At 70.6% G+C, this 52,791-nt stretch carries 63 protein-coding genes and 1 tRNA gene (1 of these 64 only partly in view); 31 read left to right on the forward strand and 33 right to left on the reverse strand.

Going from position 1 to position 52,791, the window contains the following annotated elements:
• A partial coding sequence (locus ACWCSD_RS03050; protein WP_449912701.1) for a hypothetical protein occupies positions 1-906 on the forward strand: 906 nt, incomplete at its 5' end.
• Here ACWCSD_RS03050 and ACWCSD_RS03055 read toward each other — a convergent pair.
• From ACWCSD_RS03055 to ACWCSD_RS03065, 3 genes are read right to left on the reverse strand one after another with little or no spacing between them, the layout of a single operon-like run.
• On the reverse strand, positions 893-2,071 hold the full coding sequence (locus tag ACWCSD_RS03055; RefSeq protein WP_449912703.1) for a hypothetical protein: 1,179 nt from the start codon (positions 2,069-2,071) through the stop codon (positions 893-895). The two genes, ACWCSD_RS03050 and ACWCSD_RS03055, sit on opposite strands and share 14 nt — an antisense overlap.
• 7 nt (positions 2,072-2,078) lie before the next feature.
• Positions 2,079-2,732, reverse strand: a complete 654-nt coding sequence (locus ACWCSD_RS03060; RefSeq protein WP_449912705.1) for a hypothetical protein — start codon at positions 2,730-2,732, stop codon at positions 2,079-2,081.
• The gene (locus tag ACWCSD_RS03065; RefSeq protein WP_449912707.1) at positions 2,729-3,394 is read right to left on the reverse strand and encodes a hypothetical protein; all 666 of its coding nucleotides are present in this window, start codon (positions 3,392-3,394) and stop codon (positions 2,729-2,731) included. Before ACWCSD_RS03065 ends, ACWCSD_RS03060 begins: the two co-directional genes overlap by 4 nt.
• A gap of 169 nt (positions 3,395-3,563) precedes the next feature.
• Between ACWCSD_RS03065 and ACWCSD_RS03070 the strand changes: the two genes are divergently transcribed.
• Together ACWCSD_RS03070 and ACWCSD_RS03075 are read left to right on the forward strand one after the other, a co-directional pair.
• Positions 3,564-5,507 carry a hypothetical protein gene (locus tag ACWCSD_RS03070; RefSeq protein WP_358289355.1) on the forward strand — a complete coding sequence of 648 codons (1,944 nt, stop codon included), beginning with the start codon at positions 3,564-3,566 and terminating at the stop codon, positions 5,505-5,507.
• 73 nt (positions 5,508-5,580) lie between these two features.
• Positions 5,581-8,550 (forward strand): ATP-binding protein, encoded by a 2,970-nt coding sequence (locus tag ACWCSD_RS03075; protein WP_449912709.1) that lies wholly within the window; start codon positions 5,581-5,583, stop codon positions 8,548-8,550.
• 18 nt (positions 8,551-8,568) lie between these two features.
• On the opposite strand, the gene ACWCSD_RS03080 is transcribed toward ACWCSD_RS03075, so the two are convergent.
• Positions 8,569-8,988, reverse strand: coding sequence for a YjdF family protein (locus ACWCSD_RS03080; protein WP_449912710.1), 420 nt, complete (start codon positions 8,986-8,988; stop codon positions 8,569-8,571).
• 172 nt (positions 8,989-9,160) lie between these two features.
• On the opposite strand from ACWCSD_RS03080, the gene ACWCSD_RS03085 reads away from it, so the two are divergent.
• Together ACWCSD_RS03085 and ACWCSD_RS03090 are read left to right on the forward strand one after the other, a co-directional pair.
• Positions 9,161-10,390, forward strand: coding sequence for a Mur ligase family protein (locus ACWCSD_RS03085; RefSeq protein WP_358289348.1), 1,230 nt, complete (start codon positions 9,161-9,163; stop codon positions 10,388-10,390).
• Positions 10,380-11,093, forward strand: coding sequence for a type 1 glutamine amidotransferase (locus ACWCSD_RS03090; RefSeq protein WP_352319745.1), 714 nt, complete (start codon positions 10,380-10,382; stop codon positions 11,091-11,093). The genes ACWCSD_RS03085 and ACWCSD_RS03090 overlap by 11 nt, the downstream gene beginning before the upstream one ends.
• A 4-nt stretch (positions 11,094-11,097) precedes the next feature.
• On the opposite strand, the gene ACWCSD_RS03095 is transcribed toward ACWCSD_RS03090, so the two are convergent.
• Positions 11,098-11,460 (reverse strand): DsrE family protein, encoded by a 363-nt coding sequence (locus ACWCSD_RS03095; RefSeq protein ID WP_449912714.1) that lies wholly within the window; start codon positions 11,458-11,460, stop codon positions 11,098-11,100.
• Positions 11,461-11,469: 9 nt separating this feature from the next.
• A complete protein-coding gene (locus ACWCSD_RS03100; protein WP_449912716.1) occupies positions 11,470-12,963 on the reverse strand; it encodes a sugar-binding protein in 1,494 nt (497 codons plus the stop codon).
• A 68-nt stretch (positions 12,964-13,031) separates the two neighbouring features.
• Between ACWCSD_RS03100 and ACWCSD_RS03105 the strand changes: the two genes are divergently transcribed.
• The 4 genes from ACWCSD_RS03105 to ygfZ all read left to right on the forward strand — a co-directional run bounded on the left by ACWCSD_RS03105 (position 13,032) and on the right by ygfZ (position 15,549).
• A complete protein-coding gene (locus ACWCSD_RS03105; RefSeq protein WP_352319740.1) occupies positions 13,032-13,520 on the forward strand; it encodes an FABP family protein in 489 nt (162 codons plus the stop codon).
• Between the two features lie 2 nt (positions 13,521-13,522).
• Complete coding sequence (locus ACWCSD_RS03110; RefSeq protein WP_352319738.1) at positions 13,523-13,819, forward strand: DUF2470 domain-containing protein; 297 nt, start codon at positions 13,523-13,525, stop codon at positions 13,817-13,819.
• Positions 13,820-14,132: 313 nt separating this feature from the next.
• Positions 14,133-14,546, forward strand: a complete 414-nt coding sequence (locus ACWCSD_RS03115) for a Fur family transcriptional regulator (protein WP_357967168.1) — start codon at positions 14,133-14,135, stop codon at positions 14,544-14,546.
• 64 nt (positions 14,547-14,610) lie between these two features.
• On the forward strand, positions 14,611-15,549 hold the full coding sequence (ygfZ, locus tag ACWCSD_RS03120) for a CAF17-like 4Fe-4S cluster assembly/insertion protein YgfZ (protein WP_352319734.1): 939 nt from the start codon (positions 14,611-14,613) through the stop codon (positions 15,547-15,549).
• A gap of 5 nt (positions 15,550-15,554) precedes the next feature.
• On the opposite strand, the gene dtd is transcribed toward ygfZ, so the two are convergent.
• Positions 15,555-15,986 carry a D-aminoacyl-tRNA deacylase gene (dtd, locus tag ACWCSD_RS03125; RefSeq protein ID WP_449912721.1) on the reverse strand — a complete coding sequence of 144 codons (432 nt, stop codon included), beginning with the start codon at positions 15,984-15,986 and terminating at the stop codon, positions 15,555-15,557.
• Positions 15,987-16,046: 60 nt separating this feature from the next.
• Here dtd and ACWCSD_RS03130 point away from each other — a divergent pair, with 60 nt between their 5' ends.
• The gene (locus ACWCSD_RS03130) at positions 16,047-16,955 is read left to right on the forward strand and encodes an asparaginase (protein ID WP_358289333.1); all 909 of its coding nucleotides are present in this window, start codon (positions 16,047-16,049) and stop codon (positions 16,953-16,955) included.
• 30 nt (positions 16,956-16,985) lie between these two features.
• On the opposite strand, the gene ACWCSD_RS03135 is transcribed toward ACWCSD_RS03130, so the two are convergent.
• Together ACWCSD_RS03135 and ACWCSD_RS03140 are read right to left on the reverse strand one after the other, a co-directional pair.
• The gene (locus ACWCSD_RS03135) at positions 16,986-18,590 is read right to left on the reverse strand and encodes a DUF2207 domain-containing protein (RefSeq protein WP_387679371.1); all 1,605 of its coding nucleotides are present in this window, start codon (positions 18,588-18,590) and stop codon (positions 16,986-16,988) included.
• Between the two features lie 27 nt (positions 18,591-18,617).
• Positions 18,618-19,706 (reverse strand): FAD-dependent monooxygenase, encoded by a 1,089-nt coding sequence (locus ACWCSD_RS03140; protein WP_397154086.1) that lies wholly within the window; start codon positions 19,704-19,706, stop codon positions 18,618-18,620.
• 110 nt (positions 19,707-19,816) lie between these two features.
• On the opposite strand from ACWCSD_RS03140, the gene ACWCSD_RS03145 reads away from it, so the two are divergent.
• Positions 19,817-20,734: a TetR/AcrR family transcriptional regulator C-terminal domain-containing protein gene (locus tag ACWCSD_RS03145; protein WP_397154084.1), complete on the forward strand. Its 918-nt coding sequence runs from the start codon at positions 19,817-19,819 to the stop codon at positions 20,732-20,734.
• Here the strand turns inward: ACWCSD_RS03145 and ACWCSD_RS03150 are convergent.
• A complete protein-coding gene (locus tag ACWCSD_RS03150) occupies positions 20,731-21,465 on the reverse strand; it encodes an alanyl-tRNA editing protein (RefSeq protein ID WP_358289322.1) in 735 nt (244 codons plus the stop codon). The two genes, ACWCSD_RS03145 and ACWCSD_RS03150, sit on opposite strands and share 4 nt — an antisense overlap.
• Positions 21,466-21,580: 115 nt before the next feature.
• Between ACWCSD_RS03150 and ACWCSD_RS03155 the strand changes: the two genes are divergently transcribed.
• Entirely contained in the window at positions 21,581-22,189 is a 609-nt protein-coding gene (locus tag ACWCSD_RS03155; protein WP_387679360.1) for an SGNH/GDSL hydrolase family protein, read from the forward strand.
• 16 nt (positions 22,190-22,205) lie between these two features.
• On the opposite strand, the gene ACWCSD_RS03160 is transcribed toward ACWCSD_RS03155, so the two are convergent.
• The 5 genes from ACWCSD_RS03160 to ACWCSD_RS03180 form a co-directional block, all read right to left on the reverse strand.
• Positions 22,206-22,565 (reverse strand): DUF2516 family protein, encoded by a 360-nt coding sequence (locus ACWCSD_RS03160; protein WP_352319719.1) that lies wholly within the window; start codon positions 22,563-22,565, stop codon positions 22,206-22,208.
• A gap of 124 nt (positions 22,566-22,689) precedes the next feature.
• On the reverse strand, positions 22,690-23,100 hold the full coding sequence (locus ACWCSD_RS03165; protein WP_352355475.1) for a hypothetical protein: 411 nt from the start codon (positions 23,098-23,100) through the stop codon (positions 22,690-22,692).
• Between the two features lie 3 nt (positions 23,101-23,103).
• Complete coding sequence (locus ACWCSD_RS03170; RefSeq protein WP_352355473.1) at positions 23,104-23,598, reverse strand: helix-turn-helix domain-containing protein; 495 nt, start codon at positions 23,596-23,598, stop codon at positions 23,104-23,106.
• Between the two features lie 61 nt (positions 23,599-23,659).
• Positions 23,660-24,565: a M56 family metallopeptidase gene (locus ACWCSD_RS03175; protein ID WP_397154079.1), complete on the reverse strand. Its 906-nt coding sequence runs from the start codon at positions 24,563-24,565 to the stop codon at positions 23,660-23,662.
• Positions 24,562-24,918 (reverse strand): BlaI/MecI/CopY family transcriptional regulator, encoded by a 357-nt coding sequence (locus ACWCSD_RS03180; protein ID WP_352319711.1) that lies wholly within the window; start codon positions 24,916-24,918, stop codon positions 24,562-24,564. The genes ACWCSD_RS03175 and ACWCSD_RS03180 overlap by 4 nt, the downstream gene beginning before the upstream one ends.
• Before the next feature lie 88 nt (positions 24,919-25,006).
• Here ACWCSD_RS03180 and ACWCSD_RS03185 point away from each other — a divergent pair, with 88 nt between their 5' ends.
• A complete protein-coding gene (locus ACWCSD_RS03185) occupies positions 25,007-25,516 on the forward strand; it encodes an O-acetyl-ADP-ribose deacetylase (RefSeq protein ID WP_397154076.1) in 510 nt (169 codons plus the stop codon).
• A gap of 38 nt (positions 25,517-25,554) precedes the next feature.
• On the opposite strand, the gene ACWCSD_RS03190 is transcribed toward ACWCSD_RS03185, so the two are convergent.
• Together ACWCSD_RS03190 and ACWCSD_RS03195 are read right to left on the reverse strand one after the other, a co-directional pair.
• Positions 25,555-26,346: a class I SAM-dependent methyltransferase gene (locus ACWCSD_RS03190; protein ID WP_449912731.1), complete on the reverse strand. Its 792-nt coding sequence runs from the start codon at positions 26,344-26,346 to the stop codon at positions 25,555-25,557.
• Between the two features lie 5 nt (positions 26,347-26,351).
• Complete coding sequence (locus ACWCSD_RS03195) at positions 26,352-27,098, reverse strand: SDR family NAD(P)-dependent oxidoreductase (protein WP_358289304.1); 747 nt, start codon at positions 27,096-27,098, stop codon at positions 26,352-26,354.
• 94 nt (positions 27,099-27,192) lie between these two features.
• Between ACWCSD_RS03195 and mshA the strand changes: the two genes are divergently transcribed.
• The 6 genes from mshA to ACWCSD_RS03225 all read left to right on the forward strand — a co-directional run bounded on the left by mshA (position 27,193) and on the right by ACWCSD_RS03225 (position 31,689).
• Positions 27,193-28,470, forward strand: a complete 1,278-nt coding sequence (gene mshA / locus ACWCSD_RS03200; RefSeq protein WP_358289301.1) for a D-inositol-3-phosphate glycosyltransferase — start codon at positions 27,193-27,195, stop codon at positions 28,468-28,470.
• A 42-nt stretch (positions 28,471-28,512) separates the two neighbouring features.
• Positions 28,513-28,992: a type III secretion system chaperone family protein gene (locus ACWCSD_RS03205; RefSeq protein WP_357967206.1), complete on the forward strand. Its 480-nt coding sequence runs from the start codon at positions 28,513-28,515 to the stop codon at positions 28,990-28,992.
• 39 nt (positions 28,993-29,031) lie between these two features.
• Positions 29,032-29,775: a phosphoglyceromutase gene (locus ACWCSD_RS03210; protein ID WP_352355458.1), complete on the forward strand. Its 744-nt coding sequence runs from the start codon at positions 29,032-29,034 to the stop codon at positions 29,773-29,775.
• A gap of 196 nt (positions 29,776-29,971) precedes the next feature.
• Entirely contained in the window at positions 29,972-30,697 is a 726-nt protein-coding gene (locus tag ACWCSD_RS03215) for a DUF433 domain-containing protein (protein ID WP_397154071.1), read from the forward strand.
• 9 nt (positions 30,698-30,706) lie between these two features.
• Entirely contained in the window at positions 30,707-31,144 is a 438-nt protein-coding gene (locus ACWCSD_RS03220; protein ID WP_397154069.1) for a PIN-like domain-containing protein, read from the forward strand.
• 338 nt (positions 31,145-31,482) lie between these two features.
• A complete protein-coding gene (locus ACWCSD_RS03225; RefSeq protein ID WP_352319699.1) occupies positions 31,483-31,689 on the forward strand; it encodes a hypothetical protein in 207 nt (68 codons plus the stop codon).
• Positions 31,690-31,716: 27 nt separating this feature from the next.
• Here the strand turns inward: ACWCSD_RS03225 and ACWCSD_RS03230 are convergent, their stop codons facing one another.
• Positions 31,717-32,454, reverse strand: a complete 738-nt coding sequence (locus tag ACWCSD_RS03230) for an SAM-dependent methyltransferase (RefSeq protein ID WP_397154067.1) — start codon at positions 32,452-32,454, stop codon at positions 31,717-31,719.
• 201 nt (positions 32,455-32,655) lie between these two features.
• Complete coding sequence (gene phoU / locus ACWCSD_RS03235) at positions 32,656-33,300, reverse strand: phosphate signaling complex protein PhoU (RefSeq protein WP_352355448.1); 645 nt, start codon at positions 33,298-33,300, stop codon at positions 32,656-32,658.
• 132 nt (positions 33,301-33,432) lie between these two features.
• Here phoU and ACWCSD_RS03240 point away from each other — a divergent pair, with 132 nt between their 5' ends.
• Together ACWCSD_RS03240 and ACWCSD_RS03245 are read left to right on the forward strand one after the other, a co-directional pair.
• The gene (locus ACWCSD_RS03240) at positions 33,433-34,605 is read left to right on the forward strand and encodes a sensor histidine kinase (RefSeq protein ID WP_387679874.1); all 1,173 of its coding nucleotides are present in this window, start codon (positions 33,433-33,435) and stop codon (positions 34,603-34,605) included.
• Positions 34,602-35,294, forward strand: a complete 693-nt coding sequence (locus tag ACWCSD_RS03245; protein WP_352355444.1) for a response regulator transcription factor — start codon at positions 34,602-34,604, stop codon at positions 35,292-35,294. Before ACWCSD_RS03240 ends, ACWCSD_RS03245 begins: the two co-directional genes overlap by 4 nt.
• Before the next feature lie 55 nt (positions 35,295-35,349).
• On the opposite strand, the gene ACWCSD_RS03250 is transcribed toward ACWCSD_RS03245, so the two are convergent.
• Positions 35,350-35,931 (reverse strand): copper chaperone PCu(A)C, encoded by a 582-nt coding sequence (locus tag ACWCSD_RS03250; protein WP_397154064.1) that lies wholly within the window; start codon positions 35,929-35,931, stop codon positions 35,350-35,352.
• Positions 35,932-36,182: 251 nt separating this feature from the next.
• Between ACWCSD_RS03250 and ACWCSD_RS03255 the strand changes: the two genes are divergently transcribed.
• From ACWCSD_RS03255 to ACWCSD_RS03270, 4 genes are all read left to right on the forward strand, one after another.
• Positions 36,183-36,665: a CarD family transcriptional regulator gene (locus ACWCSD_RS03255; protein WP_043624891.1), complete on the forward strand. Its 483-nt coding sequence runs from the start codon at positions 36,183-36,185 to the stop codon at positions 36,663-36,665.
• Positions 36,666-36,682: 17 nt separating this feature from the next.
• Positions 36,683-37,153 carry a 2-C-methyl-D-erythritol 2,4-cyclodiphosphate synthase gene (gene ispF, locus ACWCSD_RS03260; RefSeq protein ID WP_358289293.1) on the forward strand — a complete coding sequence of 157 codons (471 nt, stop codon included), beginning with the start codon at positions 36,683-36,685 and terminating at the stop codon, positions 37,151-37,153.
• 187 nt (positions 37,154-37,340) lie between these two features.
• Entirely contained in the window at positions 37,341-37,631 is a 291-nt protein-coding gene (locus ACWCSD_RS03265; protein ID WP_352322343.1) for a GlsB/YeaQ/YmgE family stress response membrane protein, read from the forward strand.
• Positions 37,632-37,729: 98 nt separating this feature from the next.
• Complete coding sequence (locus tag ACWCSD_RS03270) at positions 37,730-37,999, forward strand: GlsB/YeaQ/YmgE family stress response membrane protein (protein ID WP_352322341.1); 270 nt, start codon at positions 37,730-37,732, stop codon at positions 37,997-37,999.
• 105 nt (positions 38,000-38,104) lie between these two features.
• Here ACWCSD_RS03270 and ACWCSD_RS03275 read toward each other — a convergent pair whose 3' ends face one another.
• The gene (locus tag ACWCSD_RS03275; RefSeq protein WP_449912739.1) at positions 38,105-39,133 is read right to left on the reverse strand and encodes a DUF2637 domain-containing protein; all 1,029 of its coding nucleotides are present in this window, start codon (positions 39,131-39,133) and stop codon (positions 38,105-38,107) included.
• A 59-nt stretch (positions 39,134-39,192) separates the two neighbouring features.
• On the opposite strand from ACWCSD_RS03275, the gene ACWCSD_RS03280 reads away from it, so the two are divergent.
• Positions 39,193-39,579: a PPOX class F420-dependent oxidoreductase gene (locus ACWCSD_RS03280; protein WP_449912741.1), complete on the forward strand. Its 387-nt coding sequence runs from the start codon at positions 39,193-39,195 to the stop codon at positions 39,577-39,579.
• Between the two features lie 43 nt (positions 39,580-39,622).
• Positions 39,623-41,014 carry a cysteine--tRNA ligase gene (gene cysS / locus ACWCSD_RS03285; RefSeq protein ID WP_397154057.1) on the forward strand — a complete coding sequence of 464 codons (1,392 nt, stop codon included), beginning with the start codon at positions 39,623-39,625 and terminating at the stop codon, positions 41,012-41,014.
• Between the two features lie 46 nt (positions 41,015-41,060).
• Here the strand turns inward: cysS and ACWCSD_RS03290 are convergent, their stop codons facing one another.
• Complete coding sequence (locus tag ACWCSD_RS03290; protein WP_449912744.1) at positions 41,061-41,393, reverse strand: NIPSNAP family protein; 333 nt, start codon at positions 41,391-41,393, stop codon at positions 41,061-41,063.
• Positions 41,394-41,469: 76 nt separating this feature from the next.
• Positions 41,470-42,234 (reverse strand): methyltransferase domain-containing protein, encoded by a 765-nt coding sequence (locus tag ACWCSD_RS03295; protein WP_449912746.1) that lies wholly within the window; start codon positions 42,232-42,234, stop codon positions 41,470-41,472.
• A 427-nt stretch (positions 42,235-42,661) separates the two neighbouring features.
• Between ACWCSD_RS03295 and rlmB the strand changes: the two genes are divergently transcribed.
• Both rlmB and ACWCSD_RS03305 read left to right on the forward strand, forming a co-directional pair.
• Positions 42,662-43,633, forward strand: a complete 972-nt coding sequence (rlmB, locus tag ACWCSD_RS03300; protein WP_352322330.1) for a 23S rRNA (guanosine(2251)-2'-O)-methyltransferase RlmB — start codon at positions 42,662-42,664, stop codon at positions 43,631-43,633.
• Between the two features lie 20 nt (positions 43,634-43,653).
• A tRNA-Thr gene (locus ACWCSD_RS03305) sits at positions 43,654-43,726 on the forward strand.
• 61 nt (positions 43,727-43,787) lie between these two features.
• On the opposite strand, the gene ACWCSD_RS03310 is transcribed toward ACWCSD_RS03305, so the two are convergent.
• The 8 genes from ACWCSD_RS03310 to ACWCSD_RS03345 all read right to left on the reverse strand — a co-directional run bounded on the left by ACWCSD_RS03310 (position 43,788) and on the right by ACWCSD_RS03345 (position 49,446).
• A complete protein-coding gene (locus ACWCSD_RS03310; RefSeq protein ID WP_397154049.1) occupies positions 43,788-45,002 on the reverse strand; it encodes a tyrosine-type recombinase/integrase in 1,215 nt (404 codons plus the stop codon).
• Positions 44,999-45,190, reverse strand: coding sequence for a helix-turn-helix domain-containing protein (locus tag ACWCSD_RS03315; protein WP_397154047.1), 192 nt, complete (start codon positions 45,188-45,190; stop codon positions 44,999-45,001). Before ACWCSD_RS03315 ends, ACWCSD_RS03310 begins: the two co-directional genes overlap by 4 nt.
• Positions 45,187-46,791, reverse strand: coding sequence for a replication initiator (locus ACWCSD_RS03320; protein ID WP_449912749.1), 1,605 nt, complete (start codon positions 46,789-46,791; stop codon positions 45,187-45,189). The genes ACWCSD_RS03315 and ACWCSD_RS03320 overlap by 4 nt, the downstream gene beginning before the upstream one ends.
• On the reverse strand, positions 46,788-46,943 hold the full coding sequence (locus ACWCSD_RS03325; RefSeq protein WP_397154043.1) for a hypothetical protein: 156 nt from the start codon (positions 46,941-46,943) through the stop codon (positions 46,788-46,790). Before ACWCSD_RS03325 ends, ACWCSD_RS03320 begins: the two co-directional genes overlap by 4 nt.
• Complete coding sequence (locus ACWCSD_RS03330; RefSeq protein ID WP_397154041.1) at positions 46,940-48,358, reverse strand: FtsK/SpoIIIE domain-containing protein; 1,419 nt, start codon at positions 48,356-48,358, stop codon at positions 46,940-46,942. Before ACWCSD_RS03330 ends, ACWCSD_RS03325 begins: the two co-directional genes overlap by 4 nt.
• An 84-nt stretch (positions 48,359-48,442) precedes the next feature.
• The gene (locus ACWCSD_RS03335; protein ID WP_397154039.1) at positions 48,443-48,757 is read right to left on the reverse strand and encodes a hypothetical protein; all 315 of its coding nucleotides are present in this window, start codon (positions 48,755-48,757) and stop codon (positions 48,443-48,445) included.
• Positions 48,754-49,020 (reverse strand): hypothetical protein, encoded by a 267-nt coding sequence (locus ACWCSD_RS03340; RefSeq protein WP_397154037.1) that lies wholly within the window; start codon positions 49,018-49,020, stop codon positions 48,754-48,756. Before ACWCSD_RS03340 ends, ACWCSD_RS03335 begins: the two co-directional genes overlap by 4 nt.
• Complete coding sequence (locus ACWCSD_RS03345; protein ID WP_397154035.1) at positions 49,021-49,446, reverse strand: plasmid replication, integration and excision activator; 426 nt, start codon at positions 49,444-49,446, stop codon at positions 49,021-49,023.
• Between the two features lie 201 nt (positions 49,447-49,647).
• On the opposite strand from ACWCSD_RS03345, the gene ACWCSD_RS03350 reads away from it, so the two are divergent.
• The gene (locus ACWCSD_RS03350) at positions 49,648-49,953 is read left to right on the forward strand and encodes a hypothetical protein (RefSeq protein WP_397154033.1); all 306 of its coding nucleotides are present in this window, start codon (positions 49,648-49,650) and stop codon (positions 49,951-49,953) included.
• A gap of 13 nt (positions 49,954-49,966) precedes the next feature.
• Here ACWCSD_RS03350 and ACWCSD_RS03355 read toward each other — a convergent pair whose 3' ends face one another.
• Entirely contained in the window at positions 49,967-50,797 is an 831-nt protein-coding gene (locus ACWCSD_RS03355) for a GntR family transcriptional regulator (RefSeq protein WP_449912753.1), read from the reverse strand.
• 150 nt (positions 50,798-50,947) lie between these two features.
• Positions 50,948-51,232: a hypothetical protein gene (locus tag ACWCSD_RS03360; protein ID WP_449912755.1), complete on the reverse strand. Its 285-nt coding sequence runs from the start codon at positions 51,230-51,232 to the stop codon at positions 50,948-50,950.
• 345 nt (positions 51,233-51,577) lie between these two features.
• Here ACWCSD_RS03360 and ACWCSD_RS03365 point away from each other — a divergent pair, with 345 nt between their 5' ends.
• Positions 51,578-52,791 carry the 5' portion of a hypothetical protein gene (locus tag ACWCSD_RS03365; protein ID WP_397154027.1) on the forward strand. The gene runs 76 nt beyond the window's last position, so only the first 1,214 of its 1,290 coding nucleotides appear in the window; it begins with the start codon at positions 51,578-51,580; its stop codon lies off the right edge, out of view.

A 52,791-nucleotide genomic window follows, 5' to 3' on the forward strand; every position in this document is an offset into this window, starting at 1 on the left:
TTCGAGCGCGCGGCCGACGCCGTACGCGTCCAGGGTCGCCGGCAGGGAGGGCAGCAGGAACCGGCGGATCACCTCGGCGGCGGGGCGGCCTGGTTCGGCGAGGAGACCCACGTCGGCAAGGGCCTCACCGACCTCGACTGGCGGGTCTCGCTGGGCGCGATGGTCGTGCTGTTCGGCCTGAAGTGGCTGTTCGCCAAGCTCGTGGAGCAGGGCAAGGGCAAGCTGTACGGCTTCGGCGCCGCCTTCTCCGAGTTCGCCTTCGTCTTCTACGGCCTGAACGCCACCGTCGCCATCGCCGGGCTGCGCTCGGACTGGGTGGAGCACCGCAGCGTGGTCGCCGGCACCAACGACCTGCTGGAGCAGGCGGAGAAGAGCGTGCCGCTGTGGAAGACGGTCACGGACGCGGTGAGCGACTTCTGGCCGTTCTTCATCGGCGGCGTCGCCGTCCCGCTGGCCTGGCTGACCGTGGCGATGCTGGTGTTCGGCGCCTACTCCGACGAGACCCGCAGCCTGGTCAAGGGCACCCGGTTCGAACGGGGCGTGGACCGGCTGGAGGACAGCCACGACCTCACCAAGAGGTCGTTCGACCAGCTGACCGGCGGCTTCCGGGACCGCTGGCTGCCGCTGGCCAACTCGCTGCGGATGATCGCCAAGGGCGGCGCGCCGCTGTTCGGCATGATGTGCCTGAGCTACGTCGCCCTCACCGTGGGCGCCGAGTACGCCGAGCGCGCCGTGGTGACGCTCGTCGGCTCGCAGGCCGAGTGGGTGTGGGCGTACAAGCAGGGGCCCGTGACGTTCGTGCGCGGGCTGGTCGTGACCGTGCTCACCATGGCGCTGCTGGCGGCCACGTACGACCTGGCCGCCACGCGGGCCCGGCTCAAGGGCGAGCCGCTCAGCGACGTGTGAACCGCAGCACGTCCGCCTCCGGCTTGCCGGCCTTCTCCCGTTTGAAGTAGTCCGCCGTCGGGGTGTCGGAGCGGTAGTCGCTGACCCTGAAGGAGAGCTCGACCTCGTCCGCGACCGGCGCCGGGACGATCGCCATGCCCTCGAACTTGTACTCCTTGCCCAGCTCCAGCCGGTCCGTCGGACGGTCGCCCGGGGTGAACTCCACCGTCCAGGTCCGGCCGGCGCGGTCCTCCAGCTTGGCCCTGTCCGGCGGGGCGGTCATGGTGGCGCTGGACTCGTCGAGGAGCTTCTGGGTGATGTCCACCTTCAGCCAGGTGACCTCGGGGCCGTGCTTGCTGCCCTCGGGGGCCTGGACGGCCTTCAGGGCGGCCCGCCACTCGATGTCGTGGACCTTCCCCGACTGGCCGGGAGCGACGGCGACCTCGTTGATCTTGATGCCGTCGGTGATGGTCGTGTCGTAGAAGCGGTAGCCGTCGTAGGTGTTGAGGCCCATGGCGAGGACGGAGGCCACGGCGGCGCCCACGGCGACCAGGATCAGCCGGCCGCGCCTGGGCGGCCGGGCGTCCTGCGGGGCCGCCGGCGGCTGCTCCACGGGCGGTACGGCGGCCGCGGCCGGGGGGCGCTGGGGGGACGGCATGGCCATGCCGGGCCGGATGGCGGGCAGAGGCTGGGTGCTGCCTCCTGAGGACTCGCGGGGGGCCGGCGGCCACACCTGCTGGTCCGGATGCACGAACCGCCCCCGCCCGGGCCCGCCGGGCAGCCCAGGGCCGGGCTGCTGCGCGCCGCCACGGCCGGGAGGCCGCGCGTCGTGACCGGGAGGCGCCCCCGCGGGGCCGGCCGGGGGAGCCGCGTGGCCGGAGGGAACGGGGCCCGAGGGGGCGGGGCCGTAGCCGGGAGGCGGCGTGGGACGGGTCGGCGGCGGGGTGGCGCGGTCGCGCGGCGAGCCCGTACGCCGGCGTCTGGGCCGGGCGGGCAGCGGCGTCTGCGGCGCAGGCGGCATCGGCCCCGCCGGGGGCGGCTGCTCCGTCTCGGGTGGAGGGAAGGCCGGAGCCCCCGGCGGGGTCACGGGCGCCGGGGGAGGCGGGAAGGCCGAGGGGGCCGGGGTGGAGTCCTCGGAGTGGTGGTCGTTCCTGGGGGCGAACCAGTCGCGCTCGTTCGTGCTCACAGTGCGATCACTTCTTGACGGTGGAGTAGACGGCCTGCGGCGAGGCCGCGAGCTTGCGCGCGGCCTCCTCGTCGAGCCCGAGATCGATCTCGACCTCCGGCTGGAACGGCTCCACCAGCATCTCGGCCGGCAGCCCGAAGACCACCCGTGCCCCCGGCAGCGCCGATGAAGGAACCTCGAAGAAGAACCGCCCGCTGACCCAGATGTCGGGCTGGACCCAGGTGTTCGCCAGCGTCAGAGTGCTCGCCACGCGGTCGGTGGCCTGGAACTTCTTGCCGTCCGCGGTCAGCAGCTGCGGCTGCCCCAGGTGGTACGGCTTGAGGCTCGACCTGGCCGAGGCGTTGACGACGAGGAACAGGTTGTCCGTCGTGATGGTCTCGTCGCTGTTCTGGATCGTCTTGGCGGCCAGGAACGAGTCGAGCCGGACGGTGAACCGCCTGGCGTCCACGTCCTGGCCCTTGGCGCCCGTGTAGGTCACCCTGGCGCTCGCCTCGTTGGCGGTCAGGTGGAACGTCTGCAGCCCGACGGCGGCGGCCGCCAGCAGCAGCCCGGCGCAGGCGTTGAGCACTTTGGAGCCGCCGCCCGGCCCGCGTCCGGCGCGGCGGCCGGGCCGCTCGGGGCGCTCGGGGACGGCGGAGGAACGCGGCTGGGTGGCGGTCATGCCCCCTCACCCGCCTTGACCGGCAGCGTCACGCGGGCCTTCACCTCGGGGTAGAACTTGTCGTCCTTCTCCTTGGCGACCATCTGCCACTGCAGCCGCTCGTCCTGGAAGCCGGGGACGTACTCGAAGGTGGCCACGTCGAACGTGATCTTGTCCGGCGGCCGTTCGGTCGCGCCGAGCCGGTACCGGACGAGGACCTGGCTGGTCACGCCGGGGTGGAGCTGCCGGGTCTCGTCGCCCTTGTCCAGGGCGTAGACGAAGGGCCCCGACTCCTTGGAGAACTTGGGGCTGATGGCGACCAGCGAGTCGGCGAAGGACGAGCCGAGCCACGCCTTGTCCGGCTGCGCGGGGTCGGGGGGCAGGCCGACACTGGAGGTCTCGTCCCCCTTGTTGGTGACCTCGAAGACCAGCTCCACGAACCGCTTGTCCTCGTCGAACTGCGTCTTGGCCTGCTCGACCTTGACCCGCGACTCGACGAAGCGCGTGGAGTAACGGCCCTGGTCGAGCGTCGCGCCCTGGCCGAGCAGGTCGGGGCCCTTGTCGGGGGCCTCGTTCAGCCCGCCCAGCAAGGCCGTGATGCCGACGGCCGTGACCGCCACGAGAGCCAGGATGGGCACCGCCACCGGGCGTCTCGGCCTGCTGTCGCCGGAGGGTTCCGTCATGGGTATGGATGGTAATAGGTCACGGTTGCCCCATCTGCCGCAATGGTCCCTTCTGGCGGGGGGAATTGCCGCGAACCCTGCCGCTACGGGGGTGGAAGCTCATACGCTGTCACGGAGCGGAAAAGGGCTGGCCCCTGCAACTAACGACATATCGCGGCCGGAGGGTCACGTGGCGGACGTGCATCCCGAGCATGCCCAGCTCCAGGCGGACCGCATCTACCTGGGGTGGCAGTACATCCTGCTGCATCCCGACCCGGGGCCGCCGCCCAAGCGTCCCTCGCCCGAGAAGGAACCGGCGCCGGACGCGGAGTCGTCCGGCCGGGCGGCGGCCGAGGCGCTGCGCCGCGAGCGGCTCCAGGAGGACATGCTCAACCGGCCCGTACGCGTCATCCGGGCCATCAGCCTGACCATGTCCGCGCTGATCCTCGTGGCCGCGGTCAGCGGCTACCTGGGATGGTCGTTCGCGCTCCTCGGGCTGGTCGCGGCCGGCGGCGTGGCGGGCATCTGCACCTACGCCCTGCTCCAGGGCGACCGGGCGGTCCGCTACCGAGTGCTCGAACAGCAGGCCAGGGACGACCGGCAACGTCAGGAACGTGACAAGGAGCTGTTCCGCGCCCAGGAGGAGCACGCCCGGCGCTACCGCGACTGGCAGGAGTCGAAGGAGCGCCACGAACGCCAGCTCACCTGGTACGCCGTCGCCGTCCCCGACGAGATCGACCGCATCGACGTGGCCGGCGGCACGCTGCCCGGCTGGTCCGCGCTGATCACGCTGCTCGGCGCCACCCGGCTCTACAGCGGCGGCCACCTGACCGTGCTCGACCTGTCGGAGGGCGCGATCGCCAAAGACCTGATCGAGCTGGCCCGCAAGGGCGGCGACGACCCGCTGGTCTGGGTGCTGCCGGTCGACCTGCCGAAGCTCGACCTCGGGGCCACGCTCAAGCCGGAGGCGTTCGCCGACGTGCTGGCCCACGTGGTGAGCGTGAGCGAGGAGCACCGCACCACCCGCGACCTCAGCTTCGACAACGCCATCCTGGAACGGGTGCTCGAAGTGCTCGGCGAGAACGCCACCATCAGCCAGGTCACCGCCGCCCTGCGGGCCCTGGCGCAGGTCGGCGACCCGCGGGACGACCTGCGCTTCGGCCTGATCACCGCGACCCAGCTCGAACGCATCGGCACGCTGTTCGGCCGCGGCGTGAGCGACCGGGTGGTGATCGAGCGCGCCTGGGCACTTGAGTCGCAGCTGCGCAAGCTGGAGACGCTCGGCACCCAGGCGGTGCGGCTGCCGCCCGCCCGGCTGCGCGTGGTGAGCATGGACCGGCAGGCCGGCGTGTTCGGCAACCGGGTGCTCGGCACGTACGTGGCCACCGCGCTCACCCACATCCTGCGCCAGTCGCCCGCCTCCGACCGGCCCTGGTACCACACGATCATCGTGGCGGGCGCCGACAAGCTCCGCGGCGACGTGCTCGACCGGCTCATGGACGCGTGCGAGACCTCGCGTACCGGGCTGGTGCTGACGTACCGGAGCCTGACCCCCACCGTGAAGGAGCGGCTGGGGCGCGGCCACGCGGCCGTGGCGTTCATGCGCCTCGGCAACGCCGAGGACGCCCGGGTCGCCAGCGAGCACGTCGGCACCGAGCACCGGCTGGAGCTGGCCCAGCTCACCGAGACGATCAGCGACGCCCTGCCGGGCCTCGACGGCGGCTACACCTCCACCATCTCCCAGGTGGACGACGCCCGCCACGACCGCGGCGACGGCCACGCCGACCTGGTCGAGGACATCACCGAGTCCACCGAGTGGGGCCGGACGGCCGACAAGATCTCCGAGACCGAGCGCGTGCTCCACCGGTCGCGCGAGTTCCTGGTCGAGCCGCACCAGCTCCAGCAGCTCCCCACGACGTCCGTGATCGTCACCGACGCGACCGCCGAGGGCAGGCGGGTGCGGCTGGCCGACGCCAACCCGGCCATCCTCACCTTCCCCAAGACCACGCTCGGCGACCTGGAGGAGGTGCGCGAGGCCGTGCTGGCCCTGGAGGCGAAGGACGAGGGCGAGGAGCCGCCACCCAACCTCGGGCCACCACCGCCACGCCTTGACTGGCGCAAGGGCAGGCAATGACCTGGTCAAGGGCGTGGTGAGGAGCTGACGATCAGCGGGATTTTACTGAGAACCGACTGTGGGGGAATTGAAGATGCAGCCGAGTGTCTCGCTGAGCGGGCCCTGGTATCGGATCCAGTCGATCGCCGCACCCTCGCGAAGCTCGTCGGCGGAATGGGATTTCGTCACCGTGCTGCCCGCCGTGTTGTCGGCGGCGCAGCGTGACCGGCCGTTCGTCATCGGGTGGCTGTCGCGGGGTTCCGGGGCGCCGCTCGAACTGATCACCAATGCCGGCCCGCTCTCGCCGCCGCGCCAGCCGCGCAGGGCGACCGACGTGCCCGGCCTGCCGACCGGGCCCCAGCCGCTGCTGTTCCCGGGCGGCGCGCGGGGCGTCGAGCTGGACGAGGAGTACCTGGCCGACCTCGCCGACCTGGTCTGGACGCCGTGCCCCGGCCGCCAGGCGCCGCCGCTGGGCGGGCGGGGGCGCGAGTTCGCCGGGTCCGACCCCGACGAGCTGAAGCGGCCCACGTTGTTCGAGTCGACGCTGGTCACGCTCATGTCGCGGCCGTTCGCCTGGCTGGTGGTGGCCGAGCCGACCGACCTGCTCGACGCCGAGGTGGCGCACCTGCGCACCCAGCTCAACGTCCTGCGGCAGTACGGCGACGCCTCCGAGCGTTCCCGGTTCGACGCCGAACGGGCCGAGCGCCGCATGCAGGAGCTCGACGCCTTCCGCGAGGCCGGCCTGTGGAACGTGCGCGTGCTGGCCGGCGGGGCCACCGCCGAGGAGCTGCGGCAGATCGCGCCCGTGCTCGTGGGGTCGGTCGAGATGAGCCACCACCCGTACCGGCTGCGCAGCGCGCACGGCGCGGTCTACGCGCTGTCGGAGGCCCTGGCCATCACCATGCAGGACCCGGCCGACGGCGCCGCCGCGCCCTTCGCGGCCACCGCCGGTGCGCTGGCCGCGCTGGCCGGGCTGCCCAGGCGCGAGGTGCCCGGCGTACGCGTGCTCGACTCCGGCTTCTTCGACGTGACGTCCGAGGCCGACGGCGGCGAGCTGGAGCTGGGCGAGATCCTCGACGGCCAGGACAGAGGCGTGGGCAGCTTCCGGGTGCCCCTGGCCACGCTCAACAGGCACGCGTTCGTCACCGGCGCGACCGGCTCGGGCAAGTCCCAGACCGTCCGGCACCTGCTGGAGCAGCTCAGCGAGGCGCGCATCCCGTGGCTGGCCATCGAGCCGGCCAAGTCCGAGTACGCGGCCATGGCCGGCCGCATCGCCGACCCGGTGACGGTGATCAACCCGTCGGCCCCCGAGGGCGTGCCGCTCAGCGTCAACCCGCTCGAACCCGAGCCCGGCTACCCCGTCCAGGCGCACATCGACATGATCAGGGCGCTGTTCATGGCCGCCTTCGACGCCGAGGAGCCGTTCCCGCAGATCATGTCGCTGTCCCTGCAACGGGTCTACGAGGCCACCGGCTGGGACGTCGTGACCGGCGGCGCCGTGCCCGGCTCGAACGTCCCGCCCAGCGTGCCGACGCTCGAACAGCTCCAGCAGCACGCCATGGACGTCATCAAGGAGATCGGCTACGGCCGCGAGGTCCAGGCCGACGTCGAGGGCTTCATCTCGCTCAGGCTGCGGTCGTTGCGGGTCGGCTCGGCCGGGCGCTTCTTCGAGGGCGGCCACCCGGCCGACATCGGCGGCCTGCTGGAGCGCAACGTCGTCCTGGCCATCGAGGACGTCGCCAACGACGAGGACAAGGCGTTCCTCATGGGCACGCTGATCATCCGGATCGTCGAGCACCTGCGCATGCGGGCCAGGAAGGAGAAGTCGGCCGGGCTGCGGCACGTCATCGTGATCGAGGAGGCCCACCGGCTGCTGCGCGACCGCGGCCACGGCCGGGCCTCCACGCACGCCGTGGAGCTGCTGGCCGGCCTGCTCGCCGAGATCAGGGCGTACGGCGAGGGCATCGTGGTGGCCGAGCAGATCCCGACCAAGCTCGTCTCCGACGTCGTGAAGAACACCGCGCTGAAGGTCGTCCACCGGCTGCCCGCCGAGGACGACAGGAAGCTCGTCGGCGCGGCCATGAACCTCAGCGACGAGCAGTCCAGGCACGTCGTCTCGCTCCAGCCCGGCTCGGCCGCGGTCTTCGCCGACGGCATGGACCGGCCGCTGCGGGTGCGCGTCCCGCTGGGCGAGTCGCGGGAGAAGCCGCTGCCGGGCCCCCAGCCGCCCATCCGCGGGCGCAGGTCGGCCGCGTGCGGGGCGCAGTGCCGCACCGGCCAGGCGTGCACCCTGGTGGAGCTCAGAGAGGCCGACGTGCTCGCCGACGGGCCCGACTGGGCGTGGCTGCGCATCTGGTGCGACACGGTCGTGCTCGCCTTCGTCAGCAACCGGCCGCTGCCCGGCGTGCCGCGCGCCCTGTCGGCCGCCTGGGGCGAGCTGCCCGCCCGCCGCCGCGAGTGCCTGCTCGCCACGCTGGTCGAACGCGCCGTCCAGCGGCGGGCCTGGTCGTTGCGGAGCTGGTTCGACCCGGCGCTGCTCACCGAGAAGGCCGCCGAGGTCGCCGCGCGGCTGCTGTCGGGGGCCGAGCCGGGCGGCGACCGTCCGGGCGCGTCGTGGGTGATCCCGCAGGTGCGCTGGCTGCACGAGGTCGACCGGCTCTTCCCGTACGGCCAGCCCGCCCCCAACCTGCGCAGCCCGGCCCCGCCCATGGAGTACGCCCTGTTCCGCCAGTCCAACGGCAACGGCACGGCCGACCTGGTGCACGCCGAGCTGCTCGGCCACCGCGCCAAGGCCCTGCGCCACCACCCGCTGTCCATGGAGGTGGACCACAACCGGGCCCTGGCCTGGCGGGTCATCCTGGGCGACGACGAGAACGAGGGCGTGCAGCGCGACATCACCAACGTGGCGATCGGCATCGAGGCGTCGGCCAGGATCAGGCACGTCGGCCAGACGATGGGCGCGGGCTGGCTGGAGGGGGTGCTGTCGTGGCCGCAGCGGTTCGTCCTGCCGTTCGACCACGGGGGCGCCCCGGAGATCGCCTTCGTCGACGCCCCCTCGGCCTGACGCCCGTCCGGGAACGGGTCAGCGGTCGCGGCGGCGTTCGAGGCGCTTGCGGCGGGCCACCTCGCGCTTGTGCTCGGCCAGCTCGCGCCGCCGTTCCCGACGTCCCTGCGCGGCCTGCTGCTTGCGGCTCTCCAGCTCCAGCCGCATCGCCTCCTGCGCGGCCGTGCTCCGTACGGACACCTGGGCGGCGGCCCGCGCCGCCAGCTTGGCCGCCCGCTTGGGGTTGACCCGCCGCGCCCGCTCCCCGCCGGCCACGGCGGGCGCGGCATGGGCCTGCTCCAGCAGCGAAACGCCATGGCGCATCAGGAACGCGTGCAGCTCGGGATCGGTGGGCTCGGACCCGAGGGTGAACCGGGTCGCCCGCAGCCGCCCGCCCTCGGCGACCTCCAGCACCCCGACCCAGAACGGGCCGTCCAAATAGACCGACAACGTGACCATCTTCTCCGCCCTTCACCAGACATGCCGGGAAAGCGACCTGGACAGGCCGCCTCCGGCACACCGGACATCCCTGGAAGGGCGGATACGTGATGCTTCGCCCGGGCTACCAACCGGGCCGCGTTTTCGTGTGCGACTCCAGAGTAGGACTCAACGGCGACTAGGATCCATGTGCATGACCCAGCTTCCTCTGCGGGCTCAGCTCGCCAGCGCCCTGGGACGCAGCGCTGCCACGCTCTCGCGGATGACCGGGCGCGGTGACGGCTCGGTGATCGGCGGCAGGGTGGGCCTGATGCTCGAACCCGACCTCCTGCGCAAGCTGGCCCGCGACCGCAAGCTGGCCCTGGTCAGCGCCACCAACGGCAAGACCACCACGACCAGGTTGATCACCTCCGCGCTGCTGGAGATGGGCGAGGTCGCCACCAACGCCTTCGGCGCCAACATGCCGGCCGGGCACGTCTCGGCGCTCTCCCAGCACAAGGGCGCCCCCTACGGCGTGCTGGAGGTCGACGAGAAGTACCTGCCGGAGGTGCTCGACACCACCGGCGCCGGCGTCGTCTGCCTGATGAACCTCAGCCGCGACCAGATGGACCGCGCGGCCGAGATCTGGCTGCTCGCGCAGAAGTGGCGCAGGGCGCTGTCGGGCAGGCCCACGCACGTCATCGCCAACTGCGACGACCCCCTCGTCACCTGGGGGGCCTCCACCGCCGCCAAGGTCACCTGGGTCGCCGGCGGGCAGCGCTGGAAGGAGGACTCCTGGTGCTGCCCCGAGTGCGGCGGCCCCCTCGACCGCAAAGACGCCGACTGGTCCTGCCGTGAGTGCACCTTCCACCGTCCAGAGCCGCAGTGGGTGCTCGACGACGACGTCGCCATCGACCCGCGCGGGCAGCGCTGGATGCTCGACATCCAGCTCCCCGGCCTGGCCAACCGCTCCAACGCGGTGATGGCGCTGGCCGTGGCCGAGGCGTTCGGGCTGCCCGTCGACCGGGCGCTGCCGCGGCTGCGCGAGGTCACCTCGGTGGCCGGCCGCTACACCACGGTCGAGCGCGAGGGCCGGCACGCGCGGCTGCTGCTGGCCAAGAACCCGGCGGGCTGGCTGGAGGCCTTCGACGTCGCCGACCCGCAACTGCCGATCATCCTCTCGGTCAACGCGCAGGGCCCCGACGGCCGCGACACCTCGTGGTTGTGGGACGTCGACTACCGCATCCTGCGCGGCCGTCCGGTCTTCGTCACCGGTGAGCGGCGGCTCGACCTGGCGCTCCGGCTCGACGTGGCCGACGTGCCGTTCACGTTGTGCAGCTCGTTCTCCGAGGCGCTGGCCATGCAGCCGCCCGGCCGGGTCGACGTGATCGCCAACTACACCGCCTTCCAGCAGATCCGATCGGAGTTCGGACGTGCCGTCTGACAGCGCCCTCAGCATCGTCTGGATCTACCCCGACCTGCTGAGCACCTACGGCGACCAGGGCAACGTGCTCGTCCTGGAGCAGCGTGCGCAGCGCCGGGGCATCGAGGTCGAGACCGTCTACGTCCGCTCGGCCGACCCCGTGCCGGAGACCGGCGACATCTACCTGATCGGCGGCGGCGAGGACCGTCCGCAGATCCTGGCCGCCCAGCGCCTGCGCCGCGACGGTGGCCTCCAGCGGGCCATCGCCCGGGGCGCGGCGATGCTGGCCGTGTGCGCCGGCTACCAGATCATGGGCAGCACGTTCGGCGGCGAGGAGGGCCAGCCGGTCGACGGCATCGGCCTGCTCGACATCGCCAGCTCGCGCGGCCCCGCCCGGGCCGTGGGCGAGCTGGTCGCCGAGGTCGACGCCGCCCTCAACCTGCCCACGCTGACCGGCTTCGAGAACCACATGGGCGTCACGCACCTCGGCCCGGGCGTGCGGCCGTTGTCCAAGACGGTCGCCGGGGTCGGCAACGGCGACGGCTTCGAGGGCTGCTACGCGGGGCACGTGGTGGGCACGTACCTGCACGGCCCGGCCCTGGCGCGCAACCCGGCCCTGGCCGACCTGCTGCTGTCGTGGCGCGTGGGCGAGCTGACGCCCCTCGACGACTCCCGCTACGAGGCCCTGCGCCAGGAGCGGCTGAGCACCGTCCTGTCCGGCTGACGGCCTAGTAGACCAGGGCCTGGGCGCCCTCGCCGACCGCCTCCTCCACGAACGCGGGCGCGCCGGCGATGCGCACGCCCTCGATCACGTCGTCGACCGTGATGTCGCGGCGGGCGGCGCACTGCGTGCACAGGGTCACCCGGCCGGCCGCCAGGACGGCCTCCAGCAGGTCCGCCAGCGGCGCCGCGTGGGGCAGGGAGAACTCCTTGGCCCGCCCCGGCAGGGCGAACCACGACGACTCGCCGGTCAGCCAGAGGGAGACCGGCACGCCGCTCGCGAGCGCGGCCGCCGCCACCGTGAATGCCTGGTTGCACCGCTCAGGGGCGTCCGCCCCCGCGGTCACCTTGATCACCAAAGATCGTGCCATGGCGTCACCCTAACCCCGACCGACGCAGCCCCACACGTACGGATCGGCCTGGGCGCTGCCGAACGGCGACCAGGCCAGGCGCGTCTGCCCGGTCCTGTCCCCGGTGTCGGAGTCGTAGACGAGCACGTTCGCTCTCAGCGCGGTGGGCGGGGCGGGCAGCAGCGCGAACGGGATGCGCACCTCGACGCCGTACCCGCCGTCGTGGGCCGCGGACGCCACGCCCACCCGCGGGGCGGGGCCCTGGCGGGCGTCGGCGTCGCGGGCCGCGCACGGGCCGCCCTCGGCGGTGTAGGGCAGGACGCCCAGCTTGAACGTGGTCGAGGTGTCGTCGGAGTCGCCGCGCGGGTCGAGGGCGATCTCGACCGCGTCGGTGCGCCAGTGGCGCTCGCACTCGTCGAGGGCCGCGCCGCGCGCCTCGTCGGTGACCTCGACCTGGACGTAGAGGTCGGCGCCGTGGCGGGTCAGCCGGGCGGTCGCGGCGCAGTCGGCCGCCGGGCAGCGTTCGCCCTCCCAGTGGGCGAGGGGCAGGGCGGGGCCCGCGTACTCGCCGGGGGAGGCGACGCCGTCGAGCACGGGGGCGCGCCCGGCGACCGGGAGCGTGGTGGCCGGCGGCTCGGGGTAGTCCGGCTGCGCCCGGTTGGCCAGCCAGGGCAGGCCGGTCGCGCGCGCCCAGTCGCGGAACTCGGCGTACAGAGGACGCAGGCCCGCCTGCTCGACGACGGGAGCCGGCACCGGCCGCCCGCCGTCGAAGACGACCGAGAACCAGTCGCACCCGAACGGCCCGGCCACCTTCGCCGGCCGCGCGGCGAACCCCTGCGTGCGGTACGCCCGCTCGGCGTCGCGCTCCCGCTGGGCCCACGTGGCGCGGTGGCGCGGCGACCACGCGCCCGCCCAGACGCCGAGCTGCGGCAGCCCGGTGGCCGGGTCGCGCAGGCCGGCCGTCGCGCAGCCGGGGCCCACGGGGCCGCGCAGCCCCCAGTTCTGGGTCAGCAGCCGGGTGGCCCGCCAGGGCGCGCCCGTCCCGGGGAAGGCGGCGGGGTCGGCGGCCAGCCGGAACGCCTCGACGGCCAGCCGGGCGGCGAGCTGGTGCCCGCCGTGCTGGTTGAAGGGCCGCGGGTCCATCGTCACCATGGTCGAGGGCCTGGTCGCCCTGATCGTCTCGACCAGCCGCCGGAGGGTGCCGGGCCCCCACGCGCGGGCGGTCAGGGGCGCCGACAGTGTGTACCAGAAGTCCGGTCTGTCCAGGTAGAAGACGTCGCGGATGCCCGCGTGCGCGACCGCCTCGCGCTCCTCGGCCTCCCTGATCCGGCCGAGCGCCGCGCCCTTCTCCGGCCCGGCGGCGTTGCCGCCGCCCTCGCCGCGGGTGACCGTCACGACCCCGGTGGTCAGCCCCAGGCGTTCGCGCCACTGCCCGAACGTGGACAACGACTGGTACTCGTCGTCCGGATGGGCGCCCACGAACAGCACGTCGACGTGCGGCGGCACGGCCCAGGCATCCAGCATCGCGGCTCCCCCCGGCGAAACGTCTCCCCGATCCAGAAGGTTAGCCACCGGCGCTAGGCTTGGTGAGCATGGAAGAACCTGAGGTGCACCCCGCTCTGGAGCAGATCGCGTTCCTGCTCGGCCGCTGGGAGGGCGCCGGCGTGGGCGGCTATCCGACGATCGAGAGCTTCAACTTCGGCCAGGAGATCGAGTTCGGCCACAACGGCAAGCCGTTCCTGACCTACGTCAGCCGCACCTGGCTGCTCGACAACGACGGCAACCGGGTCAGGCCGCTGGCCACCGAGTCCGGCTACTGGCGTCCGCAGCCCGACCGGCAGATCGAGGTGGTGCTCGCGCACCCGACCGGCATCGTCGAGATCTACATCGGCGAAGTGGTCTTCCACAAGATCGAGCTGCGCACCGACGTCGTGGCCCGCACGTCCACGGCCAAGGAGTACACCGCGGGCCACCGCCTCTACGGCCTGGTCAACGGCAACCTGATGTGGGCCTACGAGATGGCCGCCGTCGGCCACCCGCTCACCGACCACATGTCGGCCGAGCTGAAGAAGGTGTCCTGAGCATGACCTCGCCCTTCACCCCCGACGCCGTCGAGGCGATCAAGCGGCACATGAACGACGACCACACCGGCGACGCCCTGGTCATCGTGCGCGGGCTCGGCGGCCGTCCGCAGGCCACCTCGGCGGTGACCAGCGACGTCGACGCCGAGGCCATGGAGTTCACGGTCGACGGCGGCGAGCGGGTGCGCGTGCCCTGGGGCGAGACGCTGACCGAGCGCGCCCAGGTGCGCAAGGCGGTCGTGCGCCTCTACCGGGCGGCCTGCGCCGAACTGGGGATCGAACCCCACGGGGAACACTGAGGGAGAAAACAAAGAAGGGCCCCGGGCAACACTCCGCCTGCCGAGCAGACGGGCCGGATGGACCAATGGCCGGGATGCGTCATCCCGCCCTCCGGCTGCCAGGGGCCCCGGTGGTTGCCTCGGATTCGCTTGCGACACGAGACAACAGTCCGCAGCGCTAGCGGACAACCACCTCGCTAGCCCGACTATGACTATCCATTATTCGGACCACCTCCTTTCCGCGTACTCACGAAGCTATGCGGTCGCGAGCGCCGGGGGCAAGTAATTATCGGACGGCCGCGAACAGGCGATCGTGCGCTTTACACTCGGGGGCATGACCGAGACGCAGTGGCACGAGGAACTCCGCGCCAAGGGCTACCGGGTCACCCCGCAGCGGCAGCTCGTGCTCGAAGCGGTCAAGGATCTGGAGCACGCGACGCCCGAGGAGATCTGCACCAAGGTGCGCGAGACGGCGCGCGGGGTCAACATCTCCACCGTCTACCGCACGCTCGAACTGCTCGAAGAGCTCGGCATGGTCACCCACACCCACCTCGGTCACGGCGCGCCGACCTACCACCTGGCGGCCGAGGCCGACCACGTCCACCTGGTGTGCCGGGGGTGCGACGAGGTCTTCGAGGTGCGTCCCGAGCTGGCCGAGGGGCTGGTGAAGGGGCTCGACGAGGAGCTGGGGTTCGCGGCCGACGTCCATCACCTCACGGTGTTCGGCCGCTGCCGCAACTGCCGCTGACCCGCGGCGCCGGCGTCGGGCACCGGCGTCGGGCGTCGTCGCGGGGGCGGATAGCCTTGGATGCATGCGTAGCCCTCTGCTCGATCTCCCCGGCGCCGTCGCGGCCGACGGGCCGGACGCCGACGTAGCCGCGCACTATGGCGACCTGTTCGCCGAGCAGCGCGCGCTGGCCAAGGGTGAGGCGGTCGTCGACCGCAGCAACCGCGAGGTGGTCCGCATCTCCGGCGCCGACCGGCTGAAATGGCTCAACGACCTGACCTCGCAGAAGCTCGACACGCTGACGCCCGGCCAGTGGACCCAGACGCTCGACCTCGACCTCCAGGGCCGCGTCCTGCACCACCTCACGCTGGTCGACGACGGCGAGAGCGTGCTGGCGCACGTCGAGCCCGGCACTGCGCAGAGCCTGGTCGACTATCTCGACCGCATGCGGTTCATGCTGCGCGTGGAGGTGTCGCGGGCCGACGACCTGGCGGTGCTCTCCACGGCCACCGAAGACTTCCTGGTGCCGCGGGCCGAGCTGGCCGATCATCTGGGCCGGCCCCTGGCGGGGCTGTGGGCGTACGAGGCGCTGCGCATCGAGGCCCACCGGCCGCGGCTCGGCTTCGAGACCGACCACAAGACGATCCCCCACGAGGTGGGCTGGATCGGCTCGGCCGTCCACCTGAGCAAGGGCTGCTACCGCGGCCAGGAGACGGTCGCGCGCGTCCACAACCTGGGCCACCCGCCGCGCCGCCTGGTGTTCCTGCACCTCGACGGCAGCGTCGACACCCTGCCCGCGCACGGCGACCCGGTGATCTTCGAGAGCCAGGAGATCGGCGTCGTCGGCTCGGCCGCCCGCCACCACGAGCTGGGCCCGATCGCGCTGGCCGTGGTCAAGCGCACGGTCCCGGTCGACGCGCCGCTGCTGGCCGGTGGCGTGGCCGCCGCCCAGGAGGTCGTCGTGCCGCCGGACGCCGGTCGCAACGTCAGCATCGACCCCTCGCTGCGCCGCCGGATCCGCTGACCCCGCTAGGCGTCGATGTCGAGGACGAGCGTGATCGGCCCGTCGTTGACCAGCGAGACCTTCATGTCGGCGCCGAAGCGGCCGGTCTCCACGTGGGCGCCGAGCGCCCTCAGCTCCTCGATCACGGCCTCCACCAGCGGCTCGGCGACCGGCCCCGGAGCCGCGGCCTGCCAGGTGGGGCGCCGGCCCTTGCGCGCGTCGCCGTAGAGGGTGAACTGGCTGATCACCAGGAGCGGGGCGGAGACGTCGGAGCACGACTTCTCGCCGTGCAGCACGCGCAGGCCCCACAGCTTGGCGGCGAGCTTGGCGGCCTCGGCGCGGGTGTCGGTGTGCGTCACGCCGACCAGGACGAGCAGCCCCGGCTCGTCGATGGCGCCGACCGTCTGCCCCTCGACCTCGACGGAGGCCGAGCTCACTCGTTGTACGACTGCTCGCATGGCATCCCATTCTGGCGCAGAAAGAACTGTTCGTAGACTCGTGCCGAAAGGGGGCGCGTAATGTCGCTTGTTGTCGAGGTTGTCCGGTCGGGGTTCGTGGAGTCCACCCATCTGGCCCGCATGCTCACCGTGGACGCGCAGGGCGTCCCGGTGGAGACGCGGGGAGCGGTGCACGTGCCGGCCTCGCCGCGATCGTCGATGAAGCCGCTGCAGGCGCTCGGCATGATGCGCAACGGCCTCCAACTGGAGGGGGAGCTGCTGGCCCTGGCCTGCGCCTCGCACTCCGGCGAGGCGTTCCACGTGGACGGCGTACGGAACATCCTGGCCGGAGCGGGCCTGGATGAGTCCGCCCTGCTGTGTCCGGAGGACCACCCGTTCGAGCGCACCTCGACCGAGTTCGGCCGGGTCTACATGAACTGCTCCGGCAAGCACGCCGCCATGCTGGCCACCTGCGTGCTCAACGACTGGCCGCTCACCACCTATCTGGAGCCCGCGCACCCGCTCCAGCGCGCGATCCGCGCGACGGTCGAGGACCTGACCGGCGAGCGGGTGGCCGCCTCCGGCGTGGACGGCTGCGGCGCGCCGCTGTTCTTCGTCTCGATGCTCGGCGTGACCAAGGCGTTCCGGGCCTTCCCGCTGGCCGCGGAGGGCTCGTTCGAGCGGCGCATCTTCGACGCCATGCGCGCTCACCCCGAGTGGACCTCCGGCACCGACCGGCCCGAGGCCAAGCTCATGCGGGCGATCCCCGGGCTGATGCTGAAGGCGGGCGCGGAGGCGTTCGACGCGTTCGCCTTCGAGGACGGCCGAGCCGGCACCATCAAGATCGAGGACGGCTCGTCGCGGGCCCGCGTGCCCGTCACCGTGGCGGCCCTGCGCTCGCTCGGCCTGGACGCGCCCGAGCTGGCCGAGCTGGCCAGGCCGGCGCTGCTGGGCGGCGGCCGGCCGGTCGGCGAGCTGCGGATCCGCTAGAGGGACGAGAGCCGCCGCCGCGCGGAGTGTCTACAGGGTGCGGAACTGGCGGCTGGCGGAGATGGCCCCCGAGGTCGTCGTGGTGAACGTGCGCATCGACCCGGCGAACTTGGACAGGTCCCACTCCGCCGGCCCGTGGTACCAGTAGAGGTTGTCGGCCTGGTGGCCGTTGCCGGTCACCGAGGCCACCACCCGCGACCAGTGCTCGACCCCGTCGAAGATCACCGCGTACGGCAGGTAGCGCGAGAACAGCTCCACCCGGTGCTGCTCGGGCACCTCGCCGAGGTCGCCGGAGAACAGGTACTCGCGGAAGCCCATCGTGTGCGCGAGCGCGGCCGAGCCCTTGGCGGTCTTGGCCGGCATGTACTGGCCGCCGACGGCCAGCGCGCCGCCCGCGATGACCAGGGCCAGCCCCAGCAGCCCGTACGTGGTGAACCAGGCCAGCCCGACCGTGGCCAGCAGGCCCAGGCCGATCAGCACGACGCCGATCGTCGTCCACCGGGTGCGCTCGGTGTCGGGACGGCGGGCGAACCAGCCCTGCTCGACCACGTCGGTGTAGAGCGCGTCGCGCACCTTGCCCAGATGGCCGGCGAACGAGCCGGACAGCTGGGAGAGCAGCACCGCGTCGCGGCCGTCGAAGACCGCGTCGTACAAAGCGCGCTCGTACGTCAGCAGCGAGTTGACCGGCGCGTTCGGCAGCCTGACCAGCAGCCAGTCGGGGGCGTCGTAGGTCTGGCGGGGCTGCTCGTCGATCCGCAGGTAGCCCCGGACGGCCAGGTCGACGATCGTGGCGGTCACGTCGACCACGTCGGCCTGCTCGTCCACCAGCGTGCCGATCTGGCCGGGACGCACGCCGTCCGGCGGGGTGAAGTGCCCGTTCTGGATGGGATCGACCCCGCCCTTCTCGTGGCCCGCGACCCGGGCGTCCCGGCCGCGCGTCCAGTAGAGCAGGCCGACGCCGCCGAGCAGCAGTACGAGCAGGGCGGCCAGCGCGCCGCCGGTGACCAGGTCGAGGGTGAACGCCGAGGCCAGCGAGAAGCGGCGCTCCAGGATGGGCGCCCCGGAGCTGGAACCCTTGGGGTAGCCGACGACCACCGTCAGGGCCTGGCCCGCCGCGAGGTTGTCCTGCTCGAAGTCGGCCCGGGTGGCGGTGTGGTCCATCGAGGCCGAGGTGCAGCCGATCGCCGAGGTCAGGTCGCCGGCGAAGCACGACAGGTTCTGCACCTGGCCGGGCCCGCTGACCTGGACGGTCGCCTTGGTGACGGGGACGCTCCAGCCGCTGACGGCGAACCAGCGCAGCTCCTCGACCCCGCCGGAGGTGGTCACCGCGCCCTTGACGTCGTACTCGACGGTCTGGCCGGTCACGGTCAGGACGTCGCCGTCGAGCTTGCCGCCCTTGACGTTGGTGACCCGGTAGACGCGGTCGTTGTCGTCGTCGTAGCGGGTCTTGGTGAGCAGGGTGCGCTTGAGGCCGCCGGACGCCCCGGTGATCTTCTCGACCACGTGGAGAGTGCCGTCCTTGGCGAGCGTCATCGTCACCTGGTCCGTGATCCCGGCCTCCGCCGAGGCGGGGGTGGCCAGCAACGTCAGAGCGGTGGCTCCCAGGGCGGCCAATGTGAGTCTGAAACCCGTCATGGCGGGACATCGTAGCGGTTGCGGGTGTCAATCCAGGGTGATGGCGTCGGCCGCCCGGCGTACGCTCTCGGGCGAGGCGGCCATGCCCGGGTTCTCCAGGGCCAGAGCCTGGTTCAGGGCGACGTAGGGCCGCATGCGCCGCTCGTACCTGTCGAACGCCCCCTCGGCGGCCTGGCCCAGCTCCTCGGCCAGCACGTACGCCCCCACCAGGGCCAGGCTGGTGCCCTGCCCCGACAGTGGCGAGGGGCAGTGGGCGGCGTCGCCGATCAGCGCGACCCGGCCCTGCGACCAGCGGTCCATCTCCACCTGGGCCATGGCGTCGAAGTAGAAGTCGTCGGCCTGCCACATGGCCGCGAGCAGCTTGGGCGCCTCCCAGCGCAGCCCCGAGCAGTGCTCCTGGACCAGGCGCTTCTGCTGCTCGACGTCGCGGTGGTCGTAGTCGATCGGGCCCGCGGCGAAGCCCATGTTCACCTTCATCACCGCCGGCTCCCGGTCGCTGAACAGGCCGAACCCGGCCTCCCCCTCGCGGTGCCAGAGCTGCCAGTGGTCCAGGCCGAGGAAGTTGTCGGCGGTGTAGATGGAGACGTACATGCCGAGGTGCCGCAGGAAGCGCTGCTCCGGGCCGAACACCAGACGCCTGACGTTGGAGTGCAGGCCGTCGGCGCCGATCACGTGGTCGTAGCGTTCCCGGACGCCGCTGTCGAAGGTCACGTCCACGCCGTCGCCGTCCTGGGCGAGGGCGGCGATGGAGTCGCCGTAGCGGAAGGGGGCGTCGGTGACGGCGCCGACGATCGCGGTGAGGTCGTCGCGGGCGATCTCGACGTCCGGGCTGTCGAGCCGGCCGCCGCTGATCGTCTCCTCGGTGCTGCGCATGATCTCGTTGCCGTCGCCGTCGACCATGGACATGCCGCGCATGGTCGTCCGCGCGGCCCTGACCTGCTCCAGGATGCCCATACGGTCGGCCACGACCAGGGCGGCGCCGCGGAGGTCGACGGCCTGGCCGCCCTTGCGCGGGCGCGGCGCGCGCTCGACCAGCGTGACCTCGAAGCCGCGCCGCCGCAGCCAGTGAGCCAGGACGGGCCCACCGACGCTCGCTCCCGAGACCAGAACCTTCATGACGCGCTCCTTGCTGTTGACGTTGTACGCGGACTGAATGTACGTCGTACATACAGCAGCTCACAAGGGTTCACTGGTACGATCTGTACTAGTACAGAGAAAGGGTTGTGATGACCGCTCCGCCCTACGCGCGCATCGTCGAGGACATCAGGCGGCGCATCGCCGACGGCCGGCTCCGCCCCGGCGACCGGGTGCCCTCCACCAGGCAGCTCGCCCGCGACTGGGAGGTCGCGCTCGCCACGGCCGCCAAGGCGCTCACGGTCCTGGCCCAGGAGGGCGTGGTGGTCGCCGAGCCGCGCGTCGGCACGATCGTGGCCGAGATCCGCGGCGGCAGGGCGCGGCGGGCCCCCGTCCCGTCCGGCGACGACCTGACCCGCGACCGCATCGTGGCCGCGGCCGTCGAGATCGCCGACGCCGACGGCCTCGCCGAGCTGACCATGCGCGGCGTCGCGGGCCGCCTCGGCGTGGCCACCATGTCCCTCTACCGGCACGTCGGCGGCAAGGACGACCTGGTCATGCTCATGATCGACCACGTGATCAGGGAGTTCCCGCTGCCCGACCCGCCGCCCGACGGATGGCGGGCCAGGCTGGAGACCGCCGCCCGGGTGCAGTGGGCGGGCTACCGCACTCACCCGTGGATGGCCAGGGTCACGTCACTGACCAGGCCGCTGCCCTCGGCCAGCCTGATCGCCCACACCGAGTGGGTCATGCGCACGCTGGAGGGCTCGCCCCTCGATCCCGTCAGCAAGATGCACGTGCACACCCTGCTGTTCAGCTTCGTCCAGGGCCTGGCCGCCAACATCGAGATGGAGCAGCAGGCCCAGGCCGCGACCGGGCTGACCGCCGACGAGTGGATGACCAGCCGGGAGGGGGAGCTCCAGGCGCTGGCGGAGTCGGGGCGGCTGACCGCCTTCACCGGCGTCATCGAGGAGCTGGGCGGCGAGTTCGACCTCGACCTCGACCGGCTGTTCGCCTTCGGCCTCGACGCGCTGCTCGACGGGCTCGCCGGGCTGGTCGAGGGGCGCTAGTCGGAGATCGCGATGCGCAGCCGGCGGAAGCCGCGGCCCTTGCTCTCGATCTTGGCCACCCTGATGCGGCCGATCTGCTTGGTCGAGGCCACGTGGGTGCCGCCGTCGGCCTGCGTGTCGAGGCCCACGATGTCGACGACGCGCACGTCCTGGACGGCCTCGGGCACCAGGTTGCTGGCCGTGCGGATGATGTCGGGGATCTCGAACGCCTCCCGCCGCGGCAGCACGCGCACGTCGATGCGGCGGTCGGCGGCGATCTCGGCGTTGCACGCGTCCTCGACGGCCTCCTTGAAGCCGGGCGGCACCTCGGGCAGGTCGAAGTCCATGCGGGCGCTCAGCTCGTCCATGTTGCCGCCGGTGACCAGGCAGCCGTAGTCCCTGAACACCACGCCGCACAACACGTGCAGGCCCGAGTGCGTACGCATGAGCGCCGACCGCCGGGCATCGGCCACCGCTGCCTCGACCACTGTGCCGGCGGGCGGGATCGGGTCGCCTTCGGCGGGGATCAGGTAGAGATCGTCGCCTTTGCGCACCCCGACGATGCGCGTCTCCACGCCCTGCCAGACCAGAACTCCGTGATCGGCTGGCTGGCCGCCGCCGCCTGGATAGAATGCCGACCTGCTCAGCACGATCCCCTCAGGCGTCGCGTCCAGCACGACGGCTTCGAAATCCCGCAGGCTCTGGTCGGACAGTTCGAGCCGCTGCGTGCGTCCGTGGAGGTCGGCGGTCATATCGGCAGCCTAGTGCCCCGGGGTGATTATGCGTGGCCTGATGCTTCGAGGAAGAATCGCCCCGGTCGTCGCACTAATGGGGATATTTGCTGGAATTTCGGCATGTACGAGTGCGGTGGCCCGGACGCCGCCGCAGCGGGCGCCCGAGGCCGTCCCTCCCGCCCGTCCGGCGGTTCCCGTGATGATGTTCGTGGGCGACAGCTTCACCGTCGGATCCGGCCCGGTGCCGCCCTGGCGGACCTACGCCTCGGAGTCGGCGCGGCTGCTCGGCTGGCAGCCGGTCATCGCCGGCGCCGGCGGCACCGGCTATCTCAACGAGGGCAAGGTGGGCCGCACGTTCCGGCGGTCGTTCGAGGAGGAGCTGGCCTGGCGGCCGGCCCCCGACGTGCTGGTCATCTCCGGCGGCCACAACGACCAGCGCTGGAGCACCGGGCAGGTGCGCGCGGCCGCCGCCGCCCTGCTCGCCGAGGTGCGCCGCCGCTGGCCGGTCACCAAGGTCGTGATGGTCGGCCCGATCTGGCTGGAGGACACCCCGGCCAAGGCCTACCGGGTGCGCGACGCCCTGGCGGAGGTGGCGGACGCCGCGGGCGTGCCGTTCCTCGACCCGATGCGCCGGAAATGGGTGACCGGCAGGCCGTCGGAGACGGTGCTGCCCGACGGCGTGCATCCCACGTTCGCCGGGCACGAGCGCATCGCCGCGTGGCTGGCGGCGGAGCTGGCCTGATCCGGGCGGCGCCGGCCTACCAGGGGCCGTAGGGGCCGCTGTTGCCGCGGCCCATGCCCTTGACCGCGGGCTTGACGTCGACGATGTAGATCGTGGCGGCGATGACGGCCAGGATGGAGAACAGGCCGAGCCCGTTGAGGCCGATGAACCGGAAGCCGCCGATCAGCATGAAGTCGTTGAAGTAGCCCAGCGCGCCGCCGCCGGACAGCAGGGTCGCCAGCGCGAGGATGAGCACCCAGATCTTCTTCTGCAGCTTGCCCGCCGAGACGAACGCGTTGGTCGGCACGCGCGCCGCGTGCACCAGCGCGTAGACCGACATGCCGAAGATGACGGCGGCGAGCACCAGGAAAAGGAAGTTGAAAACGCCGTTGATCATATTCATGTTGCTGGCTCCACCCAACGCCGCGATGAAATCGGCCCCAGCCTAATAGGCGTCCCCGACAAGCGGGCACCGGAACAGGAACGGGCCCGCCTCCGAAGAGGCGGGCCCGCTCGCTCACTCAGGCCTTGGCCCGAGGCGTGCGCGTGGTCTTCTTGACGGGCTCGGCGACGGGCGGCTCGGCGGCCTCCGACACCTCCTCCAGCTCAAGGGCGGCCTCGCCGGTCGTCTTGCTGACGACCTTGCGGCCACGGGTGGCGAAGTCCTCGTAGACCTCGGTGGCCTTGCTGCTCAGCTGGTCGGCGTACTCGCGGGCCTTGTCCGGGAACTCGCGGACGAAGCCCTCGGCCTTGTCGGCGTACGCGCGGGTCTTCTCCGGCAGGTCCCTGGCCAGCTCCGAGCGGCGGGACTGGAGCTGACGCAGCTGCTCGGGCAGCTCGCGCAGCTTCTCGACGGCGAAGTCGCCGGCGCCGGCGAAGGCGTAGAACGGCTTGGAGTCGGTGAGCTTCTTGACCTCGGTGGCAAGCGTCATGGGTTAACCTTCCTTGGTTTCCTGGGTGACGGTCCCGTTGCCGGGGGAGGCCGCGTAGGGCTCAAGCGCGGCGAGATACTCCTCGGGCAGCGGCGGCTCGTCGTCCGCGGTGGAGTCGTGCTGAGGGCGGGCGTTCTGGGAGGTCTGCTCGCCCTCGGTGCGGTTCTCCTTGCGGAACGATTCATAGATGTCGATCAGCACCTGGCGCTGCCGCTCGGTGAGCAGCGTGTCGGCGTTGACCGCGGTGATCACGTCGCTCGGCGGCTCCCGGTCCTCGATGAGGCCGGCCTGCACGTAGAGCGCCTGCGAGGAGATGCGCAGACCCTTGGCGATCTGGTTGAGAATCTCCGCGCTCGGCTTGCGCAGCCCGCGCTCGATCTGGCTCAGGTAGGGGTTGGAGACCCCTGCCGCCTGCGCGAGCTGGCGCAGCGAGATCTTCGCCTGCTGCCGTTGCTCGCGGATGTATTCGCCGATCGAGCCGACCTTCGGTAGTGCCATACCCACAGTCTGCCGTCCCGTGCTTGCAATTGCAAACGGAACGGCTAACACCTGCAAGCAGTCAGAGCTGGTAGACCCACAGGAAGGGGGTGGTGGTGAGCAAGCTCACAGAGAGGGCGAGATAGCCGTACCGGACAAATGCTGACAATTCCGGCCCTGGCTTGATCAGACGGTCCACCCTGGCCATGACGTTGTGCGCGTGCACGCCGAGCATGCCCTGCGGGGTCGGCATGGCGCCGGCCGTACCGAACCTGAGCAGCGCGGTCGCGAGCCTGCGCGGCGAGCAGTAGCGGCGGGCGCGGTCGTCGGCGGCCATCTCGATCAGCAGCTCCACCTGTGCCTGCGCGTCGGCCACCACCTTCGACCAGGGCAGCGCCCGGCGCAGCGCGGCGAACGGCAGCAGCACCAGATCGTGCCGCTCGCGCACGTGGGCGGCCTCGTGCGCCAGCACGGCCGCCATCTCGTCCGGCGACAGCAGCTCAAGCGCGCCCGCGCTGACCACGACCTGCGAGCGCAACCCCGGCACGCAGTACGCCGCCGCGCTGGGATGGTCGAGCACCCGCACCCCCGGCACGCCCGGATCGTCGCGGGAGATCAGCGCGAGCAGCACGCGATGCCGCCGCCGCGCGCGCAACGCCTGCACGCCGGCCGTCAGCAGCACCACGACCAGCACCGCCAGCGACGTGAGACCGGCGATCATGGCCAGCACGTGCAGCGGGTCCCACGCCTCGACCGGCGTCTCGCCGCGGGCGAAGGCGATCAGCCCCGGCAGCACGCCCACGTTGTAGGGCAGGACCGCGTAGGCCAGCATGGCGCCGGTGGTGGCCAGGCCCCAGGCCACGCCCAGGGACTGCCAGACGATGATGGCGAGCCTCGGGGCACGGGAGGTCCACCGGGCCGTCGTGAAACGCCAGGAGCCGAGCGCGCACGCCGTCGCGAGCGCCGCTAGCACCGCTGCCGTGATCACTCTTCCTCCAGCTCCGTGAGAGCTCTCCGCAGGATCTCCGCCTCCGGGCCCGACACGGCCTGGGCGAAGCGGGTCAGGGCGGCCGATCGGTCGCCCGTCAGGTCCAACGCCTCAAGCATAAGCTCGGCGATGTAGGCGTCACGGCTCGCGGCCGGTTCGTAACGCCACGCGCGGCCGTCCCTGGTGCGCTCCAGGAAGCCCTTGCGCGTGAGGCGGTCGAGTACGGTCATCACCGTCGTGGGGGCGAGGTCGCGATCGGCAATGAGCCTGCCGACCTCGCGGGCGGTCAGCGGGTTGTGCTCCGCCCAGAGGATGTCCATGATGCTGCGCTCAAGCTCGCCAAGACCCTTCACGCCCTTCAGGGTAGCTCTACAGAGCGTCGAGCTGGCATCCGGGAGCGGCAAGTGGCGGCGCGGAACCCCGCCTGGCAGGCTCGGTGAGATGAATGTCACGTTGGTGCAGGGCGACATCACCGAGCAGCGGGCCGACGCGATCGTGAACGCGGCCAACTCCTCGTTGCTCGGCGGCGGGGGCGTCGACGGCGCCATCCACCGCCGCGGCGGGCCGGCGATCCTGGAGGAGTGCAGGCGGCTGCGCGCCGGACATTACGGCAAGGGCCTGCCGACCGGCCGGGCCGTCGCCACCACCGCCGGGCTGCTGCCGGCCCGCTGGGTGATCCACACGGTCGGGCCCGTCTACTCCAGGTCGCAGGACCGCTCCGACCTGCTGGCCTCCTGCCACCAGGAGTCGCTGCGGGTGGCGGACGAGCTGGGCGCGCGGACGGTGGCCTTCCCCGCGATCTCCACGGGCGTCTACGGCTGGCCGCTCGACGACGCCGCCCGCATCGCCGTCGCCGCCGTGCGCGCGGCCGGGACGTCGGTGGAGGAGGTCAGGTTCGTGCTGTTCGACACCGCCGCCTACGAGGTGTTCCTCGCACAGATCTCCCGATAGCCCGGATCCCGTCAGCTCTCCCGATGGCTCGGATCCCGTCAGCGCGGGTCAACCGCCGACCAGGGCAGCGTCAGCTCGCCGAGCCGCCAGCGGGCCGTGCCGCCGAGCGGCGGGCGCACCGCCACCGGCCACTGCCCGGCCAGCAGCCGCACGGACGCCAGCCAGCGCTGCCGCAGCCCGTGCACCCCGTAAGGGGCGCTGACCGCCCACGCGTGGTCGAAGTCGCGCAGGAACGCATGGATGCGCTCACCCGGCACGTTCCGGTGGATGAGGGTCTTCGGCAGCCGGTCGGCCAGGTCGGAAGGCCGCTCGAAGGCGTCGAACCGGGCGGAGAACGTCAGCGTGCGCGGGCCGTCGGGGGACAGGCCCACCCAGACCGCCCGCCGTCCGGTCTCGGAGCAGGTGCCCTCGACCAGCACGCCGCCGGGGGCCAGCTTGCCGCACAGCACGTCCCAGTAGTGCCACGCCTCCGCCTCGCCGTACTGGCGCAGCACGTTGAAGGCGCGGACCAGCGTCGGCGGGCGCGGGACGGGCAGCTCGAAGCCGCCGAGCGCGAAGCTCAGCCCCTCCCGCTCGTACGGCTTGGCCAGGGCCACCCTGGCCGGGTCGATCTCGATGCCGACCACCTCGACGTCGGGCGCGACCGCGCGCAACCGGGTGAACAGCTCAAGCGTGGTCGTGTGCGAGGCGCCGTAGCCGAGGTCGACGACGAGCGGGCGGACGGCGGCGCGCAGGGCCGGGCCGTGCACGGCGGCCGTCCAGCGGTCGACCCGGCGCAGCCGGTTGTGCCACGTCGTGCCGCGGGTGATCGCGCCGACCGGTCTGGCCATCGGGCTCAGCCGCCGCTGACGCGGTGCACCTTGTGCTGGGCGGCCTGGGCGCGCGGCCTGATCACCAGGCGGTCGATGTTGACGTGCGACGGGCGCGTCACGCACCAGGCGATGGCGTCGGCCACGTCGTCGGCGGACAGCGGGTCGGGGACGCCCTCGTACACGCGGGCGGCGGCCGTCTCGTCGCCGCGGAAGCGGGTGACCGCGAAGCCCTCGCTCTTGACCATGCCCGGCGCGATCTCGACCACCCGGACCGGCTGCCCGACCAGCTCCAGGCGGAGGGTCTCGGCCATCGCGGACTGGGCGTGCTTGGCCGCGCAGTAGCCGCCGCCGCCCTCGTAGGAGACCAGGGCGGCGGTCGAGGTCAGCATCACCAGCACGCCGTCGCCCGACTCCACGAGTTTGGGGATCAGCGCCTGGGTCATGCGTAGGGAGCCGAGTACGTTCGTGTCGTACATCTGCTGCCAGTCGTCCAGAAGGCCGTCCGTGACCGATTCCATGCCGAGCGCGCCACCGGCGTTGTTGACCAGCACGTCGCAGCGGTCGAGCGAGCCGACCAGCGCGTCAACCGACTCCTGAGAGGTCACGTCGAGCGTCACCGGCCTGATCGAGGGCACCTCCGCGGCCAGCTTGTCCAGCCGGTCGCGGCGTCGTGCGCCCGCCACCACCACGTAACCTTCAGCGGCGAGCCGCCGCGCGGTCGCCTCGCCGATCCCGCCGCTCGCGCCGGTCACCACTGCCGTTCTCTGCATGCCCCTCATCCTGCCAGGGCGGACGCGGTGCGAACCGCGGCAGGGAATGTCGAAAAAATTCGGATAGTTGTATTCCGCTTGGAGGTGATGTCGAGTGAGGCGACGACGGGTCAGCCGGGTCGCGACCATCAGCATGCACACATCGCCATTGGACCAGCCCGGCACGGGCGACGCCGGTGGGATGAACGTGTACATCGTCGAGTCGGCCAGGAGGCTGGCGCAACTCGGCGTGGAGGTGGAGATCTTCACCAGGGCCACCGCCCGCGACCAGCCACCCGTGGCCGAACTCGCCCCAGGCGTCCTGGTACGTCACCTGACGGCAGGGCCGTACGAGGAGATGGACCGCGCGGACCTTCCCGGGCAGCTGTGCGCCTTCCTGTCCGAGGTGCTGCGCACCGAGGCCATGTACGACCCCGGCCGCTACGACGTCATCCACTCCCACTACTGGCTGTCCGGGCAGGTCGGCTGGCTGGCCAAGGAGCGCTGGGGCGTGCCGCTCGTGCACACCATGCACACCATGGCCAAGGTCAAGAACCTGCTGCTCGCCCAGGACGACAAGCCGGAGCCGCAGGCCCGCGTGGTGGGCGAGGAACAGGTCGTGGAGATCGCCGACCGCCTCGTGGCCAACACCGCCGACGAGGCCCGCGAGCTCATCGACCTGTACGGCGCCGCCCCACAGCGCGTGGCCGTCGTGAACCCCGGCGTCAACCTCACCGTCTTCCAGCCCGCCTCGCAGGGCGCCGCCCGGCAGCGGCTCGGCCTGCCACAGGACGCCCGCGTGCTGCTGTTCGTCGGCCGCATCCAGCCGCTCAAGGCCCCCGACGTGCTGCTGCGCGCGGCCTCGCGCATGCTCATCGACGACCCCTCGCTGCGCGGCCGGCTGGTCGTCGCCTGCGTCGGCGGGCCGTCGGGCAACGGGCTCGCCCGGCCGTCCATCCTCACCGAACTGGCCGGTGAGCTGGGCATCTCCGACGTCGTCCGGCTCGTGCCGCCGGCCCCGCAGGAGGAACTGGCCGACTGGTACCGGGCGGCGGACGTGACGGTCGTGCCGTCCTACAGCGAGTCGTTCGGGCTCGTGGCCCTGGAGTCGCAGGCCTGCGGGACGCCGGTCGCCGCCGCGGCCGTGGGCGGGCTGCGCACCGCCGTCCACGACGGGGTCTCCGGCGTGCTGGTGGACGGGCACGACCCGGACGAATGGGCCCGCGTCCTGCACCGCCTGGTCACCCTGCCGGACTGGCGTGAGCAGTTGTCGCGGGGGGCGCGCACGCACGCGGCCGCCTTCGGCTGGCAGGCGACGGCGGGCCGGCTCATGGAGGTGTACGCGGGCGCCGTCGCGAACCTGCACAAGGTGCCCGTGGCGCTCAACTTCTAGCGGCTGGACGGCCTCACGTCGCGCGCTCCTAAGCTGTATCCCATGCGCGATGTCGTCGAAGCCGCGCTCAAGGCCGCGGACGTCTCCTACGACGAGCCGCGGCCCGGGGCGTTCCTGGTCAAGCTGCCCGGACAGCACAAGCTCGCCACCATGACCTGGCTGATCGTCGGCGAGCGGGTGCTGCACGTCGAGGCGTTCTTCTGCCGCCAGCCGGACGAGAACCACGAGGAGTTCTACCGCTGGCTCCTCGGCAAGAACGGCGCCATGTACGGCGTGCACTTCTCCCTCGACCCCGTCGGCGACGTCTACCTGGTCGGCCGGGTGCCGCTGGCCGCCGTCAGCGAGGAGGAGGTCGACCGGCTGCTCGGCTGCGTGCTGACGTACGCCGACGACTGGTTCGACCGGGCGCTGGAGCTGGGCTTCGCCTCCTCCATCAGGCGGGAGTGGGAGTGGCGTGCCAAACGCGGCGAATCCCTGGCCAACCTGCAGGCTTTCGCCCGATTCGCCGACCCCGGGCAGTGACCTGCCGGCGCTCCGGGCGGCGGCCATAGGATTGGCCGCATGGCGACTTTGGTGCTGCTACGGCACGGTGAGAGCGACTGGAACGCGAAGGGCCTGTTCACCGGTTGGGTGGACGTCAGCCTGTCGGCCAAGGGCGAGGACGAGGCCCGGCGCGGCGGCCGGCTCCTGCAGGAGGCCGGTCTGCGGCCCGACGTCCTGCACACCAGCCTCCTGACCCGGGCCATCCAGACGGCCCAGCTCGCCCTGGGCGAGGCCGACCTGCTCTGGCTCCCGGTCAAGCGCAGCTGGCGGCTGAACGAACGCCACTACGGGGCCCTGCAGGGCAAGAACAAGGCCCAGACGCGTGAGGAGTTCGGCGACGAGCAGTTCATGCTCTGGCGCCGCTCGTACGACGTGCCGCCGCCGCCCATCGCCGACGACGACGAGTACTCCCAGGCCGGCGACCCCCGTTACGCCCTCCTGCCGCCGGAGCTCATGCCACGCACGGAGTGCCTGAAGGACGTCGTCGACCGCATGCTCCCGTACTGGTACGACGAGATCGTCCCCGACCTGGCCGCGGGGCGCACGGTCCTGGTGACCGCGCACGGCAACTCGCTGAGGGCCCTGGTCAAGCACCTCGACGGCATCGGCGACGACGACATCGCCGGGCTCAACATCCCCACGGGGATCCCGCTGGCGTACGAGCTGGACGCCGACTTCAAGCCGCAGGTGCGCGGCGGGCGCTACCTCGACCCGGAGGCCGCCAAGGCCGCCATCGAAGCAGTGGCCAACCAGGGCCGCTGACCCCACAGCCCTTCGGGCGCGCGAGGGGACTCTCCCGTCCCCTCGTGCTCTCCCGGCCTGGGCCTGCGTGCGCCCTCGTGACGTGTCGGGACGACGGTGCCTGCGCCGGAGCGTGGATGATCGATCTGAAGGACGGGAGATTGCGAGCATCCGGTCGCGGATTTCCCTAGGCTGAGCCTGAAGGGAGAGGACTCTGATGGAACCGCGCGACCACGTTCCACGTAGTGGGCTGATCAGCGACTTCCGCTATGTCACCCCCCTGTACAGCAAGAGCCAGGCGGCAGACCTGATCGGCGTTCCGCGTGAATCCTTCCGCAACTGGTCCGTCGGCTACGCGTACAAGCGGATGGACGGCGTCACGGTGGCGGTCGAGCCCCTGGTGACGACCGCCGGCGCACAGGGGCCGACCGTGCCGTTCGTCGGTCTGGCCGAGGCGTACATGCTGGCCGCCTTCCGCAGGGCAGACGTTCCGATGCGGCGCATCAGGCCGGCCATTCGCTGGCTTGAGGAGAACATCGGGCTGGAGCAGGCGCTGGCCAGCGAGCGGCTGATGACCGACGGCGCTGAGGTGCTGTGGGACTTCAGGGAGCACACCGACGATCCCGTGGAGCGCGAGGCGGTCGACGGGCTGGTCGTGGTACGCAGCGGTCAGCAGGTGTTCCGGCCGATCGTCCGTGACTACCTGCGACGCGTCACTTACGTGGACGGTTGGATGAAAGTGATCCAGCTTCCGGGCTACGACCGCGTGGCGGTCACGGTCGACTCCTGGATCAACGGCGGTCAGCCGACCGTCGCCCGACGAGGCGTCCGTGTCGCCGACGTGCTCAACCGCCTGCGGGCCGGTGAGGACAGCCGAGAAGTGGCCGAGGACTACGACCTCCAAGTGGACGAGGTCGAAGGTCTTCTGCCGCAGGCGGCGTGAGAGGAAGGCATGACGGACGATGCGCGCGCCTCCGGGTTCACCTTCTTCCTGGACCGCGGATTAGGCTCCCGCATCGTCCCCCAAGCCCTGCGCGAGGCCGGCTGGGTCCTGGAAACGATGGATGAGCGCTACGGGGCGGACGCCTCCCAACGCATCGCTGACGTTCAGTGGATCGAAGAAGCCACGATTCGCGGCGACATCCTGTTGTGCAAGGACCTTGCAATCACCCGGAACCTGGTGGAAGCGCGCGTCATCTACACGAGCGGCGCGCGCATATTCGCGCTGGCGAACGCCAGGATGGTCGGGAAGGAGATGGCAGCGGCCTTCCTCGGCAACGAGGCTCAGATCGTCCATGTCGTGAGGCGGGTGATCGAGCCGTTCGTTTTCGCGGTCGGTCACGAGGGGCTGCGGCGAGCCCGATTGCGCTATCCCGTCGATGGGGCGTGACCACGAAAACTGTTAGGTGCCGGTCTCGATGCTGTGTCGAGATGCAGCCGTGCAGCGGCCGACGCCGCCCTTCTTGAGGGCGGATCGGCGCTGTCATACCAGCGTCACCTGCCTGGACGTCCGCGATGGGCGAGGGCTTGGGGCTGGGGGGCGGGGGCGAGGAAGGTATGTCACTGATGCCGGACACTGAAATGTGTGGGCCGGCTTGGGGCGAGGTGCCTATGCTTTCGGGGATGTGAGCACCTCTGCCAGAGCTGAGCGCTCCTGCCCCCTTCCGTCCGCCGGGGAAGCCCGCGTTCCGGGCGGGACGGTCTGACGTGCCGACGTGGGAGCCCCATGTGTCGCGCGGGCTCGTACGCGTGGTCGAAGCGTCCTGTTGCGAGGAGTACGTCCTGTGCTTCGAGGCGGCGCAGTTCTTCGTGCGGCGGGTCACCGAGCGCGGGGACCACGAGGAGACCGCCAGGGGCCCGTACGCCCGTGCCGCCGCGGTCTGGGCCGAGCTGGCGCGGCGGCATGTGTGCAGGAGCCGGCAGGCGGCCTCCTGACGTCGACCGAGGAGCGGGCGCGGCCCGTCAGTCGGACGTCGGGCGCAGGACGAGGGTGACGAACCCGAAGACGTCCCGGTAGACGCGCAGCCACTCGGCGCGGTGGGTGTCGGCCGTCGTGAGGGCCTCGCACCTGTCCGGATGGTCGGGGTTGTCCAGAGCCCAGGACGCCAGCGAGCCCGTCCAGGCCCATTCGTAGTCGTCGAGCTCCTGGCGGGTGCTGATGTGGCCGTGCACCGGCGTCCAGCCGTCGGCGGTGACGCGGTCCATCAGGGCCGGCAGGCCGGTGAGCTCGCCCAGCATCTCCACCGCCTCGGCGGACGGCTCCCCGGCCCAGAAACCGTCGCCGACCAGGACGCGCCCGCCGGGGGCCAGGTGCTCGCGCGCCGCCGCGAGCGTGGGCGGCAGGCCGCCGAACGCGTGCGTCGCCCCGACGCTGATCACCAGGTCGAACGCGTGCGGCGAGGTGAACTCGGCGGCGTCCGCACGATGGAGGACGAGCCGGTCGTGGACGCCGAGCGCCTCCGCGCTCTCGCGGGCGTGCGCCAGCGAGCCCTCGGCGATGTCCACGCCCTCCGCCTGCAGCTTGGGACGCGTGCCCAGCGCGCGCAGCAGCCACTCCCCGCCGCCGCAGCCGAGGTCGAGCACGCGTGAGCCGCCCTGGGGGAGGGCGCGGTCGAGAAGGCGGCGCACCGAGTCGTCGTCGAGCGGAGCCGCGATCGGATGGTCCGCGTGGGCGAGTCGGGAGATCTGTTCACGATTCACCGGCGGAGCCTGCCACATGCGCAGACGTCACCGCATCCGCTTTTGGCCAGGAGACAGGGCGCTTGGCGGGCGTCTGTCGCTGCTTGCCGCTGTTCGTCCCGCCGGATCGCCCCTTGCCCGGCCGGGGACGTGCGAAGCGGGCGGCCCCCCGACAGGTGCCGCCCGCTGCGTCCGGGTGAAGAGCTCGCCTCCGGGAGGCCGTCAGCTGGGACGGGAGCCGGTGACCAGGTAGACGACGTCCCGCGCCACCCGCACCGCGTGGTCGGCGTACCGCTCGTAGTACCGGCCGATCAGTGTGATGTCGATCGCCGGCTCCACGCCGTGCTGCCAGTCCTTGGCCAGGATGTTGCGGAACAGCCGGCGGTGCAGCCGGTCCATCGCGTCGTCGTCCTCCTCCAGCTCAAGGGCCGACTCAACGTCCCTGGAGGCCACGCAGCTCCCGGCCTTGGTGACCAGGTTCTCGGCGATCTGCCCCATTTCCACGATGGTCGAGCGAGTCTCGGGCGGAATCGCCGAGTCGGGGTGCCGCAGCCGGGCCACCTTGGCCACGTGGACGGCGAGGTCGCCCATGCGTTCGAGGTCGGTGCCCATGCGCAGCGCCGTGATGACCATTCGCAGGTCCACCGCGACCGGCTGCTGCCTGGCCATCAGCTCGAAGATCGACGTCTCGATGTCGGCGAAGAGGGCGTTCACCTCCTGGTCGCGGGAGATGACGCTCTCGGCGAGCTGGAGGTCGGCGTCGAGGAGGGCCGTGGTGGCACGGGAGATGGCCGAGCGGACCAGCCTCGTCATCTCGACCAGCTTGCCCGTCAGGAGATCAAGTTCTTCATGGTACGCGTCGCGCATGTCGTCACCGTACGTGCCACTCGATGAACGAACCTCTACTGCGAGATGAACTTTCCAGGAAAGGGCCGTTCATCCGCAGGTGAGAGGTCTGTCCCTTGGGCTTCGCCACCTACCATCGGAGGCATGAGTGAGATGGCCATGAGCTTCGCGGCCCTGGCCGGGTTCGTCGTGGGAGCCCTGGCGGTCCTGTTCTACCGGAACCAGATCGAGGCTCCGAAGAGGACCGATTCAGCCGACGGCGTCGAGACCGGAGCGGCGCTGCCGCAGGGCGTGGCCTCCGTGCTCGCCGTGCTCCCCTCGTCCGCCGTCGTGCTCGACGCGCACGACCGCGTGCTGCGCGCCAGCTCGGCCGCGCGCGCGTTCGGGCTGGTCAAGGGCGACAGGCTGATGGCCGCGGAGCTGCTCGCACTGGCAAGACAGGTACGCCGCGACGGCGAGATCCGCGAGAGCGAGATCGACGTCGCCGGCCACAAGTTCGGCCAGGAGACGACGAACTTCGCCGTCCGCGTCGCCCCCCTCGGCTCCTACGGCCAGGTGCTGGTGCTGGCCGAGGACCAGACCGAGCGGCGCAGGGTCGAGGCGGTGCGCCGCGATTTCGTCGCCAACGTCAGCCACGAGCTGAAGACCCCCGTGGGCGCGCTGAGCCTGCTGGCCGAGACCATCCAGGACGCCGCCGACGACCCCGAGGCGGTCACCCGCTTCGCCGGGCGCATGCAGCACGAGGCCGCCCGGCTCACCTACCTGGTCCAGGACCTGATCACGCTGAGCAGGATCCAGGGCGCCGAGCCCATCCCCACCCCGGGCCAGGTCGCCATCGACGAGGCCGTCCACGACGCCATCGACCACTGCAACACCAAGGCGGTGGCCAAGGACATCACGCTGGTCACCGGCGGCACCGAGGGCCTGCGCATCTGGGGCGACGACGAGCTGCTCGTCACCGCCCTGCGCAACCTCATCGACAACGCCGTCGCCTACAGCCCCGAGCACACGCGGGTCGTGGTCAGCGTCCGTCCGGCCGGCGACTCCGTCGAGATCAGCGTCAGCGACCAGGGCATCGGCATCCCCGAGGAGTCTCTGGAGCGCATCTTCGAGCGCTTCTTCCGCGTCGACGCGGCCAGGTCACGGGCGACCGGCGGCACCGGGCTCGGCCTGGCCATCGTCAAGCACGTCGCCGCGGCCCACGCGGGCGAGGTGTCCGTCTGGAGCAAGGAAGGCTCCGGCTCCACCTTCACCCTCCGTCTGCCCGCCTTCGGCGGCACGGCGGTGGCAGTACCACCCTCGATTCCCCTGGAGACCGCAAAATGACCAGAGTTCTAGTGGTTGAGGATGAGGAGTCCTTCTCCGACGCCTTGTCCTACATGCTGCGCAAGGAGGGCTTCGAGGTGTCGGTCGCGGCGACCGGGCCCGAGGCGCTCGACACGTTCGACCGCAACGGCGCGGACCTCGTGCTGCTCGACCTGATGCTGCCCGGCCTGCCGGGCACCGAGGTGTGCCGCTCGCTGCGGCAGCGCTCGAAGGTGCCGGTCATCATGCTGACCGCCAAGGACAGCGAGATCGACAAGGTCGTGGGCCTGGAGCTGGGCGCCGACGACTACGTGACCAAGCCGTTCTCCTCGCGGGAGCTGGTGGCCCGCATCCGCGCGGTGCTGCGCCGTCAGGGCGACGTGGTGGAGGAGCTGGAGACGGCCGTCCTGGCCGTGGGCCCGGTGCGCATGGACGTCGACCGCCACGTCGTCGCGGTGCGCGGCGCGCAGGTGCAGCTGCCGCTGAAGGAGTTCGAGCTGCTGGAGGTGCTGCTGCGCAACGCCGGCCGGGTGCTCACCCGCGGCCAGCTCATCGACCGCGTCTGGGGCGCCGACTACGTGGGCGACACCAAGACGCTCGACGTCCACGTCAAGCGCCTGCGGGCCAAGATCGAGGCGGACCCGTCGAACCCGCGCTGCATCCTCACCGTGCGCGGCCTGGGCTACAAGTTCGACGCCGCCGAGGAGTGAACGACCCTTGTTCTGGTACGTGGGTTCGTACCAGAACAAGGGTTCTCTCATGCCGTCAGTGGGCCTCTTCGGTGGCCGTCGGGGTGGGCGACGCCGAGGGCGTCGCGACCGGGGTGGCGTTGGGGGCGGCGGGGTAGTCCTTGAACTCACGGCTGCGCGTGACCACAGGGACGGTCAGGGTCACTGTCCCGGCGTTGGCGAACTGGAGGTCCAGACGCACGCTCTCGCCGCCTCTGAGGCTCGTGGAGATGCTCTCCAGCATCAGCTGGGGCTGCGGCTTGCCGGTGTTGACGAGCTGGTTGGGGGGAAGCTGGATCGGCGCGGCGACCTTCACGGACCCCACCGAGCCCGCGGAGACGGCCTGGAGCGTGTCGGCGGCGCCCGCGGTGTTGAGGATGTTCAGGTAGATCGGGGCTGAACCGCGCCACGGGAGCTGGGCGCCGGAGTCGGGGCCGAGGATGAACGCCTGCGGGATGTGAATGCCGCGCGTGCCATAAGCACCCTGGTCGATGAGTGCGACCGCCTCGTTCGGGGCGTACGGCTTGTTGGTGTTGGCGTCGAATCCTGCCCCGCAGCCCGCGAGCACGGGGGCTGCCAAGAACGCGGCGGCTACGACAATCCAGCGACGGCTGGTCACGTGCGGGTTCTCCTTGCTCTTGCGCGGTATGGCGCATGGGGTGTTGGGCAGCGCCTACCATATCCACCTGAATCCATGGTCATATCCGCACCCCTGCAGGTCATTCGCTATGTCCGGAAATGCGATTCATACGGTCGAGGACTTGTCAAGCCCCAATATGCGGCTTTGACCTGCAGTTATGAGGATTTCACTGTTCCGGGAGCCTGTGGATGCGTGGTACCCTGGAGTACAGCGGAAGGGGTACTTGTCACATGACTTTCCAGGTCGGCGACACTGTCGTCTACCCCCACCATGGGGCTGCTCGGATCGAAGCAATCACGAAGCGATCCATCAAGGGTGAGGAAAAGACCTACCTGGTGCTCAAGGTCGACAAGGGCGACCTTACCGTCCAGGTGCCAGCAGAAAACGCGGAACTCGTCGGTGTGCGCGACGTCGTCGGCCAGGAAGGCCTTGAGCGGGTTTTCGATGTTCTTCGGATGCCGCACACGGAAGAGCCGACCAACTGGTCGCGCCGTTACAAGGCCAATCTGGAGAAGCTCGCCTCCGGCGATGTGAACAAGGTTGCGGAGGTGGTTCGCGACCTGTGGCGTCGCGACCGCGAGCGCGGCCTGTCAGCGGGCGAGAAGCGCATGCTCGCGAAGGCTCGTCAGATCCTCGTCAGCGAGCTCGCGCTCGCCGAGAAGACCAATGAGGACAAGGCTGAGGCCCTGCTCGACGAGGTTCTCAACTCCTGAACACGAATCTTCCACGGGTGGGCGTCGGAGTCGACGTCCACCCGTTCGCTTCGGCGGACTCGGGGCGTGAGCTCAGCCTCGCCGGCCTGCACTGGCCGGCCGAGATCGGGCTCGACGGCCACTCCGACGGCGACGTCGCCGCGCATGCCGCCTGCGACGCGCTGCTGTCCGCGGCCGGCCTGGGCGACCTGGGCGGGCTGTTCGGCACGTCCGATCCCCGCTGGGCCGGGGCTTCCGGGGTCACCCTGCTGGAGGAGACCGCCCGCCAGGTGCGCGCGGCGGGCTTCGAGATCGGCAACGTGGCCGTCCAGGTGATCGGCAACCGTCCCAAGATGGCTCCTCGGCGTACCGAGGCCGAGCTGGCGCTCGGCGGCGCCGTGGGGGCGCCGGTGAGCGTCTCGGCCACCACCACCGACGGGCTCGGGCTCACCGGGCGCGGCGAGGGGATCGCCGCCATCGCCACGGCCCTCGTGGTCAACCTTTCCTAGGCATTCAGCGTCTTATGTGTGGGATGCGTGAGGGTGTCCCGGCGGGTCGTCGCCGAACCCGCCAACTGTGGGGGCGGCGGTTCGTCACTGGCGCGGTACGGACCGCCGCCTTCCTCAGGGGGTAGTTTCCCCAGGTGTCGGGTATGTCCCCATCTAAGACATGTGAACGTCTCGGGGGGAGCTACACATGATCGGCGCGATCGTTTCCGCAGTAGTCATCGGCGCCATCGTCGGTGCGCTGGCCCGGCTGATAGTGCCTGGCAGGCAGAACATGTCCATCGGCCTGACGCTCATCGTGGGCATCGTGGCCGCCCTGATCGGCACCCTGATCGCCCAGGCGTTCGGCTGGGCCGACACCAAGGGCATCGACTGGCTCGAACACATACTCCAGCTCGTCCTGGCTGTGGTCGGCGTGCTCCTCGTGACGCGGATGGGCTGGGGAGGACGCGGTGGACGCACCGGCCGAACCACGACCTGACCTGCTCGTTCGTAAAGCCGGCGCATAATCGCCGGCGATCGGGTAGCGAAGCTCCCCGTGAGAGTGAACGGCTCACTCTCACGGGGAGGTTTCGTGTCATGACCATTCAGTCCATCCTTGGCGCCATCGTGATTGGCGCCGTCATTGGCGCAATCGGTCGCCTGCTGCTGCCCGGCAGGCAGGCCATCGGGTGGATCCTCACCATCGTCGTCGGCATCGTCGCCGCCCTGCTGGGCACCCTCATCGCCCAGGTGCTCGGCGTCGAGACGACCCCCGGCATCGACTGGATCGAGCTCGTGATGCAGGTCGTCCTGGCGATCGTCGGTGTCGGCCTGGTCGCCGGCCTACGCCGCGGCTCCAGGGTCTAGCGGGCGCCAGGGGTGTAGACGAGATAGACGCACACGAAACGGCCCGTCCGGGATCATCCCGGACGGGCCTCTCGTGCTTCTCGCGTTTCTTCGTGGCTTGGCCCGCTATTCCTCGGGGTCCGGCGGGCGCGGAGTGCTGCGCAGGCGGCCGGAGGGGGCCTGGGTGTCCTCGTGGATCACCGGGTGGGGCGCGGTGGCCTCAGAGTCGCTCTGGGGCGTCCGGGGCTCGTCGGCGGCGGGGCGGGTCCGGCGGTCGTCCTCGATGACGGGGACGGGCTGGGTGTCGACGTCGCGCGTGTCGGTGGCCCGGGTGTCGGTGCGGGGGTGGACCAGGACGTCGGTCGGCTTCACCCGGTCGCCCCACCGGACCGGCCGCCTCAACGGCTCGGGTTCCGGTTCCGGTTCCGGTTCCGGCTCGGGTTCCGGTTCCGGGTCGGGCTCGGGCTCGGGCTCCGGTTCGGGTTCCGGTTCGGGGTCAGGGGTTCGTTCGGGCTCAGGGGCTCGTACAGGCTCGGGTTCGGGCTCTTGCACGGCCCGCCACTCGGACACCTGGGCCGGGACCGGCGGCGTCTCCGGCGCGGCCGTAGGCCCCACCAGCGGCGTGGACTCCAGCACCGGCGGGGGCGCCTCGGTCACGAGCGGCGGCGGCGTGTCGGCCGCGCGGCCCGGGTGGAAGGGGACGAAGTCGTCGTCGTCCGCCTCCTCGCGTGCCGCGCCCCGGTGAGCCTGGACGTGCTTGATCAGCAGCAGCCAGAGCCACAGGGCCACGGCCAGCATGACCCAGGGCGCCAGGGCCACGCCCACGGCCACCTGGCGCGCGTCGAAGGTGAACCGCAGCGCGGTCGCCACGTTGGCCGCCGCGGCGGCCACGATGAGCAGGACCAGCACGGTGGCGGCCTGCGCCCGCACCAGCGGCCGGGCGGGGCGCAGCAGCAGCACGCCGAGCAGCGCGACCACGAGCAGCGCGTCGAAGGCGGCCGGATAGAGGAAGGCGAGGTCCTGCCGCGCCTCGCCGGTGACGGCCAGCGCGCGCAGATCGTCGAAGGACAGCGCGCAGGCGGCTCCGGTCAGAGCGGCCACCGCGAGCCCGGCCAGGGCGATGCCCAGGCGACGGAGCGTAGAGGGGGGAGTCACGTCCATGGCGCCTTCGAGACTACAGAAGAATGGGGATCACGACCGATCGAGGGAGACACATGCCCGAGCTGCCGGAAGAAGCGCGCGAACTCCTGGATGCCCCGAATCATGCGACGGTGACCAGCCTCAACCCCGACGGCGGACCGCAGTCGACCGTGGTGTGGGTGCGCACGGACGGCGACGACGTCCTGTTCTCGACCGTCCGGGGGCGGGTGAAGCCGCGCAACTTCGAGCGCGACCCGCGGACGAGTCTGCTGGTCATCGACCCTGGCAATCCCTATCGCTACCTGGAGGTGCGCGGCCGGGTGACGATCGAGGAGGACCCCGAGGGCGCGTTGATCCAGGAGCTGGCCCACAAGTACACGGGCGAGCCGTGGAAGGACAAGCCGGGCACCGAGCGCCTGATCATCCGGATCCGTCCCGACAAGGTCACGGTACGAGGCTGAGTAATCGGCCTACGAGAGCCCCCGAGGCGTTAGCCTTGCCTTCGTGAGCCTGCACATCTACGACACCAGCACGCGCGCCATCCGTGAATTCGTTCCGGTCGAAGCCGGCCGGGCGTCGATTTACCTGTGTGGGGCCACCGTGCAGGCTCCTCCGCACATCGGGCACATCCGCTCAGGCGTGAACTTCGACGTGCTCAGGCGCTGGCTCACGCGTTCCGGATACGACGTGACGTTCTGCCGCAACGTCACCGACATCGATGACAAGATCATCAGAGTGTCGGCCGCGGAGGACGTGCCCTGGTTCGTGATCGCCGAGCGCAACCAGCGGGCCTTCACCTGGGCCTACGACACGCTCGGCTGCCTGCCGCCCACCGTCGAGCCGCGGGCCACCGGCCACGTGCCCGAGATGATCACGCTGATGGAGCGGCTGATCGAGCGCGGCCACGCCTACGCCTCGGGCGGCGACGTCTACTTCAGCGTCCAGTCCTACGCCGACCACTACGGCAAGCTCTCCAACCAGAAGCTGGAGAACATGCGGGCCGCGGCCGACACCGACGACGAGTCGCTCAAGCGCGACGCGCGCGACTTCGCCCTGTGGAAGGGCGCCAAGCCGGGCGAGCCGACCTGGCCCACGCCGTGGGGGCTCGGGCGTCCCGGCTGGCACCTGGAGTGCTCGGCGATGGCCACCAAGTACCTCGGGCCGACGTTCGACATCCACGGCGGCGGCATCGACCTGATCTTCCCTCACCACGAGAACGAGATCGCCCAGTCGCAGGCCGCCGGCGACGGCTTCGCCCGCTACTGGATGCACAACGGCATGCTCAAGATCGGCGCCGAGAAGATGAGCAAGTCGCTCGGCAACTCGCTGCTGATCCCCGAGATGGTGCAGAAGGTGCGTCCGGTGGAGCTGCGCTACTACCTGGCCGCGCCGCACTACCGTTCCTCGATCGAGTACTCCGAGGAGGCGCTGCTGGAGGCGGCGGCGGCCTACCAGCGGATCGAGGGCTTCGTCACCCGCGCCGCCGAGGTGATCCACGACGTCGACGCCGACGCGCCCCTTCCGCAGGCGTTCGCCGACGCGCTCGACGACGACCTCGGCACGCCGCAGGCGCTCGCCGTGGTGCACGAGGTGGTGCGCGAGGGCAACGTGGCGCTGTCGCGGGGCGACAAGGAGGCCATCGCGCGCCTCCTCGCCGAGACCCAGAACATGCTCGACGTGCTCGGCCTCGACCCTCGCTCGCCGCAGTGGCGCGGGAGCGGCTCCGACCTGTCGCCGGTGGTCGACGCGCTGGTGGCGGTGGCCCTGGAGCAGCGCAAGGCCGCGCGGGCCCGTAAGGACTACGCGGCGGCCGACGCGATCCGCGACCAGCTCGCCGCGGCGGGCATCACGGTCGAGGACACGCCGCACGGCGCCCGCTGGGAGCTGGCCCGCTGACCTTCCGCCGCTCCTGAGTGACGGCGGGCGCCTTTCGCGTCCGCCGTCAGCCGCGGAGGGCCGTGACGGCGGCGTCGGTGGTCTCGATCACGATCGTGTGGTAGCCGTCGATGCGCGAGACGATGCCCTCACGCGGGCCCTGGTGCCATGCCGGGCTGGTGTAGAAGGCGTCCTCCTGCTCGTCGCGGGTCTGTTTCGAGGGGAACGCGCGGATGAGGTACGCCTCCTCGTGGCCGTCCTCGTCCACGAGGGAGGCGCCGCTGCTCACCACGTCGATGCCGGCCTTCGCCAGGAGGGGGAGGGCTTCTTCGTGCATGATCCGGAGGAAGTCTGCGCGGGTGCCGGGTTTGAGGCGGTAGGTGCGGATCTCCAGGATCATGCGGCTGCTCCCTGGGGGATGGTCGGGGTGGTGCTGGGTGGCGGGCACGTTAGTCGGTGGTCGCTGACATCTTCCGTCAGTGTTCTCGGGGCTCGTGCTCGGGGGGCTGGCTGATGGAGTTTGGGGTTTCCGGCTTGTCTATCGGCTTGGCGGTCGGTTCGTCGGTTGGTTTGTCGGTTGGTTTGTCGGTTGGTTTGTGGGCCAGGAAGAAGGCTTGGCGGCCTGAGCGGGGTCTTTCGCTCTCGTCGGGTTCGCGGATGAGCTGGGCGTCCAGGGACAGGCCGGCCTTGGCGAGGAGGTCGGCGATGTGCTCCGGGGGAGTCCAGTAGACGTCCAGGGACAGCTTGTGGCCGTAGCCCTGGCTGAGGTGGCGGCGTTCGTCGCCGACCTTGAACGCGATCAGCAGATGGCCGCCCGGCGCCAGCACCCGGTGGATCTCGGCGAACACGGTCGGCAGGAGCTCCGGCGGGGTGTGGACGGTGGAGTACCACGCGACGGCCCCGGCCAGGGACGCGTCCGCCAGGTCCAGCGCGGTCATGGAACCCACTTCGAAGCGAAGGCCGGGGTGGCTCCGGCGGGCGACGTCGATCATCCCTGGCGACAGGTCGATGCCGAAGGCGTTCACCCCGAGGGCGTGGAGGTGGGCGGTGACGCGGCCCGGTCCGCAGCCCAGGTCGGCCACCTCTCCGGCGTCCGGGCCCTGCACGAGCTCGGCGAACGCTCCCAGCATGGCCCGGTCCAGGGGCTTGGTGTCGAGTTCGTTCCTCAGCAGGTCGGCGTATTCGCGGGCGACGGTGTCGTAGGCCGTTCGGGTGGCTTGGAGGTAGGCGGACTCAGTCATGGCCAAGGACCATAACCGGCCTTTGGGGTGGGGGTGGGCGCATTCGGAGTCGTCTGGGGCCGGTTCGAGGTGGGCGCCTTTTGCACTGTGCGGGGGGCTGTGCGGGGGCGGTTTGGGGACGCTTTGGGTGCTCTGCTGGGAGAGGGCGGGCGGCCTGCGGTCGTCGCGATGTGCGGTCACGGCGTCGCGTGCGGCCCGATCTCGCATGCGGCCCGATGAGGCGATTTGTGGTGATGTGCTGACGCAAGACGCTCGGTGAGGTGGTGAGCGGCGCGCTACGTGCGCCCTGAGGGCAGGCGGCTCGCCGGGTGTGCCGCGGCCGGTCGTGTGCGGACGTCAGTGTGCGGACGCGGTCCTTCTCGGCGGGATCGGATGGGGGCTTGCCCGGCGGGATCGGGTGGGTCGACGGGCCGATACCCTTGATGGCATGGCAGCAGGCGGTAGGGCATCGGGCAGGCCCGCGAAGAAGAAGGGCCCCTCCAAGGGCACCGGGGGCCAGAAGCGCCGGTCGCTCGAGGGCAGGGGCGCGACGCCGCCTGCCGAGATGCGCCACTGGTACAAGGACAAGGCCAGGTCCGAGCGCATCGCCAGGGAGGACCGCGGCGGCGAGACGCGCCGTCCGGGCAGCGGCCCGGCCCGGCAGAAGCGTTCCGAGGACGCCCCCGAATACATCGGCGGCCGTAACCCGGTGCTGGAGGCGCTGCAGGCCGGGGTGCCCGCCAACGCCCTCTACGTGGCCCAGCGCGTCGAGAACGACGACCGCGTACGCGACTCCATCAAGATCGCGGCAGAGCGCGGGATCGCGCTGCTCGAAGTCACCCGCGACAAGCTCGACCGGATGACGGAGGGCGTCGTCCACCAGGGCATCGCGCTCCAGATCCCCGCCTACGACTATGCGCATCCGTCCGAGCTGGTCGAACTGGCCCAGGACGCGGCCGAGGTCCCGCTGATCGTGGCGCTCGACTCGGTCACCGACCCGCGCAACCTGGGCGCCATCGCCCGTTCCGCCACCGCGTTCGGCGCGCATGGCCTGCTCATCCCGTCCCGCCGCTCGGCCGGGGTGACGGGTGGCGCCTGGAAGACCTCGGCCGGCACGCTCGCCACGCTGCGGGTCGCCCGCGCCTCCAACCTGACGGCCGCCCTCCGCGAATACCGCGAAGCCGGCCTCTTCATCGTCGGCCTCGACGGCGCCGGAAAGATCGACATCGGCGACGCCGACCTCCTCGCCGAGCCGCTCGTGGTCGTGGTGGGCTCCGAGGGGAAGGGGCTCGGCCGGTTGGTCCGGGAGCAGTGCGACGTGGTCGTCCGCATCCCCATGCAGGCCGCCGCGGAATCCCTCAACGCGGGAGTCGCCGCCGGTGTGGCACTGTACGAGGTCGCTCGTCACAGGCGCCGCTAGCGTCTACACTGGTAGGCCGTGCCGACGTAGCTCAATCGGCAGAGCATCTGTCTTGTAAACAGAAGGTCAGGGGTTCGATTCCCCTCGTCGGCTCTGCAAGCGAAAGGCCCCTGAGCAGGCTTTATGCCGTCAGGGGCCTTTTGTATTCCGACCTTCAACCGGTGTCTTCGGCGCCTTTGGGAGCCACCTTGGGAGCCACCGGATCCTGTCCGCCCAGGAGGGCGCTGGAGATGGCTTCCGTGGCCGCGCGCCGGTCGCCCTCCAGTAGATGGCCGTAGACATCCTTCGTGATCGAGATGCTGGCGTGGCCGAGGACTTCGGACACGACGTGCAGCGGCGTGCCCTGGGCCAGCATGAGCGATGCGCCGGAGTGGCGGAGCTCGTGGGGGTGCCAGTGGCCAAGGCCCGCCTTCTTGGCCAGGCGGGAGAACAGGTGCGAGAAGGTGTCTGGGTCGGATGGATTGCCGAAAGCCGTCGGGAACATCAGCCCGTGCTCCGTCCACCCCTCGCCGGCCTTGAGACGTTCCTGGTTGTGCGCGGCCTTGTGTCGTTTGATCGCCTCGATCAGCTCGGGAGTAAGGCAGAGGATACGGCGTGATCGCTTGGTCTTGAGCTCACTGATCACGATGCGGGTCTTGGTCGTGGTGTTCGGGTCGCGGTTCTTGAGTCGCTTGACGGAGTGGGTGACACGGAGGGTGCGGGCGTCCGGGTCGAAGGCGTTCCACATGAGTCCGAGTGCTTCGCCGCGACGCAGTCCGAAGACGAGGGCCAGGAGGACCAGGACGCCCATACGATGATCGGCTGCTGTGCTGAGGAGCATCTTGCCCTCATCGACAGTGAGCGTCCGGCCCTCCTCGACCGGGACGCGCGGAGGCATGGACAGGGCCGCGACGTTCCGCATGACCAGCCCCTCCCGCTCAGCCTGGCCCATGGCCTTGCGCAGCACGGCACGCATGTTGCGGACGCTGTTCGCCTTGTATCCCGCCGTGCGCTTGGCCTGCCACAGGGCATCGACTTGGGCCACGGTGAGCTTGGTCAGCTTGTGACGGCCCAGACCGGGCTTCAGGTGCAGCCGTACTGTGTCCTCGTAGTCGTCCAGGGTCCCATCGGCGATGTGGCCGGGGAGGTTGAGCAGCCAGCGATCGAGGAACGCGCCGACCGTCAGCCGGTCATCCGGTACCGGAGCGCCCTTAGCCAGGGTCTCCTTGAGCTTGCGAACCTTCTCGACGACTTCGGCTCGGGTCTTGCCGGAAACCTTCTTGCGGGTGCGCTTGCCATCCGGGCCGTAGCCGAGTGAGACCGCCCCGCGCCAGCGGTCGCCGTCCTTGTAGATCGAGTCTTCGTTCTGGCCGCGCTTCCTGGTGCTCATGCGGTTTCCTCTTCGAGGTGGGTGACGAATTCGGTGAGTGCTGTTGCCGGGACGCGGCGCAGGGTGCCGATGCGTACCGATCGGAGCGCGCCGGAGCGGATCAGTTCGTAGACCTTGGTGCGGCCGATGCCGAGGTGTTCGGCCGCCTCTTCGGGACGGAGGAGCAGAGGGGCGACATTCGTGGTCATGCGGCCCTCCCCATGTCCTCGGTTGCCGAAAGATCTTGTCCGGTTGCTCTGGCTTCCAGTTCGCGAAGGTGGGTCCGCCAGCGTTGGCGTTCGGCCACGGTGCGCAGGAGCCGGATGGCGAGTGGTGGCACGTTGGCGTCTCCGGCTGGGACGGGTCTCCAGACGTAGCGGTGTGGGTCTGGTGTCTCGTCGGTCTGGCCGAGGGCTTCCAGGACCCAGGTGCGGCGGTCCTGCTTGTGTTCGGCCAGGGTCTTGTTGCTCCACTTGCGGGAGACGAGGATGCGGCGTCCTGCGTAGCCGAGGTGGTCGGGCTTGTGGGCCTTGCTGCGGCAGCGGCCGGGGAGCATGCCCGGTTTGGCGTTCTTGGGCTGGACGCCGTAGCGGAGCCAGTTCGGGCAGATGGGTGAGCAGGGTTCGTAGCGGAGGGCGTCCAGCATGCGGGTGGCGTGCTGGTGCTGGGCCTGGCCGCCGTCCAGGGCGTCGCCGATGGACTTGGTGAGGTACTTGGACAGGTAGCGGATGCACTGGTCGGCGTCTGGGGTGCCGGCGAGCACGCCTTGGACGTCTACTTGGTCGCCGAAGCGGATGACGTGGAGGGGGGCGGCGTCCTCGTCGAGGGCGTCGTCCCAGGTGGGCAGACCCTCGCCGGTAGCCGAGTTGAGGTAGCCGGTGCCGTCTTCCCAGATCGGTAGGTGGTCGCCGTCGAAGATGACTTCGTCGGCCTGTGGCCACCAGACCTGGTGGTAGGTGGCGGCGGCGATCTGCTTGATCTCGGCGCGTGGGAGCGTTCCACGGATGGCCATGTGCAGGTGCGGCGCGAGCCGCTCTTGAGGCTCCACGGAGGCGAAATACTGCACGTCGTAGCCCGCGACGCGGCGAAGGTTCTGCACGAAGCGATCGATGAGCTTGGAGAAGTGCAGGGCGTCTCGTGCGGCGCGGCGGTAGTCGTAGGTGTCGGGGTCGATGGGGGCGCCGTCGCGGACCTTGCCGTACGAGGGCAAGGTGAGCGTGACGAACAGAGACGGGCGGTAGGTCTTGCCGTCCGTGCCTTGGAAGGTGCGTCCGAGGGTCGTGTTGGTCATCTTGCGCTTGGGCAAGTCGGGCGCGTCCTGGCGGCGTCTGGTGGAGCGGGAGCGCTTGGTGGTCGTACGGCCGAGGATGTTGCCGCGCATGCCTGCGGCGTTGATCTCCTCGTCGAGGCCGGTGATGATCGCGTCGAGTTCGGTGGTGTCGTCGCCGGCCTGTTCGGCGGCATCCCGTCTGGCCTGCATGTCGGCGCGGAACTCGATCAGCCAGCGCTGCTCTTCGTTCGGGTCGTCGGGTGTGATGGCAGGTTCGGTCTCCAGGTGCCAGCCTTCGCGGCATTGGGCCTTGCGGAGCTGCTTGTTGCGTGTGGCGCAGGGCGGGCACTTGCTGTCGAGGGTGGCGCCGCACGGTACGTCGATGATCTCGGATTTGCCGGTGACGGTGTCGAGGCGCTTGAGCGGGATGGGGCGGATGCAGACGCCGTGTTGCTTGGCGACTTCTACCAGTACGTCGCGGGCCATCGGCATGGCCTGGCGGATGGTTCGGGGGAGTGCGCGGTCGTGCGCATGGGTCATGCGGTCCTCCCTTCGTCGGGGTCGGGGACGATGAGCGCGGTCTGGCCGCACTCGGTGCACTCGACCAGGGCGCGGACCGGGTCGAGGCGGAGAACGTTCAGGGCGAGGCAGGTGGCACAGCGCAGGCCGTCGAGCAGGTGAGAGAGCGTCATGCGGCCTGCCGGTAGTAGGCGACCATGTCGCGGATGTCGGCGTCGGAGACGTAGGCGGCGCGGACGCGGATCGGTTCTGGTGAGGTCTCCAGCCGCATGTAGGCGATGCCGGCCCCTTGTTCGGGGATGGGTGAGATGTGGTCGGCGAGTGCGCCTCGGTCGCGGGAGCCGTCGCCGAGGACCATGTCCACCTGTTCGGACTCGTCCAGGCGGAGGGCGATCTTGTCGGGGAACAGGTTGCGGATGTTCATGACTTCCTTGCGTGGGTCTTGGAGGGCGGCCATGACGCCAACACCGACTGACCGGCCTTGGGTCGCCAGGGTGGCCAGGGCGGCGGAGATGCGTTGCCGGAGATGCTTGTCGGGCTGGTAGGCGGTCAGGAACGCGACCTCGTCGACGAGCACCAGGACGAACGGGTCCTCAACGGTCGGGACGTGGGAGCGCTGGAGGCCGGCGAAGCGAGCGGCCCGCTTCTGCATGATGGAGACGGCCTCGTCGAGCAAATCGGCGCAGTCGGACGGGTCGGCGGCGTAGCGGCCTTGGAACAGTTCACGCCCGAAGGACAGCTCCATCAGCTTCGGATCGAGCGCCCAGACTTCGGCCAGGCCCGCCCGCATCGCGGGGAGCAAGCCGCGGATCGTGTCCCACAGGAACGAGCCTTTGCCGGCCCCGGTCGCGCCCGCGATCAGGACGTGGGTGCCGTGGACCTTGAGCCGGAGCGGTCGGCCGTCCTCTTGCTTGCCGATCTCGACCGGGCCGACTGATGGTTCGTTCGGGATGGGAAGGGCGGGCATGGGAGCGGCCAGGGGATCACTGCGTGGGAACGTCAGCAGCAACCGGCCGCCTTTGATGAGCGCGACCCGGCACGAGGTGGTGCCGAAGCCTTGGGCGAGGTTGTCGATGCGGTCGGACCAGTCCTTGACCGCCTGACCGGCGAGCATCCGGACGGTGACGCGGTCGGCCCAGCCGTCGCACTGGACCTTCATCAGGCGGGGCATGTAGGCCCGGCCGTTGATGCGCTTGGCCAGCCCGGAGACCTCCATGACGGCTTGCCAGTGTCGGCGGTAGACCGACATCAGCCGCCACCAGGCCAGCAGGCGGAAGCCGACGAGGCGCGAGAAGGAGTCGGGCTCGGTGAAGGCCCAGGCGAGCAGGGACAGGACGGCGAAGCCGAGCGTGGATGCCGTGGCGGGCCAGCCGTACCAGTACCAGGCGACACCTAGGGCGACGGGCAGGGCGGCGGCGATCGGATGCCGCCACGTCGTGCGGACGAGGGCGGACAGGAAGCGCCAGATGTAGATGATGAAGGTGATGATGGCGGGTGTCTTGACGACGGCCGGGCGGAAGACGACGGCCGTGTCGGGCGTGGTGGAGACGAGGTTGCGCGCCTCGTCGCCAGGCAGCCGCTTGAACATAAGCTCGAAACCTCTCGTGATGTGGAGTCAGGGGAGAACCGAGGGGCCGCCGGAAGTTGCCGCTTCCAGCGGCCCCGCCTCATGTCAGGTCGCAGGGTCGGTGGCGTCCTTGTCGGCCTGTTCGGCGTGCAACTGCTCACAGTCGGCCAGGTAGCGGGCAGCGGCGGTGAAGATCTCGCGGGCGGTGCTCAGGTCGGCGTCGGTGACCGGCCCGGCTCCGGTGGTGGAGATGTGCACGTTCGCCTCGGGCGAGGCGAAGTCCAGGTACGGGCGCGGGTTGCTGAGCAGCAGCCCGGCACGGACCTTCAGACGCGAGGTGTGGAACGAGACACCGACATGCGGTGCCGAGTCGGCGTCCATGGACAAGGTGACGTAGGTGTAGGGCTTGCGCTCGCTCATGCCGCCACCCCCTTGCCGTCGGGCAGGCCGTAGAAGCTGCGCTCGATGGAGCGGGCGAAGCGGTTGGCCGCGTGGGCGAGCTGGCGGGCGAACTCCAGGTCTTCGACGGTCACGGGTCCGTTGGTGGTGACCAGGACGGAGGTGGCGCCGAAGTCGAGCGCCAACACGGGCTCACGACGCGGGAACGGGTGGTTGAGGGTACGGGCGGCGTGCCCGGTGGTCAGCCGGATCACGCTGTTGCGCGGGGTACGGCGTCGGGTCATTTAGGCGGCGTCCTTTCCGGCCGAAGCCTTGTTCTGAGCGGGCTGGGCAGTCTGGCGAGGCGCGTACATCTCGCGAACCTTGATCGAGTAGGCGAGGCGTCCGGCTGCGTTGACGTAGGGCGTGACGGACATACCGTTGAACTCGACCGGCGTGAACGGCAGCCCCGGCATCGGCTGCGGGGGCACCGGCTGGACCGGCGCGAGGATCTTGACCGCGACGGTCTTCTGGGCGGGCTTGAGAGTCGGGTCACCGTCCATGACCGCGACCTGCCAGACCAGCTCAGAGGTCTGCTTGTCGCGGGCCTGCACGAACCGGCCGTTGGACGAAGCGTCGAAGTCCTTGACGGGCTCGACTTCGCCGACGATGTAGCAGCCGTGCGGGAAGACCATGGCGAAGGTGACGGGGATAGGGCCTTGCAGAGCCATGACGGCTCCTCTCTTGAATGTCTGACACTTGACCTATCAAGTGATGCTCTGAGAGTAGGCCGATCAAACTTGGTAGGTCAAGTGTCGAGGAGAAAGGTGACGGCGATCTGACCAAAGAGAGAGATCGCGATGTCATATTGTGTCCCTGCTGGTACTGAAAGTCGCTGGCCGACCGGAAGCCTCAGGGGAAGAATCCAGATCATGGAACCGGGCCCGCCGCCCAAGGATGCCGCCTGGCCATGGCTGCTGTTCCTCTTATGGATCCTGGGCACACCCCTCTTGGGAGTGCTGTGGTTCAGCTACGGCTTTGCCCTCGTCGGAGGGCAGGCAACGAACCGGCAGCTCTCTCAAATCTGCGGAAACGCCATGGTGATCGTCGGAGTCGGCGCACCCATGTTGGGGCTCGTCCTCGCCCTCGTCTCCCGACGGCGCAGCGCCGCCATTGTCTTCACCCTGGCCCTACTCGCGGTGACCGTTCTCTGGGCGGGGCTGGCGCTGCACAAGTAGCCGGAAGCGCCGGTCAGTCGATCGGGTAGGCGTCGTCCAGCTCGTGGCGATCCGCCGGAAGCAGCACCTCCACCACGACCAACGGCCGGCCGGAGGCATCCCGAACGGCACCGAAGACCGCCAGCAGCGGTACGTTCTTCGGCATGCCGAGCTGCTTTGCCTCCTGGGCCGTGGGCATGCGGGCGGTGATCTGCTCCATGATGTGATCGAAGCGCACCCCCTTGCGCGACTGGAGATGCTGCCGGACGCCCTGCGGCAGCGCCTCACCGCTGGTCAGGTCGGTGCCCTCGGACAGCTCCAGAGGCAGCCACAGCGACACCAACTCACTCGGCTTACCATCGCGCACGACCAGCCGCCGACGTAGGAACGCCTTGCTCTTAGGCTGCGCATCCAACAGCACCGCTACCCGGTTGGGCAGCGCCACCGCGCCGGCCTCGACCAACTCACCCGAGGTGTCCGTCTCCGGGTTGGTCAGGTACGCCTGTCCAGGACGATTGGACTCCACCGACGCCATCGCCGGACGGCCCCGCACGAACCGCCCCTTGCCCTGCTGAGACTCGATCCAGCCCTGCTCACGCAGCACCCGAAGCGCCGCCACAACCGTAGGGCGGGAGACGCTGAACTCCTGGATGAGCTGGTGCTCACTGGGGAGCATGGAACCGGGCGGATAGGTCCCCGACTCGATACGCCGTTGAAGGGCCTGCACAAGCTGCGCATACTTCGGCGGTACGGACTCTAGCGACATTCTGACCGTCCAACACCCGACAGGTTGTTTTACCAAGTTTGAGCGTATCCGGCTTGCCGCCGCCTGTCCATGTGCTTCGCGGAAGCGGGAGCCGGACATGAAGAACCGGCAGGCAGCGCAGCGACCGGGCTGGGAAGGGTGCCGCGGGGGACGCCACTGCAACTGCCTGCCGGGGAAGGCACGGCGAGACCGGACGATGACCCTCACCCCCCTTTGGAAGGGATCACCTCTGCCTCGCCGTGCCCGTCATCACCTGGCGACGTACTCAGCCAGGACGTTCGCCGCGCCCTCCGGGTCGCTGGTCGGGTGCCGCTTCTCGGCGCTCTGCCAGGAGTAGTAGGCGCCGCCGTACCCCACGCACACCCACACCGGCAGCCCCTCCACCGGCCTGTGCACCAGCAGCACGCTGTTGTTGTCGCGCAGCTCGGCGTTCACGCCGAGGCCCGTGAGACGGTCACGCAGCCGGACGAGCATGATGCCCTCGTTTTGACTCTGCGCGAAGCCCGCGTTCACCGCCTGAATGATCGAATTCATTTCACGCTCCCTTCGGCCCGGCCGCTTCCGAGGCAGTCGAGACACTCCCGCTCCTCACCCAAGGTCTGATCTCCGTCGTCGTCGCCGATGAGGAGCGCACGGCGTGAGTCACGCAGCTTGATCCCGCGTCCCCGGCAGGCGGGGCAGCACGACGTCTTGCTTGTCTCGTCTGGCCGGGTCACCGTCGCCATCTCCTCGTTCATCCGGCGTTCCCTGTGGCGGGAGGCCGCGTGACGTACCGTGGTTGCTTGATGACAAGTCCACCGGCAACCGCGTTTCTGCAGGACCCCTGAACGGCCCCCTTGTTTCCCCTTTCGAGCCCCCAGCCGGGAGGAAGACCCGCAGATGCCCGACTACATCCCGAACGTGCGGCTACGTGCCTGGCGCAACGAGCACAGGCTCACTCGCGCGGACATGGCCGACCGCATCAATGCCACGCCGGTAGGTATCGCCGAACGCCTGACGTGTGACGAGGAACGGGTCCGCCGCTGGGAGGCCGGCGAAGTCCGATGGCCTCGCACGCCCTACCGACTCGCGCTGACGCAACTGACCGGACTGGAACCGGAAGCACTCGGGTTCTTCCAGGGAAGGCAGAACGACAGCCGCATCATCGAGGCTCGCGTCATCCCAGCCGACGCGCTGCGAGCCGAAGCCGATCTCTACGGGACGATGGAACTCGCCCAGCAACTCCAGGCATCCGACGTCGGAACCGGCACCCTGGAGGCCCTTGCCGAGGCCGTCGACCTGTTGTGCCGCGCCTATCCGGTCGTGCCCGCAGGCACGCTCCGCGACCGCACCCAAAAGCGCCTCGCCCAGATCAACCACCTACTGTCTGGGCGCCTCACTCTCGATCAGCATCGCGAACTGCTCGTGATCACTGGATGGCTGACCGCGCTACTGGGATGCGTGCACTATGACCTGGGTGAGAGGGAAGAAGCCGAGACAGCTCGACGGGCCGCGTTCGAGATGGGCCGCCAGGTCGGACACGGCGAACTCATGGGCTGGGCACACGAGATGTCCGCGTGGTTCGCCCTCGTTGAAGGCCGCTATGAAGACGTCGTCACCTCCGCCCGCATGGGCCAGGCAGTCGCCGGCACCAGCAGTGCCATGGTCCAACTCACTCTCCAAGAAGCCCGTGGCTTGGCCCGCATCGGAGAGCGCCGGGAAGCCGACCGTGCCCTGACCCGCGGAGCCGAAGTCCTCAGCAGCCTGCCTATGCCCGACCACCCAGACCACCACTTCGTCTTCGACCACGCCAAGTGGGTCTTCTACGCCGCCACCTGCTACACCTGGCTCGCCGACGACGACCGCGCCGAAGAACACGCCCGCGAAACCATCCAGATGCACACCCGCCCAGACGGCACCTCAAACGCCCCCATGCGAGTCGCCGACGCACACATCGATCTCGGTATCGTCCACGCCCGCCGAGGAGAACTCGACGCAGCAGTTGACGAGGGCCTGGCCGCATTCGACATCGACCGCCGATCGCTCACAGACCTCGTGAACCGCGCCGGAGATCTCGACCGCGTACTACGGCAACGCTACCGACGCGAGGCACT

This window comes from Nonomuraea sp. NPDC001684, from assembly GCF_053596515.1.

Bases quoted from the DNA above. Each gene is read 5' to 3' on its own strand.
- ACWCSD_RS03060 (WP_449912705.1), bottom strand. From the start codon at position 2,732: ATGACCGCCACCCAGCCGCGTTCCTCCGCCGTCCCCGAGCGCCCCGAG.
- ACWCSD_RS03065 (WP_449912707.1), bottom strand. From the start codon at position 3,394: ATGACGGAACCCTCCGGCGACAGCAGGCCGAGACGCCCGGTGGCGGTG.
- ACWCSD_RS03075 (WP_449912709.1), top strand. From the start codon at position 5,581: ATGCAGCCGAGTGTCTCGCTGAGCGGGCCCTGGTATCGGATCCAGTCG.
- ACWCSD_RS03080 (WP_449912710.1), bottom strand. From the start codon at position 8,988: ATGGTCACGTTGTCGGTCTATTTGGACGGCCCGTTCTGGGTCGGGGTG.
- ACWCSD_RS03085 (WP_358289348.1), top strand. From the start codon at position 9,161: ATGACCCAGCTTCCTCTGCGGGCTCAGCTCGCCAGCGCCCTGGGACGC.
- ACWCSD_RS03095 (WP_449912714.1), bottom strand. From the start codon at position 11,460: ATGGCACGATCTTTGGTGATCAAGGTGACCGCGGGGGCGGACGCCCCT.
- ACWCSD_RS03100 (WP_449912716.1), bottom strand. From the start codon at position 12,963: ATGCTGGATGCCTGGGCCGTGCCGCCGCACGTCGACGTGCTGTTCGTG.
- ACWCSD_RS03105 (WP_352319740.1), top strand. From the start codon at position 13,032: ATGGAAGAACCTGAGGTGCACCCCGCTCTGGAGCAGATCGCGTTCCTG.
- ACWCSD_RS03110 (WP_352319738.1), top strand. From the start codon at position 13,523: ATGACCTCGCCCTTCACCCCCGACGCCGTCGAGGCGATCAAGCGGCAC.
- ACWCSD_RS03115 (WP_357967168.1), top strand. From the start codon at position 14,133: ATGACCGAGACGCAGTGGCACGAGGAACTCCGCGCCAAGGGCTACCGG.
- ygfZ (WP_352319734.1), top strand. From the start codon at position 14,611: ATGCGTAGCCCTCTGCTCGATCTCCCCGGCGCCGTCGCGGCCGACGGG.
- dtd (WP_449912721.1), bottom strand. From the start codon at position 15,986: ATGCGAGCAGTCGTACAACGAGTGAGCTCGGCCTCCGTCGAGGTCGAG.
- ACWCSD_RS03130 (WP_358289333.1), top strand. From the start codon at position 16,047: ATGTCGCTTGTTGTCGAGGTTGTCCGGTCGGGGTTCGTGGAGTCCACC.
- ACWCSD_RS03135 (WP_387679371.1), bottom strand. From the start codon at position 18,590: ATGACGGGTTTCAGACTCACATTGGCCGCCCTGGGAGCCACCGCTCTG.
- ACWCSD_RS03140 (WP_397154086.1), bottom strand. From the start codon at position 19,706: ATGAAGGTTCTGGTCTCGGGAGCGAGCGTCGGTGGGCCCGTCCTGGCT.
- ACWCSD_RS03145 (WP_397154084.1), top strand. From the start codon at position 19,817: ATGACCGCTCCGCCCTACGCGCGCATCGTCGAGGACATCAGGCGGCGC.
- ACWCSD_RS03150 (WP_358289322.1), bottom strand. From the start codon at position 21,465: ATGACCGCCGACCTCCACGGACGCACGCAGCGGCTCGAACTGTCCGAC.
- ACWCSD_RS03160 (WP_352319719.1), bottom strand. From the start codon at position 22,565: ATGATCAACGGCGTTTTCAACTTCCTTTTCCTGGTGCTCGCCGCCGTC.
- ACWCSD_RS03165 (WP_352355475.1), bottom strand. From the start codon at position 23,100: ATGACGCTTGCCACCGAGGTCAAGAAGCTCACCGACTCCAAGCCGTTC.
- ACWCSD_RS03170 (WP_352355473.1), bottom strand. From the start codon at position 23,598: ATGGCACTACCGAAGGTCGGCTCGATCGGCGAATACATCCGCGAGCAA.
- ACWCSD_RS03185 (WP_397154076.1), top strand. From the start codon at position 25,007: ATGAATGTCACGTTGGTGCAGGGCGACATCACCGAGCAGCGGGCCGAC.
- ACWCSD_RS03190 (WP_449912731.1), bottom strand. From the start codon at position 26,346: ATGGCCAGACCGGTCGGCGCGATCACCCGCGGCACGACGTGGCACAAC.
- ACWCSD_RS03195 (WP_358289304.1), bottom strand. From the start codon at position 27,098: ATGCAGAGAACGGCAGTGGTGACCGGCGCGAGCGGCGGGATCGGCGAG.
- ACWCSD_RS03205 (WP_357967206.1), top strand. From the start codon at position 28,513: ATGCGCGATGTCGTCGAAGCCGCGCTCAAGGCCGCGGACGTCTCCTAC.
- ACWCSD_RS03210 (WP_352355458.1), top strand. From the start codon at position 29,032: ATGGCGACTTTGGTGCTGCTACGGCACGGTGAGAGCGACTGGAACGCG.
- ACWCSD_RS03215 (WP_397154071.1), top strand. From the start codon at position 29,972: ATGGAACCGCGCGACCACGTTCCACGTAGTGGGCTGATCAGCGACTTC.
- ACWCSD_RS03220 (WP_397154069.1), top strand. From the start codon at position 30,707: ATGACGGACGATGCGCGCGCCTCCGGGTTCACCTTCTTCCTGGACCGC.
- phoU (WP_352355448.1), bottom strand. From the start codon at position 33,300: ATGCGCGACGCGTACCATGAAGAACTTGATCTCCTGACGGGCAAGCTG.
- ACWCSD_RS03240 (WP_387679874.1), top strand. From the start codon at position 33,433: ATGGCCATGAGCTTCGCGGCCCTGGCCGGGTTCGTCGTGGGAGCCCTG.
- ACWCSD_RS03245 (WP_352355444.1), top strand. From the start codon at position 34,602: ATGACCAGAGTTCTAGTGGTTGAGGATGAGGAGTCCTTCTCCGACGCC.
- ACWCSD_RS03255 (WP_043624891.1), top strand. From the start codon at position 36,183: ATGACTTTCCAGGTCGGCGACACTGTCGTCTACCCCCACCATGGGGCT.
- ACWCSD_RS03265 (WP_352322343.1), top strand. From the start codon at position 37,341: ATGATCGGCGCGATCGTTTCCGCAGTAGTCATCGGCGCCATCGTCGGT.
- ACWCSD_RS03270 (WP_352322341.1), top strand. From the start codon at position 37,730: ATGACCATTCAGTCCATCCTTGGCGCCATCGTGATTGGCGCCGTCATT.
- ACWCSD_RS03280 (WP_449912741.1), top strand. From the start codon at position 39,193: ATGCCCGAGCTGCCGGAAGAAGCGCGCGAACTCCTGGATGCCCCGAAT.
- ACWCSD_RS03290 (WP_449912744.1), bottom strand. From the start codon at position 41,393: ATGATCCTGGAGATCCGCACCTACCGCCTCAAACCCGGCACCCGCGCA.
- ACWCSD_RS03295 (WP_449912746.1), bottom strand. From the start codon at position 42,234: ATGACTGAGTCCGCCTACCTCCAAGCCACCCGAACGGCCTACGACACC.
- rlmB (WP_352322330.1), top strand. From the start codon at position 42,662: ATGGCAGCAGGCGGTAGGGCATCGGGCAGGCCCGCGAAGAAGAAGGGC.
- ACWCSD_RS03310 (WP_397154049.1), bottom strand. From the start codon at position 45,002: ATGAGCACCAGGAAGCGCGGCCAGAACGAAGACTCGATCTACAAGGAC.
- ACWCSD_RS03315 (WP_397154047.1), bottom strand. From the start codon at position 45,190: ATGACCACGAATGTCGCCCCTCTGCTCCTCCGTCCCGAAGAGGCGGCC.
- ACWCSD_RS03320 (WP_449912749.1), bottom strand. From the start codon at position 46,791: ATGACCCATGCGCACGACCGCGCACTCCCCCGAACCATCCGCCAGGCC.
- ACWCSD_RS03325 (WP_397154043.1), bottom strand. From the start codon at position 46,943: ATGACGCTCTCTCACCTGCTCGACGGCCTGCGCTGTGCCACCTGCCTC.
- ACWCSD_RS03330 (WP_397154041.1), bottom strand. From the start codon at position 48,358: ATGTTCAAGCGGCTGCCTGGCGACGAGGCGCGCAACCTCGTCTCCACC.
- ACWCSD_RS03335 (WP_397154039.1), bottom strand. From the start codon at position 48,757: ATGAGCGAGCGCAAGCCCTACACCTACGTCACCTTGTCCATGGACGCC.
- ACWCSD_RS03340 (WP_397154037.1), bottom strand. From the start codon at position 49,020: ATGACCCGACGCCGTACCCCGCGCAACAGCGTGATCCGGCTGACCACC.
- ACWCSD_RS03345 (WP_397154035.1), bottom strand. From the start codon at position 49,446: ATGGCTCTGCAAGGCCCTATCCCCGTCACCTTCGCCATGGTCTTCCCG.
- ACWCSD_RS03350 (WP_397154033.1), top strand. From the start codon at position 49,648: ATGGAACCGGGCCCGCCGCCCAAGGATGCCGCCTGGCCATGGCTGCTG.
- ACWCSD_RS03355 (WP_449912753.1), bottom strand. From the start codon at position 50,797: ATGTCCGGCTCCCGCTTCCGCGAAGCACATGGACAGGCGGCGGCAAGC.
- ACWCSD_RS03360 (WP_449912755.1), bottom strand. From the start codon at position 51,232: ATGAATTCGATCATTCAGGCGGTGAACGCGGGCTTCGCGCAGAGTCAA.